This is a genomic window from Sphingomonas sp. PAMC 26605 (assembly GCF_000241485.1).
Classification (GTDB): domain Bacteria; phylum Pseudomonadota; class Alphaproteobacteria; order Sphingomonadales; family Sphingomonadaceae; genus Sphingomonas.
Window position 1 is genome coordinate 1,345,544 of record NZ_JH584241.1, and the last position, 47,989, is coordinate 1,393,532.

38 protein-coding genes, 1 tRNA gene and 1 pseudogene are annotated in these 47,989 nt (G+C 65.9%); 22 read left to right on the top strand and 18 right to left on the bottom strand.

The genetic code is table 11. The annotated features are described in order from the left end of the window. Positions 1-244: 244 nt before the first annotated feature. Positions 245-1,410: pseudogene (locus RH90_RS22485) on the top strand (IS3 family transposase); the annotation flags it as partial. A gap of 2,163 nt (positions 1,411-3,573) precedes the next feature. Here RH90_RS22485 and RH90_RS22490 read toward each other — a convergent pair. Both RH90_RS22490 and kdsA read right to left on the bottom strand, forming a co-directional pair. Then, positions 3,574-4,239 carry a DUF1796 family putative cysteine peptidase gene (locus RH90_RS22490; RefSeq protein ID WP_081476876.1) on the bottom strand — a complete coding sequence of 222 codons (666 nt, stop codon included), beginning with the start codon at positions 4,237-4,239 and terminating at the stop codon, positions 3,574-3,576. 303 nt (positions 4,240-4,542) lie between these two features. Next, a complete protein-coding gene (kdsA, locus tag RH90_RS06180; RefSeq protein WP_010184549.1) occupies positions 4,543-5,376 on the bottom strand; it encodes a 3-deoxy-8-phosphooctulonate synthase in 834 nt (277 codons plus the stop codon). Positions 5,377-5,525: 149 nt separating this feature from the next. On the opposite strand from kdsA, the gene RH90_RS06185 reads away from it, so the two are divergent. From RH90_RS06185 to RH90_RS06205, 5 genes are read left to right on the top strand one after another with little or no spacing between them, the layout of a single operon-like run. Further along, complete coding sequence (locus tag RH90_RS06185; protein ID WP_010184550.1) at positions 5,526-6,521, top strand: KpsF/GutQ family sugar-phosphate isomerase; 996 nt, start codon at positions 5,526-5,528, stop codon at positions 6,519-6,521. 8 nt (positions 6,522-6,529) lie between these two features. Continuing rightward, positions 6,530-7,339, top strand: a complete 810-nt coding sequence (locus tag RH90_RS06190) for a 3-deoxy-manno-octulosonate cytidylyltransferase (protein WP_010184551.1) — start codon at positions 6,530-6,532, stop codon at positions 7,337-7,339. Further along, positions 7,330-7,938 (top strand): histidine phosphatase family protein, encoded by a 609-nt coding sequence (locus tag RH90_RS06195; protein WP_010184552.1) that lies wholly within the window; start codon positions 7,330-7,332, stop codon positions 7,936-7,938. The genes RH90_RS06190 and RH90_RS06195 overlap by 10 nt, the downstream gene beginning before the upstream one ends. Before the next feature lie 59 nt (positions 7,939-7,997). Further along, a complete protein-coding gene (locus RH90_RS06200) occupies positions 7,998-9,656 on the top strand; it encodes a capsular polysaccharide export protein, LipB/KpsS family (protein ID WP_029625085.1) in 1,659 nt (552 codons plus the stop codon). Continuing rightward, the gene (locus tag RH90_RS06205) at positions 9,653-10,861 is read left to right on the top strand and encodes a glycosyltransferase family 4 protein (RefSeq protein WP_010184555.1); all 1,209 of its coding nucleotides are present in this window, start codon (positions 9,653-9,655) and stop codon (positions 10,859-10,861) included. The genes RH90_RS06200 and RH90_RS06205 overlap by 4 nt, the downstream gene beginning before the upstream one ends. 34 nt (positions 10,862-10,895) lie before the next feature. Here RH90_RS06205 and RH90_RS06210 read toward each other — a convergent pair whose 3' ends face one another. The 3 genes from RH90_RS06210 to acs form a co-directional block, all read right to left on the bottom strand. Next, entirely contained in the window at positions 10,896-12,674 is a 1,779-nt protein-coding gene (locus RH90_RS06210; protein WP_029625086.1) for an SLC13 family permease, read from the bottom strand. Positions 12,675-12,828: 154 nt separating this feature from the next. Beyond that, on the bottom strand, positions 12,829-14,574 hold the full coding sequence (locus RH90_RS06215; RefSeq protein WP_010184557.1) for a chloride channel protein: 1,746 nt from the start codon (positions 14,572-14,574) through the stop codon (positions 12,829-12,831). An 85-nt stretch (positions 14,575-14,659) separates the two neighbouring features. Continuing rightward, on the bottom strand, positions 14,660-16,600 hold the full coding sequence (gene acs / locus RH90_RS06220; RefSeq protein WP_010184558.1) for an acetate--CoA ligase: 1,941 nt from the start codon (positions 16,598-16,600) through the stop codon (positions 14,660-14,662). Between the two features lie 119 nt (positions 16,601-16,719). Here acs and RH90_RS06225 point away from each other — a divergent pair, with 119 nt between their 5' ends. Continuing rightward, positions 16,720-17,736: an NAD-dependent epimerase/dehydratase family protein gene (locus RH90_RS06225; RefSeq protein ID WP_010184559.1), complete on the top strand. Its 1,017-nt coding sequence runs from the start codon at positions 16,720-16,722 to the stop codon at positions 17,734-17,736. 144 nt (positions 17,737-17,880) lie between these two features. Further along, entirely contained in the window at positions 17,881-19,710 is a 1,830-nt protein-coding gene (gene cobT, locus RH90_RS06230; RefSeq protein WP_010184561.1) for a cobaltochelatase subunit CobT, read from the top strand. A 54-nt stretch (positions 19,711-19,764) separates the two neighbouring features. On the opposite strand, the gene RH90_RS22010 is transcribed toward cobT, so the two are convergent. Further along, the gene (locus RH90_RS22010; RefSeq protein WP_157134524.1) at positions 19,765-20,562 is read right to left on the bottom strand and encodes a hypothetical protein; all 798 of its coding nucleotides are present in this window, start codon (positions 20,560-20,562) and stop codon (positions 19,765-19,767) included. Between the two features lie 134 nt (positions 20,563-20,696). Here RH90_RS22010 and RH90_RS06240 point away from each other — a divergent pair, with 134 nt between their 5' ends. From RH90_RS06240 to RH90_RS06260, 5 genes are read left to right on the top strand one after another with little or no spacing between them, the layout of a single operon-like run. Then, positions 20,697-21,011: a ribbon-helix-helix domain-containing protein gene (locus RH90_RS06240; RefSeq protein ID WP_010184563.1), complete on the top strand. Its 315-nt coding sequence runs from the start codon at positions 20,697-20,699 to the stop codon at positions 21,009-21,011. 12 nt (positions 21,012-21,023) lie between these two features. Next, the gene (locus RH90_RS06245) at positions 21,024-23,489 is read left to right on the top strand and encodes a TonB-dependent receptor (protein ID WP_010184564.1); all 2,466 of its coding nucleotides are present in this window, start codon (positions 21,024-21,026) and stop codon (positions 23,487-23,489) included. Continuing rightward, positions 23,489-24,220, top strand: coding sequence for a tetratricopeptide repeat protein (locus RH90_RS06250; RefSeq protein ID WP_010184565.1), 732 nt, complete (start codon positions 23,489-23,491; stop codon positions 24,218-24,220). Before RH90_RS06245 ends, RH90_RS06250 begins: the two co-directional genes overlap by 1 nt. Beyond that, entirely contained in the window at positions 24,214-24,897 is a 684-nt protein-coding gene (locus RH90_RS06255; protein ID WP_010184567.1) for a Fe2+-dependent dioxygenase, read from the top strand. The genes RH90_RS06250 and RH90_RS06255 overlap by 7 nt, the downstream gene beginning before the upstream one ends. Then, a complete protein-coding gene (locus RH90_RS06260; protein WP_010184569.1) occupies positions 24,898-26,016 on the top strand; it encodes a PepSY-associated TM helix domain-containing protein in 1,119 nt (372 codons plus the stop codon). A 149-nt stretch (positions 26,017-26,165) separates the two neighbouring features. On the opposite strand, the gene RH90_RS06265 is transcribed toward RH90_RS06260, so the two are convergent. Beyond that, positions 26,166-30,770 carry an NAD-glutamate dehydrogenase gene (locus RH90_RS06265; RefSeq protein ID WP_010184570.1) on the bottom strand — a complete coding sequence of 1,535 codons (4,605 nt, stop codon included), beginning with the start codon at positions 30,768-30,770 and terminating at the stop codon, positions 26,166-26,168. Between the two features lie 97 nt (positions 30,771-30,867). Beyond that, on the bottom strand, positions 30,868-32,151 hold the full coding sequence (locus RH90_RS06270; RefSeq protein ID WP_010184571.1) for a PAS domain-containing protein: 1,284 nt from the start codon (positions 32,149-32,151) through the stop codon (positions 30,868-30,870). Between the two features lie 197 nt (positions 32,152-32,348). On the opposite strand from RH90_RS06270, the gene RH90_RS06275 reads away from it, so the two are divergent. From RH90_RS06275 to RH90_RS06295, 5 genes are all read left to right on the top strand, one after another. Beyond that, positions 32,349-32,424, top strand: a tRNA-Thr gene (locus RH90_RS06275). Between the two features lie 745 nt (positions 32,425-33,169). Next, on the top strand, positions 33,170-33,571 hold the full coding sequence (locus RH90_RS06280; protein ID WP_081476877.1) for a DNA/RNA non-specific endonuclease: 402 nt from the start codon (positions 33,170-33,172) through the stop codon (positions 33,569-33,571). Continuing rightward, entirely contained in the window at positions 33,561-33,983 is a 423-nt protein-coding gene (locus RH90_RS06285) for a hypothetical protein (protein ID WP_010184574.1), read from the top strand. The genes RH90_RS06280 and RH90_RS06285 overlap by 11 nt, the downstream gene beginning before the upstream one ends. Positions 33,984-34,480: 497 nt before the next feature. Further along, positions 34,481-35,173, top strand: a complete 693-nt coding sequence (locus RH90_RS06290) for a hypothetical protein (protein WP_010184575.1) — start codon at positions 34,481-34,483, stop codon at positions 35,171-35,173. Positions 35,174-35,220: 47 nt separating this feature from the next. Beyond that, positions 35,221-35,613 (top strand): hypothetical protein, encoded by a 393-nt coding sequence (locus tag RH90_RS06295; protein WP_010184576.1) that lies wholly within the window; start codon positions 35,221-35,223, stop codon positions 35,611-35,613. 176 nt (positions 35,614-35,789) lie between these two features. Here the strand turns inward: RH90_RS06295 and RH90_RS06300 are convergent, their stop codons facing one another. The 9 genes from RH90_RS06300 to RH90_RS06345 form a co-directional block, all read right to left on the bottom strand. Beyond that, entirely contained in the window at positions 35,790-36,389 is a 600-nt protein-coding gene (locus RH90_RS06300; RefSeq protein ID WP_010184577.1) for a hypothetical protein, read from the bottom strand. After that, a complete protein-coding gene (locus tag RH90_RS06305; protein WP_010184578.1) occupies positions 36,386-37,585 on the bottom strand; it encodes a M48 family metallopeptidase in 1,200 nt (399 codons plus the stop codon). The genes RH90_RS06300 and RH90_RS06305 overlap by 4 nt, the downstream gene beginning before the upstream one ends. Next, positions 37,582-38,334, bottom strand: coding sequence for a hypothetical protein (locus RH90_RS06310; protein WP_010184579.1), 753 nt, complete (start codon positions 38,332-38,334; stop codon positions 37,582-37,584). Before RH90_RS06310 ends, RH90_RS06305 begins: the two co-directional genes overlap by 4 nt. 664 nt (positions 38,335-38,998) lie before the next feature. Then, on the bottom strand, positions 38,999-40,834 hold the full coding sequence (locus tag RH90_RS22015; protein ID WP_051124626.1) for a TadE/TadG family type IV pilus assembly protein: 1,836 nt from the start codon (positions 40,832-40,834) through the stop codon (positions 38,999-39,001). An 8-nt stretch (positions 40,835-40,842) separates the two neighbouring features. Further along, the gene (locus RH90_RS06325) at positions 40,843-41,538 is read right to left on the bottom strand and encodes a TadE/TadG family type IV pilus assembly protein (protein WP_010184581.1); all 696 of its coding nucleotides are present in this window, start codon (positions 41,536-41,538) and stop codon (positions 40,843-40,845) included. Continuing rightward, entirely contained in the window at positions 41,511-42,092 is a 582-nt protein-coding gene (locus tag RH90_RS06330) for a TadE family protein (RefSeq protein WP_010184582.1), read from the bottom strand. The genes RH90_RS06325 and RH90_RS06330 overlap by 28 nt, the downstream gene beginning before the upstream one ends. A gap of 291 nt (positions 42,093-42,383) precedes the next feature. After that, positions 42,384-43,163: a sulfite exporter TauE/SafE family protein gene (locus RH90_RS06335; protein ID WP_010184584.1), complete on the bottom strand. Its 780-nt coding sequence runs from the start codon at positions 43,161-43,163 to the stop codon at positions 42,384-42,386. 7 nt (positions 43,164-43,170) lie between these two features. Then, a complete protein-coding gene (locus RH90_RS06340; protein WP_010184585.1) occupies positions 43,171-43,689 on the bottom strand; it encodes a rhodanese family protein in 519 nt (172 codons plus the stop codon). 4 nt (positions 43,690-43,693) lie between these two features. Further along, positions 43,694-44,011, bottom strand: coding sequence for a metalloregulator ArsR/SmtB family transcription factor (locus RH90_RS06345; protein ID WP_010184586.1), 318 nt, complete (start codon positions 44,009-44,011; stop codon positions 43,694-43,696). Between the two features lie 68 nt (positions 44,012-44,079). Here RH90_RS06345 and RH90_RS06350 point away from each other — a divergent pair, with 68 nt between their 5' ends. From RH90_RS06350 to RH90_RS06365, 4 genes are all read left to right on the top strand, one after another. Further along, positions 44,080-44,985 carry an MBL fold metallo-hydrolase gene (locus RH90_RS06350; RefSeq protein ID WP_010184587.1) on the top strand — a complete coding sequence of 302 codons (906 nt, stop codon included), beginning with the start codon at positions 44,080-44,082 and terminating at the stop codon, positions 44,983-44,985. Positions 44,986-45,125: 140 nt separating this feature from the next. Continuing rightward, on the top strand, positions 45,126-46,067 hold the full coding sequence (locus RH90_RS06355; protein ID WP_010184588.1) for a helix-turn-helix domain-containing protein: 942 nt from the start codon (positions 45,126-45,128) through the stop codon (positions 46,065-46,067). 189 nt (positions 46,068-46,256) lie between these two features. Then, positions 46,257-46,793 (top strand): sigma-70 family RNA polymerase sigma factor, encoded by a 537-nt coding sequence (locus RH90_RS06360; protein ID WP_010184590.1) that lies wholly within the window; start codon positions 46,257-46,259, stop codon positions 46,791-46,793. 19 nt (positions 46,794-46,812) lie between these two features. Beyond that, positions 46,813-47,424 carry an NrsF family protein gene (locus tag RH90_RS06365; protein ID WP_232280311.1) on the top strand — a complete coding sequence of 204 codons (612 nt, stop codon included), beginning with the start codon at positions 46,813-46,815 and terminating at the stop codon, positions 47,422-47,424. A 162-nt stretch (positions 47,425-47,586) separates the two neighbouring features. Here RH90_RS06365 and bufA2 read toward each other — a convergent pair whose 3' ends face one another. Continuing rightward, complete coding sequence (gene bufA2 / locus RH90_RS06370) at positions 47,587-47,865, bottom strand: BufA2 family periplasmic bufferin-type metallophore (RefSeq protein ID WP_010184593.1); 279 nt, start codon at positions 47,863-47,865, stop codon at positions 47,587-47,589. Between the last annotated feature and the right edge of the window lie 124 nt (positions 47,866-47,989).

Sequence of the window (47,989 nt, forward strand, 5' to 3'; positions counted from 1 at the left end):
GGCTTCGTCCGTGGGTGCTTGATTCCGTGCTCGCAAAAGGTTGGTCGAAGCGGTGAACCGGTAGCGTGCGGCGATCGATCACGGTTTCGTGGCATTTGGCGAAAGGCCGCCATTTTCGATGAGAGCGGTGTGAAGACCGTCGGGCACCGCCTCGAGCAACGCTTCGGGAATGCGACAGCGGTCTGACGTGAGGCGGTTTTACGGACAGGAGGCGAAGCTATCCCTGATGCGAGGGATGGACGGAATGAAGACGACGTGCCGAGCGATACATTGGTGAGTTAAAGGCCAAGGTGGCGCGGGAGGCGATCCGGGACGTCCCGACGCTGGCGGAGTTGGCGACCAAGCATGGCATCACCCGACGATGATCGCAAGGTGGAAGTGACAGGCAATCGACGGCATGGCGGCGACCTTCTCGGGCGCGACCAAAGCGGACAAAGCCGCAGGCGGGACCGAGATCGAGAAGCTGCACGCAAAGATCGGGCGACTGGTGGTCGGGCGGGATTTTTTTCGAAGGGGTTCGCGCGATGAGCGTCGCGAAGCGGCGGCAGATGATCGAGCGGGAGCACGCTGCCCTGTCGATCGCGTTGCAGTGCCGGCTGGTATCGATCAGCCGATCCTCTTTCTAATACGCGCCGCTGCCGGAGACGGCGGCGACGCGGGCGTTGATGGCAGTGATCGACGCCTCGTTTCTGGATCATCCCTGGTATGGCAGCCGCCAGATGGCCCTATGCCTTCATCGGCTCGGGCCATGCTGCCGGGCGTCGACGGGTACGGGGCCTGATGGCCAGGATGGGGCTGTCGCCCATCTACCAGCGCAGCGGCAGAGCGATCCGCCTCCCAAGTGTCGCATTTACCCATACCTGCTGCGCGATCTGGAGATCACGCGGCCGAACCATGTCTGGTGCGCCGATATCACCTACCTGCCGATGCGTCGCGGCTTTCTCTACCGCGTCGCCATCTTGGATTGGGCAAGCCGGGAGCTGCTGACGTGACGGCTGTCAAACACGATGGATGCGGAGTTCTGCGTCGCGGCCTTAAAGGAAGCACTAACGATCTTCGGTAACCCTCGATCTTGAACACGGATCGGGAAGGCCAGTTTACGAGCACCGTTTCACCGACGTCCTGCGCGGCGCCGACGTGACGATCAGCATGAACGGGCGTGTCGGGTGGATAGACAATGCCACCGTCGAGCGGCTTTGGCGGTCGCTGAAGTACGACTGCGTCTACCCGAACGCCTTCGAGACCAGTTCCAAACTGCACACCGGCCTGAGCCTGTGGATCGGCTACTATAATCAGGACCGGCATCAGTCCCGCTTCGGCGGGCGAACACCAGACGAGGTATATGGGTAGTTCGGAGCGACGCCGTATCCGGGGCATCCCCCAGATATGGCTCTCACTAGCATCGCGGCATCGGCGCTATGCATCCGCTTGCGCTACTTCTGCGCTGTCATCGGACTGATTCCGTCGCGTCGGGCGAGCGCCCTTAGGTTCCCTTCGCTTCGCTGTATCCTTGGACGGGCTGCTTTAGTTGTTGTAGTGCTGCCGTATAGAACTTGGCCCATTGCTTCTGTCGCCATGCGTGCTCGTCAGGCGTACCATCATGCTGCGGGATCAAACGCCTTTGGCCTGTGCTGGCCTGGCGTAGCGACCCGCGTACCTGTGCGTTACAGCGGAGACTATCCCTTCAAAACTATCCTAGCAGGGGCGGGACCAGGTATCAGTTGTAACAACCGTCTCAGAAGCAGTGCTGTCCCGGGTTGACGCTCCTCATATATCAGCCACGTCGTGCCCAAGGATGTGAACCAGCGGGCATATTGAATAGGGCAGGGAAGCCCTTTGGATATCCTCGTGGGGGTAATAAGCGGCGCGCCTGGCTGAATTTGCCACTTCGAACTCCCGGACGGCAGCCAGACGTTTTTTGGGGCTCGCACAATGGAGAACGCCCATTGCTGATCGGGCGTACATCCTAGATTCCGGTCCATCGCCTCGAACAGATAGTAACTGTAGTTCTTGGTATTCAACGTCGTGGCGGTACCAACGCCGACGCAGCCGCGCATCCATTTGCGACAATCTGCGACCCCGAGCATTGGGCCGAGTGGAAGTCCGTCCCCCATAGTCTGCCAGGTGTTGAAATCTTTTGTTATTGCAATCCCACGGACCCCCATGCCGGATTGGGGTTCATATCCATGAAACGTGACGTCATAGCGGCCGTCGGTCCGTCGGATTATGTCCGGCGTGCCTTCATATCGTGTGCCCGTTGGGTCGCAACTTCCCTTCACTTGCGCGCAAATCTTACTCCACAGCATGCCCGGCGTTACGACAGGGTTGTGTGGATCGGCGAAAAAAGCGCCTAGAGGCGAACGGCCATGCCGACTATAGTGGCACATGGCCCAACCACCGACGTTATGAAGCGCCAAGCATTGAGCTAAGATATGCCAAGTATTGGTGGACGTGTCATATACGCTGGCTCCATCCAAAATCGCACACCCGTCACCACGCTTGCTGTCGCCTGGCGCCGCCACAACTACGGGCGCTGTCCATGTTTTACCGCTATTGGAACTCGCGCGCACTACGGCTTGCATGTTGTCCTCAGGACACGCGGCACTGCGCTGCGGAACGGGCGCTCGGTTGAAAGCATACCAAGTCCCTTTATCGATCGCGAACCACGCTGAAGATTCCGCGCTGGTTCCCCCAGGCATCTTTGTCCAGTCGATCGTTCGGCGCTCGACAAAATGAGCTTTTCCGGCCCAAAAATCATCCAGAGTTGGCGTTGATTGAGCGGTGGCGCTGCACGCGGCTGTGTATGCTAAAAGAACGCTTGCGCATAACCGAACCAGTCGGCGAATGGCTATGTCTGGAACGAACATATTCTGCCCTATTTCAATTCGGATTTCGGCTGGCTTCGTAATTCAACGATGCTCTGCGGTTATGACGTATCTTGTAGGTCAATCTTGATTGTTTATGCGCCGCCTCCCGAACCGCAGGACGACTAGTAAGGTGGCGTCGGTACGACAAGCGAAGGCAAGGCGAATAAGCGCCTATTTTGCTTAAGATACTTGCAGATGATTTAGAGCCGATCGCCACTTCAAAAGATTGGCATACCGTAGCGGCTGACAGGCGCCTGGGCTCTTCACGTGGCGCGGTGCTGAAGCGCCTATCTTTGCTCCGAGTGCTGCGGATTTGAACTGTGGAAATTCTCGGTGATGGCGCAGCGGCGGCGAGTTCGCGCGGCGCTAATACGCCGGGGCGGCATCCCTTTAAGCCATCGGTTCTGCACGCGAGTGCCGACTCCAGACTTATCGTTGCGCCTTCAGCGCACGCTGGACCCCGTTTCTCGGTCTTCGGGCGCGTCATTTCGCTAGCATAGTATCAAAGTGCTCGCTGCTTGCCCGGGGTATGCGGACGTTTTTTCGCGTGCGGCGCCAAGCCATTGGTTTCGAGGCAGCGCCAACGAGATCGTTACGATGTGCGGCGGAATCCAGCTTAGGTCGCGTTTTCGTTATTTCCATTGTCGTGCGGTTCGGAGCCTATTGACGGTCCCCCGAAGTGATGATCCCCCGAAGTGACGATCCCTCATGCTAATTTCATTGTTATACCTGTGCGGTCAAACATCTCGTCCCATCCCTGGACGCTGCCCTGCCAAGTAGTTTCGCCATAATGATCAAGTCTGTCACAGAATATTTCTGGAATATCGGAGTTTGAGAGACTATTTAGCAATAGTAGATTAATTGAACATTTAGGAAAAAAGCCTTGGAGGACTTCAAAAAATTTGTCAAGGCGCTCTTTGTCAAAGTCTCTATTATTATTAAAATGCTGCACGTACCCGGACTCGACGCGAATAAAGAGCACATCACCTGTCAGTGAATAAAGTCTCTTTAATAGATGTGCATATTTACTTATGTTATCCGCACATTTAGTGCGGATTGCGACTGGTACGTACCGATCATCAACTTTCGCCTCGTAGAAATCATGGTAGTGCATTAGCCCATAGCGCTGACACATCACTGCCTCGTTGCCGCTCTCTTTTACAATCTTCATATTCTGAGGCATAAATATTTCTGAAAACTGAGTTTCAAAGAGATCTTGCAGGGCTACTGTAGGCGTGACCCACCAATCAAAAGGATAGGCCTTTGATTGCGGAAATCGCCTCCGAATATGATAAGCGGTCATGCAAAAACTGCCTAAACTAATAACGTGATCGTAGCCCTTGTTTATCATCGATTTCTCACTTTTAGTCATTTGACCTGTGATTTCGGGGGGGGTGAACGGAACTCTGATTTTGAAATATTAAAAGTTCAAAATATGTAATTGGTACGCTAAGCGCTTAGTAGACTTAATTTGGGTGCGAGAATTTTAGCGGACACCGCAACGACCTATCGGCCAAAACAGTTTGGCTACAAACTCTGATTCGGCGGATTTTGCAGGTCCTCACCCTTCTTCGTGATAACGGTCGGCGCGCCGCGCCGAGACCGATTGGGGTATAAATATAGCCTCTGATATGTCGGCGCTCGGCATCCCACAGATTTGGGTGGCCCAGTCCAGTTATGCAGACTGTTTGACCACCGCGTCAATCGCCACCAGCCGCTTGAGCAGCGGCTCGAGCTGGTCGAGCGGCCAGCTGTTCGGTCCGTCGGACAGCGCCTGATCGGGGTCGGGATGCGTCTCGAGGAACAGCCCCGCCACCCCCGCCGCGACCGCCGCGCGCGCGAGCACGGGCACGAACTCGCGCTGACCGCCCGAGCGGTCGCCCTGGCCGCCGGGCAATTGCACCGAATGCGTCGCGTCGAACACCACCGGGCAGCCGGTCTGGGCGAGGATCGGCAGGCTGCGCATGTCGGAGACGAGGTTGTTGTAGCCGAAGCTCGCGCCGCGCTCGCACACCATGATGTTGCCGTCCGATACGCCCGCCTTGGTCGCCGCGGCGCGCGCCTTGGCGACGACGTTGGTCATGTCGCCGGGCGCCATGAATTGCGCCTTCTTGATGTTGACCGGCTTGCCGCACGCCGCCACCGCGGCGATGAAATCGGTCTGGCGCGCCAGGAAGGCGGGGGTCTGCAGCACGTCGACGACCTCGGCGACCGTCTTGACCTGGTCCTCGGTATGCACGTCGGTCAGCACCGCAAGGCCGGTCTCGGCGCGGACCTTCTCGAGGATGCGCAAACCCTCCTCGATCCCGGGGCCGCGGAACGACGTTCCCGAACTGCGGTTCGCCTTGTCGAACGAGCTCTTGTAGATCAGCAACACACCGAGCCGGTCGGCGATCGCGCGGAGCCGCGTTGCGACGTCCAGCGCGTGCGACTCGCTCTCGATCACGCAGGGGCCGGCGATGAAGAATATCCGCTCGTCAGGACCGATCTTGTGTCCGCACAGCTGCATGCTCACGCTCTCTCTGGTAGTTTTGCCCCTCTGGCTTTTTGCGTAAGGGGGCGACTATAAGCGACCTGCGCTGCAGCGGCGCCGGAAGTCAATTGGATACCGTGTATGGCATCCACGCCGGCGGTAAAGGCCGGGCCTAAGGGGTTTTTATGAAGGCAATCGCAGCCAGCAGCTCGCAACATCCTGGTTTGCTGTCGGCGCTGCGCACCACGCGAATCCAGATGGCGGCGCTTCAGGCGCTGTCGCTCGCGTTCAACGAGGCCCCGCTGCGCGACCGATTCCTCGAGGCGATCGACATGATCGCCGCAAATTCGGGGCGGCTCGTCGTGACGGGCATGGGCAAGAGCGGGATCGTCGCGCGCAAGATCGCCGCGACGATGCGCTCGACGGGCACGCCTTCGCTCTTCCTCCATCCCAGCGAGGCGAGCCATGGCGACCTCGGCATGATCGGCCGCGAGGACATCGTATTCGCGCTGAGCTGGTCGGGCGAGACCACCGAGCTTGGCGACATCATCGCCTATTGCCGGCGATTCGGCGTCCGGCTGATCGTCGCGACCGCGCATCCCGAGAGCACCGCGGGCCGCGCCGCCGATCTCTGCCTGACCTTGCCGCAAGTGCGCGAGGCCTGCCCCAACGAGCTCGCGCCGACCTCGTCGACCACGGTCCAGGTCGTGCTCGGCGATGCGCTCGCGGTCGCGCTGATCGAGCGACGTGGTTTCACGCGCTCGGACTTTCTTGCGTTCCATCCCGGCGGCAGGCTTGGCGCGCGCCTCGCGACCGCGGCACAGCTGATGGCGAAGGGCGACGACATCCCGGTGGTCAAGGTCGGCGCGAGCCTGATCGAGGCGACGATCGAAATGAGCCGCAAGCGCTGCGGCTGCACCGCGGTGGTCGACGAGGACGGGCGGCTGCTCGGCGTCTTCACCGACGGCGATCTGCGACGCGCGGTCAGCGGCGATCACATGCAGGCCGATATCCGCGACCATATGACGCCCAAGCCGATCACCGTCGGACCCGAGATCCTCGCGTCGGACGCGCTGCGCATCCTCAACGAGAAAGCGGTCTCGGTGCTGTTCGTCGTCAGCGGCGAGAAGCTCGTCGGGCTGATCCACCTGCACGACATCCTGCGCGCGGGCGTCGCCTGAGACCCGCAATGCCCGATCTGATCGTTGTCCCCGCGCGGTTCGGCTCGCAACGCCTGCCGGGCAAGCCGCTGATCGCGATCGCGGGGCAGACGCTGCTGTCGCGCGTCGTCGCGGTGGCGCGCGAAGGCGCGCGCAGGGCAGGGCAGGTCGATGTGGTCGTCGCGACCGACGATGCGCGGATCCTCGATCATGCGCGCGCGCTCGGTTGCGACGCGGTGCTGACCGACGGCGCGATCACCTCGGGCTCGGGCCGTGCCTGGGCGGCGGCGCGCGACCGGGCGCCGGCGATCGTCGTCAACCTCCAGGGCGATGCGCCGTTCGTCGATCCCGCGATGGTCGCCGCGCTGATCGGCGCGTTGCGCGACTCGGCCAGCGCGGTGGCGACGCCGGTGGTGCGACTCGACTGGGCCGCGCTCGATGCGATGCGCGCGCACAAGACGACCTCGCCGTTCAGTGGGACGACCTGCGTACGCGATGCGACGGGCCGGGCTTTGTGGTTCTCCAAGGCGGTTCTCCCCGCGATCCGCGACGAGGCACGGCTGCGCGAGACCGAGGCGTTGTCGCCGGTGTTCCGCCATATCGGGCTCTACGCCTATCGCTTCGAAGCGCTGCGCGCGTTCGAAGCGACGCCGCCGACGCCGTACGAGCAGTTCGAGGGGCTCGAGCAGTTGCGCTTCCTCGAATCGGGGGTCGAGATCCGCACGGTCGAAGTCGCGCCGCCGCGCCACGCCATGTCTGGGATCGACACGCCGGCCGATGTCGTGATGGCCGAGCGGCTGATCGCGCAGTTCGGCGAACCCGAGCGCACATGGCGCTGAGCGTCACGATCGTGCGGCATGGCGATACGTTCGCCCCCGGTGACACGCCGCGCCGGATCGGCGCGCGGACCGATCTGCCGCTGGTCGCAAGCGGACGGGAACAGGCCGAGTCGCTCGGCAGGGTCCTCGCGGGTTCGGGGCAGGTGTTCGATCGCGCACTGACCGCGCCGCTGACGCGCAGCCGCGAGACGCTGGCGCTGATCCTTGCCGCGCACTCCGCCCCGCCGCCGGTCGAGACGGCCGATTGGCTGAACGAGATCGACCATGGTCCCGATGAAGATATGCCCGAAAGCGCGGTGATCGCGCGGATCGGTGCGGACGCGATCGCGGCCTGGGATCGGGACGCGCATGCGCCCGATGGCTGGAGCGTCGATGCCGATCGGCGCCTGGCGGGCTGGCGCGCGCTTTGGGCGTCGGACGCGGGCAATATCGTCCTCGTCACGAGCAACGGCGCGGCGCGCTTCGCCTTGCTGTCGGATCCGGGGCTGCGCGCGCAGGCGGCGGCGCTCCCGACGCTCAAGCTGCGGACCGGCAGCTTTGGCACGATCGTTCGCGCGGACGGATGCCTGCGCCTGCGCGACTGGAACCGTCGCGCGTGAGCTTTCGCCCGGTCGCACGGGCACTTGCATCGCGGGGGAGATTGCTGGAGAGCCACGCGATGCGCCTTCCCTTGCTTCGTTTTCCGGCATTTCCGGGCGCTGCTGCGGCGGTTATGGACAGCACCGCCGAGCCCAGCGATCGCGCGATCGCGCCGGAAACGAGCGCAGCGCTGTTCGCCGCGATCCGCGCGGCGCGCGTGGGCGGGGCATTCTGGGCGCCGCCGAGCGCGATCCGCGACGCCGCGACGATCGTCCGCATCCGGACGAGCGCGGACATCGACGAGGTTCCGCCCGAGCGCGTCGCAGGCGCGGTGTGGCAGATGCCGGCGCGCCTGGCGCGCGACGCTGCGGTGCGCCGACGGATCGACGCGTCGCGGATCGCCGATGGCGAAGTCGATCCCTGGTCGGTGCTCGAGGACGCGACGCACCTGATCGCGCATGGCGACGACGAGTGGGTCGCCTTGGCCGCGATCGTCGGGTGTTCGGTGCAGTTGCTTTCGCCCGGCCGCTTCGGCACGCCCGGCGATGCCGCCGCGACGCTCGAAGCGCGCGCTGCAAGCGATCTTGCGCGCAACGCCTATCGCGATCCCTTCACCGGGCAATCCGCCGATCGCGCCGTGATGATCGCATGGCTCGGCGGCTTGCGCGCAAGCTTCGCGATGAACGACGGACTCGTCGCGGCGTGTGGCTTCAGCTGGTGGAAGCGCGACGAGATCGCGCGCTTCCTGTGGACCCCGGCGCATCCGCTGCGCTTCTTCCGGTCCGAGCGGCGCGCGATCGCCTATGCCGCGCGGGCGGGCGGGGCGATCGCGGTGTGGCCGTCGCGCGTTTCGGCCGGATTGGCCGCCGCCGCGGCCGCCCGCGGGGTCGCGCTCGTCCGCGTCGAGGACGGCTTCGTGCGCTCGGTCGGGCTTGGCAGCAATCTCGTCCCGCCCTCGTCGATCGCGGTCGACCGACGCGGCATCCATTACGATCCGAGCCGACCGAGCGACCTCGAGGTACTGCTCGCCGAGGCGGCGTTTCCGCCGGACTTGCTCGTCCGCGCCGAACGGCTGTGCGCGACGATCCGCGCCGCCGGGATCAGCAAATATGGCGGCGACGCGGCCTTCGCCTTCCCCGAGCGTGTCGCGGGCAAACGGCTGGTGCTCGTTGCGGGGCAGGTCGAGGACGATCAATCGGTGCTGCTCGGCGGGGGCGGGGTGACGAGCAATCTGGAAGTGTTGCGTCGCGCGCGCGCACTCGAGCCCGACGCCGAGATCTGGTTCCGCCCGCACCCCGATGTCGACGCCGGGCATCGCAAGGGCGCGGTGCGCGATGACGATGCGCTGCGCCATGCCGACCGGATCGTCCGCGGCGGCACGATGGCGCGGCTGCTTGATCTGGTCGATGCGGTCCATATCCTGACCTCGCTCACCGGGTTCGAGGCGCTGCTGCGCGGCCGCGCCGTGACCTGCCACGGCGTGCCCTTCTATGCCGGCTGGGGTCTCACCCGCGACCTCGCGCCGACCCCCGGGCGGCGGCGGCGGCGGCTGAGCGTCGCGGAACTCGTTGCCGCGGTATTGATTGTTTATCCACGCTATCTCGATCCGGTGACGGGATTGCCCTGTCCGCCCGAGGTGCTGATTGCGCGCATGGCGAGCGGCAATGCGACCAACCGATTGGCTTGGGTCACGAAGATGAAGCAAGTGCAGGGACGGTTGACGATGGGCTGGCTATGAGCGCCGGAGAAGTCATTCTCGACGTCTCGCGGCTCCTGTCGCGCGCCCGGCATCAGACGCCGTCGGGGGTCGATCGCGTCGAGATGGCGTATGCGCGCGGCCTCCAGGCGCGGCTTGGCGAACGGCTGGGTTTTGCCGCGGTGCATCCGTTCGGCAATTACGGCCGCTTGTCGCGTGCGCGGACGCTCGCCTTTCTCGACGTGACCGAGGCGCGCTGGGCGAGCGTCGAGGGGAAGGGCGCGGCGCGCCCGCTGTCCGAGGTGCTGCCGACGCTGCTCAACCTCCTGCCGACGCGGCCGCGGCCGGGGCCGAACAGTGTCTATGTCCAGTCGTCGCCGCATCATCTGACCAAGCCCGATCTGGTCGGGCGGATCCTGGCGCACGAGCAGGCGCGCTTCTTGTGCTTCGTGCACGATCTCATCCCGATCGAATATCCCGAATATGCCCGGCCCGACGGCGCGCGGCTACACCAGCGCCGCGTCGAGACGATCACGCGTTTCGCCGACGGCGTGATCGTCAACTCGGTATCGACCGCCAAGTCGCTCACGCCGTGGATCGCGGCGTCGGGCCGGTCGATCGATGTGCGCGTCGCCTTGCTCGGCACCGAGAATATTCCGCGTGGGGCGCCGTCCCCGTCCCCGCCGCCATCGACGGCGGAACGCCCCTATTTCCTCTGTCTCGGCACGATCGAGCCGCGCAAGAACCATCTGCTGCTGCTCAATCTGTGGCGCGCGATGGCGCAGCAGATGGACCCGGCCGCGATCCCGCGACTGGTCATCGTCGGGCGCCGCGGGTGGGAGAATGAACAGGTCGTCGACATGCTCGAGCGCTGCCCCGGGCTGAAAGATCATGTCGAGGAACTCAACGGCTGTTCGGACGCGCGGATGCATGCGCTGCTGCGCGGCGCGCGCGCGCTGCTGCTGCCGTCGTTCGCCGAAGGCTATGGCATGCCGGTGGCGGAGGCGCTGTCGGTCGGCACGCCCGTGATCTGCAGCGATCTGCCGGCGTTGCACGAAGCCGGCGGCGCCGCGCCCGATTTTCTCGATCCGCTCGATGGCCTTGGCTGGGAGGCGTGCATCCTCGACCATGCGCGCGGCGGGCCGATGTATCACGCCCAGCTCGAGCGGATGCGCGGCTGGCATCCGCCGACCTGGCATGATCACATCTCGATCCTGTGCGACGCGATCGCGGCGCTGCAAGGCTAAGCGCGCCGCCCTCGGGCCGCTGTCCGATGCTCCCTTACACGCCGAGATGCCACACCCAGGCGATCATCGGCGTCCCGACGATTATGACGAGGAACGACAAAGGCAGGCCGAGCCGCCAATAATCGCCGAAGCGATACCCGCCCGGCCCCATCACCAGCGTGTTGCACTGATGCCCGATCGGGGTGAGGAAATCGCACCCGGCGCCGGTCGCTACCGCCATCAGGAACGCATCGGGTCCTAGGCCGAGTCCCTTGGCGACGCTGACCGCGATCGGACCAAGCACAAGCACGGTCGGCGCGTTGTGGAGGAAAGGCGAACAGGCCATCGCGACGAGCATGATCGCGCCGAGCGCGAGCAGCGGCGCGAGGCCGTGCAGCTGGCCGACGAGCAGATGCGCGACGAGGTCGGTGCCGCCGGTCGCGCGCACCGCTTCGCTGAGCGGGGTCAGCGCGCCGATCAGGATCAGCACCTCGGGCTCGAGCGAGTCGATCGCCTCGCGCATCGACAGCGCGCCGACCACGACCATCATCACCGCCGCGCCGAAAAAGGCGGTCGCGACCGGCACGACGCGCAAGGCGAGCAGGACCATCGCGACGCCGAGGATCAGCACCGGCAGCCAGCGCCCGCGCTGATCGCCCATCCGCACCGCGCGCTCGGCGAGCGGGAGCAGGCCGAGGTCGCCCATCGTATCGGGCAGGGCGGCCTCGCCGGCGCGCAGCACCAGCATGTCGCCTGCGCGCAGCCGGACGTCGCGCATGCGTTCGGTGATCTGCTCGCGGTTGCGCGCGATGCCGAGCAGTTGGACGCCGTAGCGTTCCTGCATTCGCGTGCGTTCGGCGGTCTGGCCGATTAGTCGCGAATCGGGCTGGATCACCGCCTCGATCGTGCGCGTTTCCTCGGCCGGGGTTTCCTTGGCGAGCGCCGCCTTGTCGCGCTCCGAAGTCAGCGGCAGACGTGCGAGCGCGCGGTCGAGCGCCGCGTCGTCGCCCTCGAGCATCAGCGTCGCGCCGGCGGTGAGCGAGAGGTCGGGCGTCGCCGGCTGCCGCGTGCCGTCGGCCAGGATCAGCGCGAGCGGCTTGACGCCGTCGTCGTCGAGCTTGAGGTCGGCGATCGTCGCGAGCGCGGCGGGCAGCGGGTCTGCGATCCGCGCCTCGGTGGTGTAGGGCGCGGCCGCCGTTACTTCGCCGAGCGCCGCGCGACCTTGCCGATCGCGCGGCAGCAGCCGCCAGCCGAAGCTGACGAACACCAGCCCGAACAGCGTGAGCACCAGGCCGACCGGCGCGAAATCGAACATCTGGAAGGGCCGGCCGAGCGTTTGCTCGCGCACCTGACTGACGATGATGTTGGTCGAGGTGCCGACCAGCGTCACCAGCCCGCCGAGCAGCGACAGGAACGACATCGGCATCAGCAGCGAGGTCGGCGACGACTCCTTCTCGCGCCCCATGCGCAGCGCGACCGGCATCAGGATCGCGAGCGCGCCGACATTCTTGGTGAAGATCGACAGCAGCGCCGTCGCGCCCGCCATCACCGGCACTTGCGAGCGCGGCCGCGTGAGCCGCGCGGTAAGCGGGCGGATCGCCCATTCGATCACCCCCGACCGCGCGATCCCGGCGCTGACCACCAGCGCGGAGGCGATGATGATCACGACGTCGCTGGTAAAGCCGCTGAACGCCGTCTTGGCCGGGACGACGCCGACGAGGAGGCCGATCAGCAACGCCACCAGCGAGACCAGATCGTAGCGGAAACGCCCCCAGGCAAAGCACAGGATCGCGCCGCCGATGATCGCGAAGGACAGAATCTGTTGTGTCGTCACCGCGTCATTCCCCGACAGGCGTATTTCGCATGCGCCGGTCCGCCATCCCGTTGCCATTGTGGGTTCATCGTGCGGTCCAACGCGCCAGGGGGGATTTCGGTACGGTTCAATCGGATACCCATGCCAATCGATCGCATCGGCGTCGCGAACGACCTCAGCTTTCGCCGAACAGCTCGCGCTGGCTCTTGTCCAGTTCCTCGCCATAGCGCCGGCGGACGAACGCCTCGGAGAGCAAGCCCAGCACCGCGCGGTCCTCGTCCAAAACTGCGAGTTCGTCGGCACCCGAGGCATCGAAGCGCTTCATGATCGCGAGGATGTCCATCTCGGGGGTCAGCGCGGCATCGCTGTTCACCGCGAGCGTCGCGACCGCCTTCGCGGGATCGAGCCCCTCGGCATAGGCGGTGGCGGTCTGCGCGATGCCGGCATAATGCCCGGCCGGGTCGACCAGCACGACGCGGCTCGTCGCGCCCAGCGGAAAGCGGTGGCGGAACTCGCCGATCGTCAGGTCGGCCTGCGTCTTGCTCGTCTCGCGCCGCATCATCCGCCCCGCGGTCAGCGAACGCACCCAGCCGATGTCGCGCGCGCTCTTGATCGTCTCGCCGCGCAAGTGAAGCCGCCAGGTCGAGAAGGAATAGCCGAACAGCTCGCGCACCAGCGTCGAGGCGACGAGCGAGGCGGCGAGCACCGCGCCGGTCAGCGACCAGTTGCGCGTCGCCTCGAGCACCAGCATCGCCATGGTGAACGGCCCGCCGATCACCGCGACCGCGAGCGCGGCCATCCCGACCATCGCCGCGTTCGAGGCATCGATCACGGGATAGCCGAGCGCCAGTTCGAGCAACCCTGCGAACAGATGCCCAGTCAGCGTGCCGAGAAACAGCGAGGCGAAGAACAGGCCGCCGCGAAAGCCGAAGCCGAGCGAGAGGATCGACGCCGCGCTCTTGAGCGCGAGGATCAGCGCGATGAAGCCGAGCGACGTGCCCACCATCAGATCGGCATGCAGCGCGCCGTGCCCGGCCGACAGCGCCTGCGGCGAGATCAAAGCGAGCGGCACGAGCAACGCGCCCCCCACCGCCGGCCGCGCCCAGCTCGGCAGGCGCACGCGCCGCGTGCCCGCCTCGACCAGCGCGACCGCGCGCATCAGCGCGATCCCGAGCAGCGCGCAGATCACGGCGAGCCCGGCATAGATCAGGTAATGGTGCGTCTCGACCGGCGTGCCCGACACTTCCTGGATGAGATAGGGCTGCGCGCCGCACAATTGCGCGACGAACGACCCGGTCAGCGCGGCGGCGACGACCGGCGCGAGCGACACGGGCGTATAGGCGCCGATCACGATCTCGAAGGCGTAGAAGGCACCGGTCAGCGGCGCACCGAACGCACCGGCGATCGCGGCGCCGGTGCCCGCGCCGACGAGGATGCGCAGGTCCGAGCGCCGCAGGTTGAGCGCCTTGCCAGCGAACGATGCGAGCGCGCCGCCGACCTGCGCATAGGCCGCCTCGAGCCCGACCGACGCGCCGAAGCCGTTCGACAGGACGGTCTGGCCGGCGATGATCAGGCTGTCGGGCATCGCCATCCGGCCGCCGTGGAGCGCATTGGCTTCGACCGCGTCGACCAGCCGGCGCTTTCGCGCCCGGCTGACCCAGGAGAAGAGCGCGAGCAGCGCGCCGCCGAGCGGCAGCGCCAGCAGCGCGGGCCAGCCGATCGTCGGTGCCGCGCTCAGCCGCGTCGTCTCGGGAAGCGCGAACAGCCAGTGCTGCAGCGTCCGCGCCAAGGCGCCGATGATCGCGCTCGCCAGCCCCGCGCCCGCGCCGATGCCGACCGCGACGAAGATGAACGCGACCTCGCTCGCGCGGGACTGACGGCGCAGCGTCGCCCAGCTCTTGAGGAGGAAGCGCGTGTTCATCCGCGCGTGCCTAATCGCTTCCGGGCGGCGATCATAGGTCGATCACGGCGCAGGCGGCGTTGGATAAGGCGGCGGCGCGCCTACTTCACACCACCCGGTTCGCCACCAGATCGTCGACCACCGCCGGATCGGCGAGCGTGCTGGTATCCCCCAGACTCGACACGTCGCCCTCGGCGATCTTGCGCAGGATGCGGCGCATGATCTTGCCCGAGCGCGTCTTGGGGAGTCCCGGCGCGAAGTGCAATTTGTCGGGCGCGGCGATCGGGCCGATCTCTTTCCGCACCCAGCCGATCAGTTCCTTGCGCAGGTCCTCGGACGCTTCCTGCCCCGAATTGAGCGTCACATAGGCGTAGATCCCCTGGCCCTTGATGTCGTGCGGCATCCCGACGACCGCCGCCTCGGCGACATGCGGGTGGAGCACGAGCGCGCTCTCGACCTCGGCGGTCCCCATGCGGTGGCCCGACACGTTGATCACGTCGTCGACCCGGCCGGTGATCCAGTAATAGCCGTCCGCATCGCGCCGTGCGCCGTCGCCGGTGGTGTATTTCCCCGGATAGGTGGTGAAATAGGTCTCGAAGAAGCGTTCGCTGTCGCCCCACACGCCGCGCATCTGGCCGGGCCAGCTGCGCGCGATGACGAGATTGCCTGACGCCGCGCCATTCAGCACGACGCCCTCGGGATCGAGCAATTGCGGGTCGATTCCCGGCAGCGGCTTGGTCGCCGAACCGGGTTTCAGCGCGGTCGCGCCGGGCAGCGGCGCGATCATCGCGCCGCCGGTCTCGGTCTGCCACCAGCTGTCGATGATCGGGCAGCGGCCTTCGCCGACCATGTCATGGTACCAGCGCCACGCCTCGGGGTTGATCGGCTCGCCGACCGTCCCAAGCAGTTTCAGCGAGCTGCGGTCGGTCGCGGTGACGAAGCTGTCGCCTTCCTTCATCAGCGCGCGCAGCGCGGTCGGCGCGGTGTAGAGCGTATTGACCTTGTGGCGATCGACGATCTGCCACATCCGGCTCGCATCGGGCCAGGTCGGCAGCCCCTCGAACATCAGCGTCGTCGCGCCGTTGGCGAGCGGGCCGTACAGAATATAGGTGTGCCCCGTCACCCAGCCGATATCGGCGGCGCACCACCACACGTCGCCGGGGCGGTAATCGAAGGCGAGTTCGTGCGTCAGGCTCGCCCACAGCAGATAGCCGCCGCTGGTGTGGAGCACGCCCTTGGGCTGGCCGGTGCTGCCCGAGGTGTAGAGGATGAACAGCGGGTCCTCGGCACCCATCGGCTCGGCCGGGCAGGTGGCGGCCATGCCGTCGGCCGCCTCGTGATACCAGACGTCGCGCTCGGCCTGCATCGTCACCGCGCCGCCGGTCGCCTGGACGACGATGACGGTGGCGAGGCTCGGTGCGTGCGTCGCGGCGGCGTCGACATTGGCTTTCAGCGGCACGCGCTTGCCACCGCGGCGGCCTTCGTCGGCGGTGATGACGATCGTCGATCCGCAATCCTCGACCCGCCCCGCGAGCGCCTCGGGCGAGAAGCCGCCGAACACCACCGAATGGATCGCCCCGATCCGCGCACAGGCGAGCACCGCGAACGCGGCTTCGGGGATCATCGGCATGTAGATCGTGACGCGATTGCCCTTCACCACGCCCTGGCTTTTGAGCACATTGGCGAAGCGGCACACTTCGGCATGAAGCTCGGCATAGGTGAAGCGACGCGGCTCTTCGCCGGGCTCGTCGGGTTCCCAGATCAACGCCGTCTCGCCGCCGCGCCTGGCGAGATGCCGGTCGAGGCAATTCGCTGCGACGTTAAGCTTGCCGTCGGCGAACCAGCGGATGTGGAAATCCTGCTTGTCGAACGACCAGTCGCCGGCGATCTCGGGGCGCTTGATCCACTCTAACCGCTTGGCCTGATCGAGCCAGAAGCTGCCGGGATCGGCGAGCGAACGGCCGTACATCTGCTCATAGCCCGCGGCATCGACTCGCGCGTGCGCGGCCCATTCGGGGGGGACGGGATAGAGGTCCTGATCGGCCATTGCGCGCTCTCCTGCGGCGCTTCTGTGCGACGGGAGCAGGCGGGTTGGCAAGGTCAAGTCGCTATCCGGCCAGGACGTTTCGGCCTATATTCGAGCTGGCAGGTACGGGGAAGCGCACGATGACGAAGACGGTCCTGGTTACCGGCGGCAGCGGCTATATCGCCGGCTTCCTGATCCGCGCCCTCGTCGCGCGTGGGTGGCACGTCAACACGACGCTGCGCTCGCTGGCGCGCGAGGCGGAGGTCCGCGCGACGCTCGGCGTGACGCAGGAAGCGCTGACCTTTTTCGCCGCCGATCTGCTCGACGATGCCGGCTGGGCCGAGGCGGTCGCCGGGTGCAGCCATGTCGCCCACGTCGCCTCGCCCTTTCCGGCAGGCGCGCCCAAGAGCGATGACGAACTGATCGTCCCGGCGCGCGAGGGCGCGCTGCGGGCGCTGCGCTTCGCGCAGGCGGCGGGCGTTTCGCGCTTCGTGCTGACCTCGTCGGTCGCGGCGGTCGCCTATGGGCACGGCAGCGACGTACGCGCCTATACCGAAGCCGATTGGACCGATCCGACCGCGCCCGGTGTCGGCGCCTATATCAAGTCCAAGACGATCGCCGAGCGCGCGGCACGCGACTGGGTCGCGGCGCAGGGCGGCGCGATGGAGTTCTGCTCGGTCAATCCCTCGGCGGTGCTCGGGCCGTTGCTCAGCGCGGACTTCTCGACCTCGATCCAGATCGTCCAGCGCCTGCTCGACGGGTCGATGCCGGGCACGCCGCGGCTCGGCTTCGCCGTGGTCGATGTGCGCGATCTGGCGGAACTGCATGTCCGCGCGCTCGAGACGCCGGGGCTCGACGGCGAACGCTTCATCGCCGCCGGACCGTTCCTGTGGATGAAGGACGTCGCGGCAATCCTGCGCGATGGCCTTGGACCGCAGGCACGCAAGGTCCCCAAGCGTAGTATTCCCGATGTCGTCGTGCGCCTGCTCGCCCTGTTCGACTCGACGATCCGCCAGATCACGGGCGAACTCGGCCGCACGCGCGCGGTCGATTCGGGGCATGCGCTCGCACGGCTCGGCTGGCAGACACGCGACGTGCCCACGACGATCCTCGATACCGCGCACAGCCTGATCGAGCGCGGCATCGTCAAAGTGTGAGGTTTCGTCGCGCCAAACCCCCGGTGCGTGGTGCGGGGCCCAAGATTGCGGCTTTCCGCAACGCCCTCATCTGATAGCAGGGGCGGATGATCTATCGCTCTGCTTCCTATGCCTGCGGGCGCACCATCGTGTCGGAGGTGCTCCGTGGCCACTGATACCCCGCTCGATCGCTTCAAGGCCGTGCTCGGCGGCACCGCGCGCGCGGTGGCGCACGAGCCCGAAATCGAGCTCGCCTTTACCGCCGACGCCCCCGCGCAAAGCGGCAAGCATATCAAGGTGCCGATGCCCGCGCGCACGCTCCCGCCCGAGCAGGTCGCCGAGGCGCGCGGCTTCGCCGACGGCTTCGCGCTGCGGCTGCGACACCACGATATCGCGCTCCACGCCAAGACCGCGCCCGGCGAGGCGGTGGCGCGCGCGGTGTTCGACGCGGTCGAGACTGCGCGGGTCGAGGCGCTGGGGAGCCGCGGCTATGCCGGGATCACCGCCAATCTCGACGTTGCGCTCGAAACGCGGCTGCGCGCCGATCCGATCACGCGCGCCCGCAACCGCGACGAAGTGCCGCTGTCGACCGCGCTCGCGCTGCTGGTGCGCGAGCGGCTGACCGGCGCTGCGCCGCCCGAGGGGACGGTCGCCGGGCTCGACCTGGTGCGCGACTGGATCGAGCAGAAGGCGGGGCGCGATCTCGATGCGCTCGGCCTCGCGATCGACGACCAGCGCGCCTTTGCGGGCCTTGCGACCAAGCTGCTCGAGGATCTCGAGCTGATCGAAGGCGACATGATCCCCGACGAAGCCGACGAAGGCGGTTCGGAGGAAGAGGGCGCCGAGGAACAGCAGGACGACCAAGGCGACGAGGGCGAGGACGAAGGCGAGCAGGGCCAGGGCGAAATCGAGGCGCGCGGCTCGGAGACCGAAGCCGATAGCGAGGAAGGCGAGGGCACCGAGCAAGGCGACGATTCGTTCGACGACATGGACGGCGAGCCCGGCGACGAAGGCGAGGAGGGGATGCTCCCCGTTCGCCCCAACCGCCCGCTGTCCGACCCCTCGTCGCAGTTCGAGTACAAGGCGTGGACCAATGCCTATGACGAGGTGATCGCGGCGACCGACCTGTGCGACGCCGACGAGCTCCAGCGGCTGCGCTCGTATCTCGACCAGCAGCTCGTCCATCTGCAGGGCGCGGTGACCAAGCTCGCCAACCGGCTCCAGCGCCGGCTGATGGCGCAGCAGAACCGCAGCTGGGACTTCGACCAGGAGGAGGGCATCCTCGACGCCGCACGGCTCGCGCGGATCATCGTCAACCCGACGCTGTCGCTGAGCTACAAGATCGAGCGCGAGACCGATTTCCGCGATACGGTGGTGACGTTGCTGATCGACAATTCCGGGTCGATGCGCGGCCGCCCGATCTCGATCGCGGCGATCAGCGCCGACATCCTCGCGCGCACACTCGAGCGCTGCGGCGTCAAGACCGAGATCCTCGGCTTCACCACGCGCGCCTGGAAGGGCGGGCAGAGCCGCGAGACGTGGCTCGCGGCGGGGCGTCCGCCGCAGCCGGGGCGGCTCAACGACGTGCGCCACATCGTCTACAAGAAGGCCGACGAGCCGTGGCGCCGCGCGCGCCCGTCGCTCGGGCTGATGATGCGCGAGGGGCTGCTCAAGGAGAATATCGACGGCGAGGCGTTGCTCTGGGCGCATTCGCGGCTGATCGCGCGGCCCGAGGAGCGCAAGATCCTGATGGTCATCTCGGACGGCGCGCCGGTCGACGATTCGACGCTGTCAGTCAATTCGGGGTCGTATCTCGAGCGGCATCTGCGGCAGGTAATCGGCTGGATCGAGGCGAAGTCGCCGGTCGAGCTGGCGGCGATCGGGATCGGGCACGACGTGACGCGCTATTATGCGCGCGCGGTGACGATCATGGATGCCGAGCAGTTGGGGGGCACGATCATCGAGCAATTGGCGGCGCTGTTCGATACGCCGTAATGCAAGAGCCTGCATCCAACGCTCGGCGCTGAATACGCGCCGCGCTCCAACGCTTCATCGCAGCGTTGCGGCTGCGCCCGACCGGACGGGTAAGCGATAGACGCCGAACAGCGCGGCGACGATCGCCAGCGGCAGTACGACCGAAACCGAGAGCATCGACAGGCGGTGCGCGACGGGGCCACCTTCCAACAGTCCGACCGCGCCGAAAAAGCCGAACATAACGCCCACCGTCACCACTGCGACCAGCGCCTGCTTGGAAAGGCTTGCCGGAAACAACTGGCGGAGGGTCTGGGGAACGACGCGCAAGAAAAGCCACACCAGCGCTGCGAGAGTAGGTAAGCCAAAAATGATCAGAACTACCCATGGCGACCAGCCGAAGCCACGCTCGACCGAGCCCATGTCGCCCTCGAGCGTGAAGGTACGGATCGGCACATAATCGAGGAAATTGCCGACGCTGGCGACGGTGCACCAATATGCGAACAGCGCCCAGCCCGAGCGACCGTATTTAAGTGCGACGCGGTAGCCGAGACGGCTTAGCGGAAGCGCGATCAAGCCGTTGCCGAAGAGCGCCCCCGCCGCAGCGATGATCGCTGCGTCGATCCCGTGTCCGCTCGCGAAGATCGGCACCTCGTTGACATTCTGATCGATGCCGAACTGCAGCAGCAGGACGATCAGCGTCGGACGCGCGTAATTGAGGTCCAGCGGGTTGGTCTTCCAGCCGAGCAGCCATGCGGTGAAGGCATGTGCGTATTCATGCGTGAAGAAGACCAGGGCGTGGGCGGCCCATAATTGCGCGGCGAGCAAAGCAAGAAATATCGGCCAAGCAGCTGAAAGCGCCGTTTTTCTCGTCATCCGATTTCCTGTATCCAAGCGGTTCTGCTTGAACCTGCGACGAAACGTTCGCGGCGGCAAGGCTGCGCTTCACGCCACGCTTTACCGGCCGGAGCCGTGGCTGTCGCATCCCCCGCGCCATGCTATGACGCCTCATGCTCGTCTTTCCACCCGCTGGCGGTTTCATCGGCCCCGTCAAACGCTCGGTGACGATCGCGGGCCATGCCACGTCGATCAGCCTCGAACCGATCTTCTGGCAGACGCTCGAAGCAGCAGCGGCGCTGCGCGCGCTCCCGCTCAACGCCCTGATCGCGCAGATCGACGCGTTGCGGATCGTCGCCGAGGACCCACCAAACCTCGCCAGTGCACTGCGCAGCTGGATCCTGGCCGACTTCTTGTCTTCCAATAGTGATAATCATTCGCAACAAGATTTGACAATGCGAGTGACTCGCAATAGCCATTCCCCATAAGGGGAAATCGCTTTGACACTCTCGACCGTTCGCAAGCCCGTCTACCTCGCTCTGTCGTGCGTTGGCGCCTTCGCCAGCCATCCGGCGTTCGCCGATGATGCGCCGCCGCCGCCCGCGAACGACGCGGATCCGGATGCCAAGCTCGACATCATCGTTTACGGCCAGCGCCGCGCCGACCCCAAGCAGGTCGCGCCGTTGCTCGACACGCCCAAATCGATCCTCGTGCTCAACAAGGACACGATCGCGCAGACCGGGTCGAACAGCCTCGCCGACGCGTTGCGCACCGTGCCCGGCATCACCTTCGGCGCGGCCGAGGGTGGCAATCCGATCGGCGACCGACCCTTCATCCGCGGCTTCGACAGCCAGGGCAGCATCTATGTCGACGGCGTGCGCGATCTCGCTTCGCAGAGCCGCGAGGTGTTCGCGGTCGATTCGGTGCAGATCGTGCGCGGCTCGGATTCGACGCTCGGCGGGCGTGGCAGTGCGGGTGGCACGATCAACATCCTGTCGAAACTGCCGCAGGCGAGCACCTTCGGCTCGGCGAGCGCCTCGTACGGCAATGCCGACTACAAGCGCGTCACCGCCGATCTCAACGTCCGCGTCAGCGACACCGCGGCGTTCCGGATCGAGGGCGTGTGGCACGACCAGAACGTCGCGGGCCGCGACGCGGTATATGCAAGGCGCTGGGGCATCGCGCCGAGCTTCACGCTCGGGCTCGGTACGCCGACGCGCTTCACGGTTGGTTTCTACCGGCTCGAGAGCCATGAGCTGCCCGACAGCGGCATCCCCTATCTCAACGTCTGCTCGGCAACAAATTGCGCGCTGCCCGCAGGCAATGTCTTCGCGACCCCCGCGATCGGCACCGTCACGACGCGCGGCGGCCAGACCGGCACGATCTCGCGCAACACTTTCTATGGTCTCAAGAACCGCGATTTCCGCGATGCGACGACCAATCAGGCGACGCTGCGGGTCGAGCATGATTTCGGCAGCGGGATCACGCTGCGCAACACCGCGCGCTTCAACCACGACACCCAGGCCTATATCTTCCTGCTGCCCGACGACAGCACGGGCAACGTCTTCGGCACGACGACGACCAACACCGGCGGCAATCTGACGAGCGGCGGCTATGTCTGGCGGCGCGCCAATACGCGCTATGGCTATAGCAAGGCGCTGATCAACCAGACCGATCTCAGCGGCACCTTTGCGACCGGCAGCGTCAAGCACAGCTTCGTGGTCGGCGCCGAGCTGGCGTGGGAGAAGACGCGGCGCGGCACCTATGTCGTCGCGTCGGGCTCGACGCTGACGCCGCGCTGCACGACCGCGAGCGTCGCGCGCTATTATTGCACGAGCCTGTTCAACCCCAACCCTAACGACCCCTTCGTCAATTATACCAGCGACACGTCGAGCGTGCAGACGCCGATCGTGCGCGGCGCGAGCAACACCGAGACGCAGAACGACGCGCAGACGATCGCGCTCTACGGCTTCGACTCGATCACGCTGCTCCCGCAACTGATCCTCAACGTCGGCGCGCGCTTCGATCGGTTCAAATCGACGGTGACGCTGCCCTTCGCGGTCGGCGCGGTGCCGCTGCGCGTGTCGCGCACCGATGAGCTGTTTAACTGGCAGGCCGGGCTCGTGTTCAAGCCGAGCAAGGAAACCAGCCTCTACGCCAGCTACGCCACCGCTGCGACGCCGCCGAACAGCCTGCTCGGCGAAGGACGCGAAGACAATGCGCTGCCGACGACCACCGCCACGCTGAGCGTGCTCGACTCGCTCAAGGTGCAGAAGACCAAGTCGTACGAGGTCGGTGCCAAGGCCAGTGTGTTCCACGAAAAGCTCGCGCTCGCCGCCGCCATGTTCCAGACCGACATCCAGAACGCGCGCGTCACCGCCGACAGCGGCAGCGTCGCCTTTATCGGCAGCACGCGCATCCGCGGGGTCGAACTAACCGCCTCGGGCGCGGTGCTGCCGGGCTGGACGGTGTTCGGCGGCTATACCTATCTCGACGCCAAGATCGTCGACGGCGGGCTGAGCGCGCTGACGGTCGCCGCCAATGGCGCGGCGGCGGCGACCACCGTCTATGTCACCTCGGTCAACACCGGAAAGCAGGTGCCGCAGATCGCCAAGCACAGCTTCACCGCGACGACCAATTACGAGGTCACCAAGCGCTTCCAGCTCGGCGGCAGCGCGATCTATTCGAGCCGCGTCTATGGCGGCTATGCCGACAACCGCGCCGCCACCCAGAATGCGGCGGGCGTGGTGAGCGTGACGCCCGCGACCGTCCAGTTCGCGCGCGGCGTGCCCGCCTATTGGCGCTTCGACGCGCGCGCCAGCTATCAGCTAACGCCCAACCTCCAGCTGTCGGTCAATGCGCAGAACCTGACCGACAAGGTTTATTTCAACCAGACCTATACCAACCATTACGCGTCGATCGCGCCCGGTCGGACCGTGTTCGGCACCGTGACGGCCAAGTTCTGATGGCGGATGTCACGACGTTGTCGCGCGACGAGATCGCCGCGCGCCTCTCCGCGCCGCCTGCCGAGCGCGCGGCCTTCCTCCGCGCCTGCGCCGAGGCGGGCGAGGCCGAGGCGCAGGCGGTATACGGGCAGATGCTGCTCGACGGGATCGGGGTTGCGAAGGACCCACGTGCGGCACTCGGCTGGTTCGTGCGCGGCGCGGCGCAGCATCACTTGATGGCGATCAACATGGTCGGGCGCTGCTACGATCTCGGCTGGGGCACGCCGCCCGACAAGCGCCGCGCGGCCGACTGCTACCGCATCGCCGCCGAGCGCGGGCTCGATTGGGGGATGTACAATTACGCGACCCTGCTCGCGCTCGGGCACGGCGTGGCGGAGGACAAAGCGGCGGCGCTGGCATGGTTCCGCAAGGCCGCGGCGCTCGGCAACGCCAAGGCGATCAACTTCGTCGGCAGCTTCCACGAGGATGGCTGGGTGGTCGAACGCGACATGGCTGCGGCGGCGCTCTGCTATGCGCGTGCGGCGAAGGGCGGGGATTTCCGCGGGTGCTTCAACCATGCGCGGATGCTGGGCGCTGCCGGGCGGATCGAGGACGCGATCGGCTGGCTCAAGCGCGCCGGCGCGAGCGCGACCCCTGCGTTCGTCGAGAAAGCCGCGGCGTGGCTCGCGGCATCCGATCTGCCGGCGTTTCGCGTGCGCGGTGTTCAGGCGATCCGGGCGGCGGCATGCTGACCGTCATCCCGGACCTGCTCGATGCGGCGCAGGTCGCGGCGTTGCGCGCGACGATTGACGCCGCCGACTGGATCGACGGCAACGCCACGTCGGGGCATCAGTCGGCGCTCGCCAAGCAGAATGCGCAATTGCCCGAGGATTCGGAGGCTGCGCGCAGCGGCGGGGCGATGGTGCTCGACGCGCTCGCGGCGTCGCCGTTGTTCGTCGCCGCGGCACTGCCGCTCAAGGTGTTTCCGCCGTTGTTCAACCGCTACGCTGCCGGCGACGGCTTCGGCGCGCATGTCGACAGCGCGATCCGCATCCGGCGCGGCAGCGATTATCGCATCCGCAGCGACCTGTCGGCGACGCTCTTTCTCGCCGACCCCGACAGCTATGACGGGGGCGAGCTCGTCGTGCAGACGCAGTTCGGCGAGCAGAGCGTCAAGCTGCCGGCGGGGCAGATGGTGCTCTATCCTGCCTCGAGCCTGCACCATGTCGCGCCGGTCACGCGCGGGGTGCGTGTCGCCTCGTTCTTCTGGATTCAGTCGATGGTGCGCGACACCGATGCGCGCGCGATGCTGTTCGAGCTCGATACCGCGATCCAGTCGGTCGGTGCGCGGCTGGGGCAGGGGGATTCCGAGATCGTCCGGCTGACCGGTGTCTATCACAATCTGTTACGCCGCTGGGCGGAGGTCTGAGTGAGCAAGATCAGGGTGCGCAACGCCTGGTTCCAGGTGCACAAATGGATCGGGCTGATCCTCGCGGTGTTGATCATCCCGCTCTCGGTGACGGGCGCGGCACTGGTGTGGGACGACGCGCTCGACCATGCCATCAACCCGCAGCGCTACGCGACGAGCGGCGACGGGTTGCAGCCGATGCAGCGCTATGTCGCGGCGGCGCGCGGCGTGCTCGCGCCGGGCGACCGCATCGCCTCGCTCGCGCTGCCGGTGGCGGCGGGCGAGCCGGTCATCGTCGTCGCGAGCGTGGCCGCCAAGCCCAAGCGCATGGCCGGACCGCCGCCGCGCAAGACCGTGTGGATCGACCCGGCAACCGCGCGCGTGCTCGACACCGCGGGGAGCGGCGGCGGGCTGATCCGCACCTTCCACATGATCCACGGATCGCTGTTGATCCCGGGTGTCGGGCGGCAGGTGGTCGGCTGGATCGGCGTGGCGATGCTGGTCTCTTCGCTCTCGGGGCTGTGGCTGTGGTGGCCGACCGTCGGGCGCTGGGTGCGTGGCCTCCGCTGGCGGCGGCATCGCAACACCGACACCAACCTGCACCATCTGCTCGGCTTCTGGATCGCGTTGCCGTTGTTCGTGCTGTCGCTCACCGGCGCGTGGATCTCGTTCCCGCAGGTGTTCGGGGGCGCGCAGGGTGGGGCGGGCGGCCGGCCCGGTGCGCGGCCCGGCGGACAGCGCCCGCTGCCGCTCACCGCGCCGAAGCTCGCGCTCGACGCCGTGATCGCGCGCGGTGCCGCGGTGGCGTCGGGCGCGATCGCCAAGGTCGATTGGCCGACCGACCAGAAGCCGGTGTGGAAGCTCGCGCTTGCGCCGGGGGATCGCGCCATCACCGTCGCCGACGATGACGGGGCCGCCAAGCTCGTGCCCCCGCCACGCGAACCGCTCGCGCGGACGATGCGGCGGATCCACGACGGCACCGGGATGGGGCTGCTGTGGCAGATCGTGATCTTCCTCGGCGGCCTGCTGCCCGCGGTGCTTGCGGTTACGGGGATCATCATGTGGTGGCGCTCGCGCGGCTGGCGCGCGCAGCTCAAGGCGCGGAAGCAGGCGCGGGGTGACGCCGTCGCAGTGAGCTGATCTCGCTGCTAAAACGTCACCCCGGGCTCGTCCCGGGGTCCACCGTGCCGCGCGACCCGCCTCGGCAACGCGTACGGCACGGTGGACCCCGGAACAGGTCCGGGGTGACGGTTGAGGTGTGACCGTTGGGGCGGGCTGCTACCGCACCGTTACCGCCCCAGAAGCACCCGCGCCTGGCCGGCAATCTGCGCGAGCATCGCGGCGTTGGGCGCCGGCGCGAGCCGAGCGCGGTCGATCACCGCCTTGAACTGCGCAACGCGGCCGGCGTTTTCGGCGAGCCAGCCCTCGACCAGCGCCTGCGGATCACCCCCGACACCGCCCGCGCCGCGCCCGAGGAACTCGAGCCGCAACTGCTGGAAGTCGCGCGCCAGCCCTGCGATGAGCAATCGCTCCCACGGGTCGCTCGACGCGATCCGCGCGGCATTGGCCTGCGCCCAGTCGAGCCCGAGCGCCTGCCCCAGCCGCGTGAACGCCCGCGTCAGCACGGTCTCGTCGATCCCGAGCCGCTCGCCGAGATCGGCCAAGCCCACCGCGCCGTCGAGCTCGAACAGCCGCACCACCTTCTGCACCAGCTTCGCCGGCGCACCCGCGGTCTCGAGCGTCGAAGCGATCCGCGCACTCTGCGCACTCGCTTCCTCGAGCAGCAGCGCCTTGGTCTGCTTGTCGAGCGATCGAATGCCCTTCGACAGCCGCGCGAGCACCGCGCCCGGCCCGGTGCCGCTGCGCGTCACGCGCAGCAGGTCGGCGATCTGCGAGCGCGTCGCCACCGCGACCTCGTCGAACAGCGCGATCCGCGCCGCCTCGGGCATCTCGGCGGTCTCGATCTCGCGCCACAGCTCGGGCAGGTCGAACAGCCGCTCGGCGACGACGAAATTCGCCGCGATGTCGCTCATCGCAGCGCCCTCTTCCTCGGCGAGCTCGAACGGGTAGAGCACGCCCATCCGGTTGACGATCCGGTTGGCGAGCTTGGTCGCGACGATCTCGCCGCGGAGGCGATGCTGGTCGATCGCGCTTGCGAACTTCTTGCGCATCGCGGGCGGGAAGGCGGCGTGGAGATCGGGCAGGAGTTCGGCATCGGCGCCCAGATCCGATCGCTCGATCGCCGCCTGCAGCGCGAGCTTGGCGGTCGCCAGCAGCACGGCGAGCTCGGGCCGCGTGAGCCCGCGCCCTTCGGCCGAGCGGCGCAGCAGATCGTCATTGCCCGCCAGCCCCTCGACCACACGGTCGAGCGAGCCGCTCGCCTCGAAGATCTCGATCAGCCGGACATAGCTCGGCACGTCGCGCGCGCCATCGGCCTCGGCGATCGACAGCGCGAGCGTCTGCAGGCGATTGTCCTCGAGCACGATGTGCGCGACGTCGTCGGTCATGCTCGCGAGGAAGCTGTTGCGCTTCTCATAGCCGAGCCGGCCCTCGATCATCTCGCGGTTGAGCGCGATCTTGATGTTGACCTCGTTGTCCGAGCAATCGACGCCTGCCGAATTGTCGATGAAGTCGGTGTTGATCCGCCCGCCATGCGCCGAGAAGGCGATGCGTCCGGCCTGCGTGACACCCAGGTTCGCGCCCTCGCCGATCGCCGTCGCGCGCAGATCCTCGGCATCGACGCGCAAGCGATCGTTCGCCGGATCGCCGACCGCGATATTGTTCTCGGCGCGCGCCTTCACATAGGTGCCGATCCCGCCGAACCAGATCAGATCGACCGGGGCCTTGAGGATCAGCGAAATCAAAGCGCCGGGTTCGATCTCGCCCGCCTCGATGCCGAGCGCGGCGCGGATCTGCTTCGACAGCTTGATCACCTTGTCGGTGCGCGCGAACACGCCGCCGCCCTTCGAGATGATCGACGAATCGTAATCCGCCCAGGACGAGCGCGGCAGCGCGAACATGCGCGCGCGCTCGGCCCAGCTCGCCGCGGGATCGGGGTCGGGATCGAGGAAGATGTGGCGATGGTCGAACGCCGCGACGATCTTGAGCGTCTGGCTGAGCAACATGCCGTTGCCGAACACGTCGCCCGACATGTCGCCGCACCCGACGACGCGGATCGTTTGCGTCTGCACGTCGACACCACGCTCGGCGAAGTGGCGCTGCACCGAGACCCATGCGCCCTTGGCGGTGATGCCCATCGCCTTGTGGTCGTACCCGACCGACCCGCCGCTCGCGAAAGCGTCGCCGAGCCAGAAATTATGCTCGAGCGCGATCGCATTGGCCACGTCGGAGAAGGTCGCGGTGCCCTTGTCCGCGGCGACGACGAAATAGGGATCGTCGCCGTCATGGATCACCACGTCGGCGGGATGCACGACGGCGCCCTCGACGATATTGTCGGTGATCGACAGCAAGGTGCGAATGAACACGCGGTAGCTCTCGGTCCCCTCGGCGAGCCACGCATCGCGGTTCGACGCGGGCGGGAGCTGCTTGGGATAGAAGCCGCCCTTCGCGCCGGTCGGCACGATCACCGCATTCTTGACGCGCTGCGCCTTCATCAGCCCGAGGATCTCGGTGCGGAAGTCGTCGCGCCGGTCGGACCAGCGCAGGCCGCCGCGCGCGACCGGGCCGGCGCGCAGATGGATGCCTTCGACGCGTGGCGAATAGACCCAGATCTCGCGCCACGGCACGGGGGCGGGGAGGCCGGGGATGAGGTGGCTGTCGAGCTTGAACGCGAGCGCGATCTGCCCGGCGGACGCGAACGCATTGGTCCGCAGCGTCGCGGAGACAACGCTGCGCAAGGACCGCAGGATGCGGTCGTCGTCGATCGCCGAGACCGCGTCGAGCCCGGCTTCGATCGCCGCGTCGGCGGCTTCGATTCCGGCGCGACCGCGCGCCGGGTCATGCGCCGCGCCGAAGCGTTCGATCAGCCTCGCCGCGACGTCGGGCGCGCGGCGCAGCGCGTCGACCACGGTGACGAGCCCATAGGTCAGCCCCGCCTGGCGCAGATAGCGGAACCAGGCGCGGAACAGCAGCACCGACGCCGGCGCCATCGCGGCGTCGACAATCAACCGGTTGAACGCGTCGTTCTCGGCCTTGCCCTCGAGCACCGCCTGGATCGCATCCTCGAGCACGCTCGTATCGGCGGAGAGCCGTACGCCCGCCGCCTCGACGAGGAATTCGTGGACGAAGCCCTGCTCGGCGTCGGCGAGCGCGGTCGGCAGTTCCTCGATCACGCGGAAGCCGAAATTCTCGAGCACCGGCACCGCGTCGGACAGAGCGAGCGCGCCGCCCTGGCGATAGATCTTCAGCCGCGCCGCGCCCTTGGCGTCGCGGTACATCCGTACCGAGCGATCCTCGGGGGTCTCGAGCCGCGCCAGGCGAATGATGTCCTGCGCCGCTTCCTCGGCGGCGTTGGCGGCGCGATAGCCCGCGGGGAAGGTCGCCGCATGGCGCAACGAAAGCCGTGTCGCGCGCGCCGGCTCGACGAGGTCGGCGAGCGCCGCCTCGACCGCGGGAACCCAGCCGCGCACCATCCGTGCGATCCGCGCGTCGAGCGTCGCGGTATCGGGCAGCACGCCGCCGCCGCGCACGTCGATCGTGAAGCGGATCAGCGCGGTGACATCGTCCATCGCGACCGCCCAATTGAGCAGCCCGCCATGCGCCGCCTCGACCAGCATCTCGCCGATCGCGACGCGCCGCGCGGTGGTGAGGTCGTCGCGCGGCAGCCAGACGAAGGCGAACAGATGCCGCCCGAGCACGCTGCGCACCAGCACCAGCTTCGGCCGCGGACGGTCCGCCAGCGACATCGCGGTCAGCGCGACCTCTTCGAGCGCTTCGGGCGTGAAGGCGGTGATCAGATCGTGCGGCAGCGCGGCGAGCGCATGCGTCAGCGCCTTGCCGGTATGGCCCTTGGGATCGAAGCCGAACTTCTGCTCGAGATCGGCGAGATGCTTGCGCAGCACCGGTACGTCCTGCGGCGCGGCGCTGAGTGCGCTGCTGGTCCACAGCCCGGCATGGATCGAGACGCCGACGATCTTCTTCTTCTCGCGCACCGGCACCACCGCAAGATCGAGCGGGAGATGGCGATGGACGCTTGAGATGAGATTGGACTTGAGCAGCAGCGGCGCCTCGCCACCCTTCTCGAACCACTCGATCGCGAGCGCACGCGACGCTTCGGCGAGCATCGGCACCGGCTGCGAATTGCGCGCGAGGCCGAGCGTCGTCTCGGTCGTGCCGCGCCACAGTTCGTGGCCGAGCAAGGTGAAGTTGCGGTCGAGCAGCCAGGCGAGCATCGCGGCGCCCTCGCCCGGCGGGAGCGTCGCGATGTCGGCTGCCATCGCGTCCTGCAGCGCCTGCCAGTCCTGCACCGCGGCGCGGACATCGGCGAGATTGCGTTCGAGCGCGGCGACCAGATCGCGCCGCTCGCGCGCATCGGCGCGTTCGAGCTCGATATAGATCATCGATTCGGCGGGCCCTGCATCATCGACGCCGAGCAACTGCCCGTCGCCGTCCCGCGTCACGCCGAGCACGGGGTGGATGATGCGGTCGATCGAAATGTCGTGCGCGCCGATCGTCGCGGCGATCGAATCGACGAGGAAGGGCATGTCGTCGTTGACGATCGCGAGCCGCATGCGGCGCCGCGGGTCGGTGCCGGGAAGCGGCTCGAGTGCGATCCTGGCGATTCCGGGGTGGCGCTGCTCGGCGGTCGCGGCGACGAATGCCGCGGCATCGATTCGCTCGGTCTTGCCGAACCCCTGTATTTCGCCCGGAAGCGCACCCTTGGTCAGCCGGGCAGCGAGCGTGTCCGACAGCGATTTCAGCGTGGTTTTAGCCATGCGGGCCCCTATGCGCCCGACTTTCCGCGACCTCAAGACTTGTGGCGCTGCACAATTTTCCGGGGACGGATCGGGCCGCGCAGGCAGGGAAGGGGCGTCAGATCGCCCTGGCCATCACGCGTTCGGTGAGCGCCGCATCGTCGTCGAGCGTGGCGACGATGTCGAGCATCCCGCCATCGTTGGCGCGGGCGAGCAGCACGACATAACTGCCGCGCTCGACCGGGGTTTCGATCGCGACGCTGGCGAGTGTCGGCCGCGTGGCGAGCGCGCCAGCATGGCTCTTGCGCGGCTTGGCGTCTGGCGCGCGCGCCGCGCGCTCGGCCTTGACGACGGCCTTGATGCCGCCCTCGAAGCCTTCGAGGAAGGCGCCGAGCTGCCCCGGCGCCACGCCGATGCGGCGCGCATGCGCGAGCACTGCGGCATATTCGGTCAACCGCGTCTTGTCATAATCGCTGCCGAAGACGAGCTTGACCACCGGCGTCATCGGCGCGCGCAGCTGGACGACGATGCCGGCCGAATCGAGCAGCGCGGCATAGCCGTGTGGATCGGCATCGGCGGCGGCGGCGAAATCATGCGCACGGCCGAGCGCGCGATAGAGCGTTGCGCGGCCGCGGACATCGGCGGCGCGGACGGCGGCGGCGGTCTGTTGCGCGAGCATCAGCTGATCGGCGAGGTTCCCGCTCGCGGCGGCCGCCTCGAGCTCGGGTTCGTCCGCCGCGCCGGCGTCGAGGCCTGCGCTCGGGCCGTCGGCCCAGATCGCCGCGGCGGGCGGCGCGCTCGGCGTCGTGCTCACCGCAGCGGCGATCTCGGCGTGAAGCTTGGCCTGTGTCGCAGCGTCGACCAGCTCCTTCCAGTTGATCACGCCGTAGATGAAATCGATCGATTCGTCGTCCGACGAGAAGGGCATCAAAATGCCGCGATACAGCGTGTTGTGGCCACGCGTGTTGACGAACTCGGCCTCGAAACCGATCGGCGAGCGATTCGCGATGATCTGGAGATAATGGTCGGTGAGGCGCGACAGCAGCGAGCGGCTCGGCACATCCGAAATATGCGTGACGCTCGAATCGAGGCTGCATTCCTCGCGCAGCGCGCGGCCGAGATAGGCGATCGCGGGATTTTCGATACCGAGCGAGAAATCGAGCAATACGCTGTGCGGGCCGAAATCGGCGATATTGGCGGGATCGAGATCCTCGATGGAGGGATAGGCGCGGCCACCGAGCAGCGAAACCCAGTGATTATAGGCGCGGACATGCATGCGCCGTTCGTCGGTGCCGACCTCGATCTGCGTTTCTGCCACCCCGGCGCGAGCGCTTTCGTCGGCCTGATCCTCGACCTCGTCAAGGTCGAAGCGATCGTCTCCGAATCCGCGAGCATTGTCCATTGCGCAACCGTCCCACTTGGCCCGCCCCCAACCGATCGGGCGACTGTCATCGCCGCTTGTGCGCCGTGCGTGGTAAACGCGGGGTAAAGGCTCGGGTTTTTGCGTGGCGTCGCGCCGTTTGCCACCGCCACCGCTTGTCAGCCCCCAAACGACCTGTTAAGCGCCCGCCCTCGCACCCGTTCACCGAACGGCGCGACGCCGCTTTAGCTCAGTTGGTAGAGCATCGCATTCGTAATGCGGGGGTCACAGGTTCGAGTCCTGTAAGCGGCACCACACTCGTGAAATCGGACCCCATGCAGGACAAACCTGGGCAATGCGCGGTCGCGTGTTGTTGATCGCCGAAATTTCCGGTTGTCTTGTAGGAAAATGTTGCTCAAATGTTCTCGCCGCATCAGACAGCGAGGGCGGCATGATACCGATATCCGACAGCGAAAAGCGACTGGCTTTCTCCATCTGGCTGCGCACCGGCAGATTGCCGCGTGTAGCCTTGGCCGACGGCGTCGAAGTGAAATTCAATCCTTGGCATGATCCCGCTGACGGTCGATTCACATTTGCCGGGTCGGGGCAGAACTATGGCCAGAGCGGCAGCGGCGGGTTTCGGGGTGGAGGTGGGGGATCGTTTGGCGGTGGGGGTGCTTCGTCGCACGAGGCGTGGCCACGAAGCTCTGGACCTGACGGCAATCGACAGCGGCTACGCCCAATTCCCAATCCCAACGCGAGGCCATCGGGTCCGCCCCCTCGCCCTTCAACGCCCAGGGCCAGCGGTAAACCGCCACCGTCTCAAAATGGCTGGGATGGCGGCGGCTTTACTGGCGGCGGGGGCGGCGACACCGGTGGGGGGCGGAGCTTCATCCACCGTGCCTTGGGGCGCTGATTCGCCCACGCAGCGTCCGGTGGCGAAAGCGACTGCGGGGGCGGGCGGTCGGCGGACGCTCACGCCGACCGGAAAGATGGGTGAGCGCCCAGGCGTCGCCGCTGGACAAACATTGCTTCATCGCGAAGTGCGCAACGGCTACGAATATCAGATCGACGAGACCGGACAAACCGCAGAGTTTCCGGCACCCTGAAACTTGCCGACACGCAGGTGCGATCGAAAACGGCTCAAGCGCAGGCGGGCGGTGTCGATCGGCGGCCGACCGACGATGGCGGTCACTATATCGCAGCACGGTTCGCCGGGCCAACCGACGCCTTCAACCATTTCGCGCAGGATGCAAACTTCAATCGCGGTCGCTATCGCGCGCTCGAAGACCAATGGGCAAGGGCTAAGCGGGCCGGCAAGAATGTCACCGTGAAGATCGTGCCGAGCTACGATGGCATGTCGAAACGCCCTGCCGTGATCGACATCTGGTTCACCGTGAACGGCCACGAGAAAAGCGTGAAAATTGCAAACGAGCCAAAGGAGAAGCGTCGTGGCAAATGACGAAACCGATCGCCTCCTCGGCGAAATTGGCCAGCTTCTGGCAGAAGATACCGTGTATCCGCTCGATGGCACGTTGCTTTATGCCGAGGTCGATTCGAACTACGTCGCGCCCGCAATCTTCAAGAATCGTGGGAACAGTATCGTATACCGGCGTCCCGACCTGGATCGACTGGGCGATGCGCTGCTCGATCTCTGGGATGCCGAGGACCCGGAGAACCGCTGGGAGGAGATCGAGTATCTTATCACGGGCGACACGTTCGAGGTGACATACACCTATGCCGACGACATCGACCGGGAGGAGGATCCGTTCGAGCGCCGCGACCGGATCGTGAAGCGGTATTTTGGGGACAAGCCGATAGTCTATCCGCCTGAGGCGCCCGATGACAGTGGAGCACTCAGCTTCGATCTTTAATCAACCCCGTCGCCGGTAAGAACACGTCGGACCGAAATTGTCCAATGATCTGAGTGCCCATCTTTGTCCCCTGTGGGGCACCATTTGTTGAAACCCGCAGAAATGCTGCGTTTGGGCAGACCTCCATAGAGGACAACATAAGAACTGGCGGCTAGCGATAAAGATATCGCGCTTGCAATGTTGGAAAATGTTGCTGATATGTTCTGGCCTAACCAGACGGGGTGGCAACATGGAGATATCCGCAGCACAAGGACGCCGAGCGTTTGCTCACTGCTGCGAACCGGACGATTGCCGGCAGTGCGCACCGCGGACGGAGTACAACTCAAGTTCAATCCTTATCACGATCCTCAGAATGGACGGTTCACGTTCGGCCCAGGTGGGACTGCCGGAACGACCAAGCCTTCGTCCCGCCGTTTGGCCAGCGTGCGTCCTTGGTAGCCTCCGAAGCAGAGCGGGAATCCGCGCGGGGGAGCAACAGCCGGGCGTTCGAAATCCCTATGACGCTGGAGCAGTCGTTTCCGGGGCTGCAAAGTTCTCCGGGCGGCGCGCTGATCGCGGTCGCTGACAACCTTTTCGACTTTACCGGCCCGGCGAACGAATCGATGGCGCAATTCCTGCAAGATCAGTCGAGGCAGCTTACCTCCCAGATCAAGACGATCGATCCGAATTGGCATTACGATGAGATGGGTCCGACGGACGCATTTGGAAAGCCGATTGTCACCGTTCAGGGTCTTAGCGCGAAAGTTAATGATCTGCGCTTCCAACGCGCCGCATTAGTGGCGCGCGTGAAAGGCGACTACAGTCCGGTCCAAGTCGAGACATTGCGATACGTGCAACAGCGTGCGGACGAGGCTTATGATCAAGGACTGGCATTGCTGGAGGCCGGCCGGCTAAGGCCGACGCTGCATGACCGTGAGGCGTTGGGGAATTACATCGACCGGCAAGTTCGCACGGGCCTTCGCGAGCGTTACAATCAGTTCGGTATCGACTCGGCTGGCCCAGGTCCGGTCCGCGTCAACCGGAGGGAGAATGACAGTTCCGATCTCACCTACCGTCGCCCCGATGCGAGAGTGAAGGATGTCGCATTCGACGTTACGATTGCGCGCAAGACGCTCTGCACTGCGCAGGTGCGCGGTTTCTTCAACACCGACTTCCGTCCGAGCCGCGTCGTCATTATCCGTCCAAGCTAACTCGGTGCCGATCACACCTATGTCCTTACCCGTCCGGAGACGAAACGATGACCCGGCTCAACTCGTACTTCAATCCCAAACCCTATATTCCTGCGTCGCTAAGCGAGATAAACGATCAGCTCGGATCGATGATTCTCTTTGCCCCTACGTTCTTCGATCGAACCCTCGTCTTTGACCATAATATCGACAGTGAGTTTGACAAGCTAACTGGAGGTTTCGACCTGGTTCGAAAAAAATTGGGGGAAGAACGCTACGCCGCGCTTATCGACCTGGCCGCGCGTGCCAAGGCGCTCTTCGCCGCCGATCAGGACGACACAAACGGCAAGACCGACGAGGGACGCGCTCTGCTCTTCGAAATCGAAGACGTATTGCGCGATGCCCGCCGCAGTCGCGTCAAGGCTAAACTGGCTGACGACGACGGGGAAATTACTGGCGATTGATGGAAATTCTTTAATGATCTGAGTGCCCATCTTCGTCCCCTATGGCGCACCACGTTTGGTCTCGGACAGGCACCGTCCCTTCCACCCCTGGCTGTTTGCGAAGCGGCCGCGCGGCGATGACGGATGCGATCGCCGTCCGGAGGCTGCCGTCCGATCGGTCGGTCGCGCGGAAGGGGTCAGGAAAGCTTCGCGGCGTCGCTCAAGGCGCGAAAATCCTGCAGGGATTTGGCAAAAAAGTTCAGTCGCGGCGCGTCGAAGGTTACCAGATAGAGCAAGCCTTTCACCACCGCCGCGCGAGCCTCGCCCTGACGCGGGAGGTTGTCTTGATCGATAAACGCGTAGGTGAAGCGGATGCCGTGCTGCCCAAGAAACGCGTCCGGGGCAGACCCCGTTACGCTGAAAGTGCCGATCTCCCGGACGCTACGGTAGGTGGCTTCCACCAATTCGGGCAGTTCCACCAACAGGGTTTGCCCGGTGAACTTTGGCAACGGCTTCCGTTTTTTGCTCACTTCGCGCACGAGCGGTTCGCCGGGGGCAATGCCGACGTACCACGTGATGTCGTTCAATTGCTCGCCGTCGAGCGTCCAGGTTTCAGCCTTTTTCCCGGGCTTTGCCGACAGCCGGTTCCAATCTCGGGGCGGGGTGACGGTGAGCGATGCGTTGACGATCGAGACCGCTTTGCCTTTCTCGCGATATCCGTTCGCGCAAACGGGCGAGAGCGCGTTCAGCGCCGCGAGCAGCGCGATGGGGGCGAGCCATTTTCTGAGCTGAGTCATTTGTAACCCTCGGAGGAGGTCGCGAGCAAACCGATCATGCTGGCATCCGAAGCCAGCGGCTTCAGCGCAAGGTAGCGTCGCAACGCGGCGCGTCCGTCGCTCATGCGCCCGGTCTTCAGCAAAGCCAGCCCAAGGCCGCGGTGAGCCTCCGCCAAAGCAGGATCCATCGACACCGCGTTATTGTAGAATTCCGCCGCGTTGACCAAGTCCCGCACATTGCCGCGCGCGCGATACAGGTCACCGCGCGCCAACCATAGCGGTGCCGTCCAACCCGTCTCGGCGAGCGCGGTGATGATGAAATCGCTTCCGCCGAAATCGTTGAGCTTGATCTGATCGTCGAGGAAGATCGGCAACCACGCGGAGAGAGCGCGTTTATACCGTTGCGCGCCGTCGTCCCGCGTCGCCCCCTCTGGCGCGGCGAGCGCCGCCAGCGTCGTCGCGCGTTCGGCTTCGGGCGGATGCGTCGCAAAAAAGGCGACTTTATCGAGCTTCGGCTTTCGCAACCCGCGCGCAGCCGACGAGGCTTCTGCCTCGGCGATCATGTTCCGCCAGACGGTCGCGGCGGCCTGCGGACGCAGCGGGCTGGCGTTCAGATAGCCAATCCCCAAGCGGTCCGCTTCCCGCTCCTGATCGCGACCGAAGCGGTAGAAGCTACCGTAAACGGAGAGCTGGAGATCGTTGAAGCGCAACCGCGCATCGTAGCTCGCCGACATTGCCGACAACACCGCTGCCCAGCTCAGCAGGTCGGTAGCCGATCGATGGGCCTTGAAACCCGAAAGGCCGTGGCGGCGCTCGAAATGTCCAAATTCATGGCCCAGCACGGTGCCGAGTTCGGCTTCGTTTCGGACCCGCAGCAGCAGCCCGCTGAACACCCGCATCGTCCCGTTCGGCGCCATGTTCGCGTTGAAGATCGGCGTCCGTAGAATGTAGATCCGCGCACTTTTGCAGCGATCCTGGCCAACCGTTTCGCACAGAACGCCGCGCACATAGGCGTTGAGGGCCTCGTCACGGATGACGATGGGCGAGTCTGCAAGCGTGCGTTCACTCTCGTCGGCCTCCTTCCACGCGCCGATCTCGTCAACGCCCGTTGGCTGATAAACCCCTGCGTAGGGCGGCGGCACAGGCGGGCCGGCGGCCACGATGGGGCCGGCAGGTAGGGCCCCGGCCAATACGGCCGCCGCGACCAAGCGGATCATTGTGCAGCAGCCAGCTTGGGCTTGGCGCTTCCGGGAAAATCCTCGAGCAGCTCTCTCACCCGTTTTTCGGCGCCCTCGGCGGTGCGGACATCGCCGCCCATCTCGCCATCGGCGTTGAGCCACAGCAGATCCCCGGTCTTGAGATCGACCAGCCCGGCATACCCCGCGTGTTCGCCGGATTTGATCGCGAGCCCCGGCCCGAGCAGAGCGACCGCTTGCAGGAGCTTGCGTCCGGTCGAACCGTAAGCATCCTTATTGTATAGGAAGAGCGCATAGTCCGCGTCCTTGGCTCCGGGCAGAGCCGCGATGCCGCTGCCCAGCGACCAATCGAACACGTTCGCCTTGTTGTCGCGCTTCTTCGTCGGGAGCCTATTGCCGACGAAGAACTGGTAGCTGATGACCGACTGCGCGACGGCGGCAAACAAGGCGGAATATTCCGCGACAAGCTGCGCATCGGCGCCGATGGCATCGGGCGCCGTCACGACCCTATTTCCGAGCATCCCCTGACGGGATGCCAAAGCCGCACCGATGTTCTTGATCGCTTGATCGGTCCAGTCGCCGTTCGGCTCGAATAGGCCGCCGGTCGACTGCGCTCCCACGCGCACCGTCGGGCGAAACATCAAGATCGTCTTGCCCGTGTTGGCCGGAAGCGCGAATCCCGCTTTGACGGCGGTCCGCTCTTGCGCCGCCGCAGGTTGCGCGATCCCGGCCGCCGCATACGCGGCGAGCACCCAGACACCAGGTTTCATGTTTCCCCCGAAACGTATCCCCACGGCGGATACGCTATCGGGCAATTCGCTCCTTCACAAGGTGCATATGCTCGGATCGACTGCCCGCCAATCCGAGGTATCCGTAATGCGGGCCTGGCACGGGTCGGTTTTCGCGATTTCGGGCCCGTATGCGAATAGGCTCGGATCGATGCCGATCGATACGGAAAGCGCGACCAACACTAAGGTAGAATTGCACGCTCAAGGACAGCGCGCGCGATCCCGAAGACCTGGCGCGGATTGCCGGAAAACGCCTTGGCGATGCCGCCCTTGCCGAGCGTGGGGGGTATAGGCGCCCGCCGAGCTCAGTATCGGAACGCCGACGACCGGCGCGTTGATATCGTGATGGCCCGACGTGTTGCAACGCAGGTCTGTGCGGTTGTCGGGGTGCGCGACATATCGACCGCGTGCGCGATCCTGTAACGCCCGCAATCCGCGCCGCGCCCGACCAGATCGCCGCCGAGCGCGCCGGTCTGCTCGAGCTCATCGCCGTCGTGCGCGGGGACAACAAAGCCTACTGCATCGTCGACGAGGCCGATTCGTCGAACCGGCCCCGTTCCGCGACCATTATGCGACGGCCACCGAGCGGATCGCGGCGCAGCAGCCACACCCTGCGCGGACTCGATCCGGCCAACCGCCTAGGCGATCATTGCACGAGGCGCGAGGTCTGCAGTGCGGTCGAGAACAATTGCTGGAGCGCCGTGGTGATACTGTCGTTGGCCGACACGGTCTGGACGAGCGCGGCGCCGTTGGTGCCGGGCGAGGCGCATTTCTGCAGCGCGGTCAGCACCTGATCCGAACTTCCCGCACTGCCGTTCGGGTACGGCGACGGAGGCGGCGGCAGGAACGGCGCGACGTTCGACTGCGACCAGGAATCGTTGGCGAGCGCCTCGGGCAGATATTTCGTGTACAGGATCGCGATCTTGATGCCCTTTGCCTTGATCGACGTGCAGACCGACTGTTCGTTCGAGCGCAGCGGGCCGAAATAGCGGCTGGGCTGATCGACCATGCCGTCGGTGACGAGGAACAGGATCTTCTGCGGCGTCGCGTCCTTCGCGCCCGAGCCCGCGGTCGGGATGATGTTGTTCATCGCCGTGAGCATATTCAACATTTCGGTCGCCTGGTCGTTGTTGCTCGTTCCCTTGGCCGGCTGGCTGTTCTGCCACCAATAATCGTCGCCGGGAAACAGGCTCGAGGCGGAGAAGTTGCTGGGGTACGATGCGACATCGGTGAGCTGGTTGAGCGTCTGGACGGGCGTTGTGATGTTCGGCCGGCTCCAGTCGAACGAGAACATCTGCGCCTGATAGGTCACTTGGTATTGCTGCGCCTGGTTCGCGGCAAACGGGATCAATTGGGTGGCGGCCGCGACGACCTCGTCCTTGCGCAGCACGATGCTGTCGGGGCTCCCATAGAGCAGCCCGTAATTGTGCGTCAGCCAATAGCCATCGGCCCAATAGCCGGTGTCATAGGTCGAAGACGAGCTGGTGGGGGTGCCGGGTGTCGAACTGCTGGTCGGGTTGCCGGTTTTCGGGGTGGTCGTGGAGTTCGTCGTCGGGGTCGCCTTCGTGGTCTTGGTGATCGTTACCGGACCGTTGTTGTTATCGGCGATCGAATAGGTGTTCGTCGTGACCGTGGTCACCGTCGTGGAGGTGGTCGACGGGTTGGAGGTCGTCCCGCCGTTGGTGGTGGTGGGCTGCGTTGTCGATGTCGTCGAGCTGTTCATCGGATTTCCCGACTTGTCGAACAGCAGCTTGGTCGTGGGATTGTAAAGGTAATAGACGTTCTGATTGGCGGCATTGGCGGTGTAATAGCTCGAAGACAGCAACACCTGCAGGCCGGCGCTGTTCTTGACGTTGATATTGTCGTTGTGCGGCAGATATTCATGGCACGAGAAGGCGCAGCCGGTGACGTCCTGCACCTTGCGGATGCCATCCGAGGTGGCCGGGAGCAGCATCGACGGCGAATTGTCCATCGCCAGATAGAAATCGACGTTGGGCGGCTGCGCGGCATTGGCCGAGGCCGTGCCGTGCACCGTCAGCGTGGTGGCGCCGAGGATGCCGCCGAAGATGTTGGTCGACTGTGCGGTGTAGGTGACCGTCGCGGTGCGCAGATATGCCAGCGTCTGGCCGCTGCCCGTCGTGCCATCGGTGATCGTCGAGGTCCATTGCTTGCTCTGCACGCCGCTGAGCACCGAGGACTGCGAGTCGAACATCCTATCGGCGGCCGCTTTCGACTGATCTCTCGACAGCAGGATCATCGCCGGCGAGACCGCCGCCAGCGCCGCCGCATCGGCGGCGGAATTGAGGTGGGTCTGCAGCCGCATCGCGCGGGCATAGTCGATCCCGAAGCCCGTCGCGAAGGTCAGCGGAATGATGGCAAAGCCCATGATCATCAGCACGCCGCCCTTCCGGTCGGCGCGAAGCCGGGCGAAGAGCCGAACCAGCGATGCCCAGGGGCTGCGCGCACGAGGAGAGTTCGTCATAGGTGCACCTAGTAAAGGCGGGGAGACATATAGATCGTGTCGCTCAGCTGCGTGGTCGGCAGGTTAAAGAAGGTCACGCCGGGCGTGTACTGATAGGTGACCTTTCCCATGAACAGCCAACCGCCGGCGGTGCCGACCTGGATCTTCTTGGCGGTGCCCGGCGCGAGATTGTTGCATACGTTCGAGCCGTCGGGCGAAACCGGCAGCAGCGGGGCGGTGACCATCGCGGCCGGGATCGACACGATCGAACTCGCCGACTGGGTCTGGCCCGAGGGGAGCGTGCCGGCGGTGTGGGTCGAGGCGACCGCGGTCGCGCCGCTGCCGTCGGCGGCCTGTGTCTGCGCCTGGGTCCAGACGACATAGGCGTGCGTTGCGTCGCAGACGCGCAGCAGCGAAACCTGTTCGGTCGCCTTGTCGAGCTTGTACGGCGACAGGACCACCGCGCTGGCGCTGAGATACGATGTCGCGCTGGCGTCCTCCGGCTTGTTGTAGATGATCGCTGGCGACATGGTGCGTCCGACCAGATCGACGACCGAGCGCGTCGCGGTGGTGACCTTGCGCGTGCACGAGATCAGGTCGAGCGCGGCCGACCCGCCGAGATACATGACGATCAGGACCGGCAGGCACAGCGCGAACTCGATGAGCGCGACCCCGCGGACGCTGTCGGACAGACGCCTCAGCACGAGGATTGCGCCGAATTGCACGAATAGGCCTCCGTCGTCAGCACCGAGGTCGCGACGAGCATGCGATTGTTGTTGGGCTGGTTGACGAAGTTCAGCCCCAACGGCCCGACGCCGGTCGGCCACAGATAGATGAGCTGGAGCACGACGATCTGATTCTGTCCGTCTCCGCCCGACTGGGTGTTGTAGCCGGTATTGGTCGAGGTGATGACGCCTTGGCTATTGTAGGTGAAGGTCGGCGCCGCGGTGCTCGCCACATTGTAACTGTTCGCGGTGCTGACGTTGACGGTGAGCCGGCTGCACGACAGCATCGGCGGGAGCAGCGCCGGGATCGTAATCGTCTGGCCGTTCGGGTCGGTACCGGTCGTGCCGTTGCAGATCGTGTTCTTCAAATCGCTGGCCGACATGCCGACATGCCCGTTGGCGAGCGCGAGCGTCTGCGCAGACCCGGTCGTCAGCAGGCGCGCGGCCGCCAGCGCGGCGGTCTCGAGCATCTGGTGGGCGAGGAAGATCAAGGCGGTATAGAGGACGGCGAGCACCAGCGCGATGAACGCCGGCCCGACGATCGCGAATTCCATCGCGGGGGAGCCGTCGCAGTTTTGCAGCAGGTTCCGGCGATGGCGCGGCACCGTTCGTTGAGCTCGGATCGTATTGCGCAGCACCGGCACGGCTTGGCCTCCCTGCGCGCGCTTATCGGCGACTTCTCTTTCAAATTTCGTTAACGTCCCGGCAGGGCGGCCTGCCTCCGTCGCGAAAATCGACGGCTCGCGTAAAGGCCGCGAATCCTGCGGTAGATCTCGCTCAGCCAGACGCTAAGCAGGGCGCACGAAGAAAGCGCGGTCGAGGCCGGGAGTCGCCGATTATCCGGGTTAGCGCGATGACGCGGCGACATAGGCTCCAATGGCGATGACCACGCCGGGAAACCCCCGCTCCAGCAGTTTCTTATGCGCGGATGCCACGCGACCTGCGGCAATGCCCGCGACGGTTCCCGCCGCCCCGCCGACGATGAGGAGCATGGTGACGGGCCAATCGACCAGACCCGAGATCGCATAGGAGGTCGCGGTCGTCAGGCCGAGTGCACTGACCACGACCAGCGACGTGCCGATCGCAACGGAGAGCGGCATGGCGGTGGCGAGGATCAGCCCGGGCACGATTAGGAACCCGCCGCCGATGCCGAAGAACCCGGCTGCAAACCCCACGCCCAGCCCGATCGGGACGAGCCGCGGCAGGAGCGTCGTGGCCGTGTCGCGGGTCAGGCGAACGTCCGGTTGCTCCGCCATGCGCCGCGTGCGCAGCATCGACAGACCCACGCCGATCATCAGCAGGCCGAACAGGACGAGCAGCCGCTTGCCGTCGACCGCCTTGCCGATTTCGGCACCGAACGCTGCGCCGATCATGCCCGACACCGCGAAGACTCCCGCGCAGCGCCATTTGACGCGACCCGCGCGGGCATGGCCCGCCAGCGCCGCCACCGCATTCACCGTCACCGCGACCGCGGCGGTGCCGATCGCCGCGTGCGCGGATCCGATCCCGACGCCATAGACCAGCAGCGGCACGGCGATGATCGAGCCGCCCCCGCCGACCAGCCCGAGAATGAGACCGATCACCCCGCCCGAGGCGAGCGCGGCAAGGATGGTGGTCGTCTCCATCGTCGGCTCAGGCGGTCACGCGCCAGTTCCACGGCATCAGGCGCACCACTTTGGTCATCCCGCACCAGCCCGTCGCGCCGGCATAGGTCAGCCCTGCGCCGATGAACGCCGACACGCCGAAAAACGCAGGCGAGACGAACAGGCCGAGCACCACGCCGGCCAGCACCAGCGCACCCGCGGTGATCTGCACTTGCCGCATCATGTCGAGCGGCTGGGCGCGGTCGACCACGGTCGGATGACCCGCGCCGCGCCAAGCGTCGATCCCGCCGTCGAGGATATAGGCGGGCGCGCCGTGCGCCGCATCGGCAAGCTGCCGCGCATTGGCGGCGGTCCGCATCCCGGAGCGACAGTGAAAGACGACCGGGCTTTCATCCTGGACAAGGTCTCCGATACGCTCGAGCGGCAGGTTAAGCGCGTCGCGGATGTGTTCGCGCGCATATTCGTCGGTTCCGCGAATATCGACGAGGCGGGCTCCGGCATCGATCGCGATGCGGGCATCGGCTGGGGAAAGCGTGGTAGGGGTCATCGCGTCAATCCTTGCAATACAATTGGTAGAGCGTGGTGAGCAGCATCTCGACGCGCGGATCGCCGAGCCGATACCAGAGCGTCTGGCTTTCGCGGCGGAAGGCGACGAGGCCTTCCTCGCGCATCTTCGCGAGGTGCTGCGAGCAGGCCGATTGCGACAGGCCGACATCGCGCGCGAGGTCGCCCACGGTCATTTCGCCATGTTCGACCAGTTTGCACAGCAGCATCAGCCGCCGCGCATTGCCGATCGCCTTGAGGGTATCCGCGACCTGGTCGGCCTTCTGCTCGAAGGTTGCCAGGTCCATCGACGCGGTGAGCATCATCACAACTCCGTTAGAGGTTGCTAATTTAGTGATCGTTCATATATAGTCAAGACTTAGCGGAGACGATCATGACCCGACCTTCGATCACGGCCTTTTTCGACGCGCTGACGAACACGATCAGCTATCTCGTCGCTGACCCCACGACGCGCACCGCCGCGGTCATCGACCCGGTGCTCGACTTCGATCTGGCGAGCGGCATGGCCGATACGCGCTCGGTCGAGCGGATCATCGCCTTCGCGCGCGACAGTGACTGGCGGATCACGATGGTGCTGGAGACCCACGCCCATGCCGACCATCTCTCGGCCGCGCCGATCCTCAAGGCGCGCACGGGCGCATCGATCGGGATCGGCGCGCACATCCGCGACGTGCAGCGCATCTTCCGCCCGGTCTTTGCGATGACCGCGCTGAAGACCGACGGCTCGGACTTCGATCGACTGTTCGAGGACGGCGACCATTTCGCGATCGGCGACCTGGATGTCGAGGTGTTGCACGTCCCCGGCCATACGCCGGCCGATGTCGCCTATCGGATCGGCGATGTGGCGTTCGTCGGCGACACGCTGTTCATGCCCGATTATGGCACGGCGCGCGCCGATTTCCCCGGCGGCGACGCGCGCACCCTGTACCGCTCGATCCGGCGATTGCTGTCGCTGCCCGACGACACCCGCCTGTTCCTGTGCCACGATTACAAGGCGCCCGGCCGCGACGACTATCGCTGGGAAACGACGGTTGGCGAGCAGCGTCGTACCAGCGTCCATGTGCGTGACGGCATGAGCGAGGACGATTTCGTCGCGATGCGCGAGCAGCGCGATGCGGGATTGTCCGTTCCCAAGCTGCTGTTGCCCGCGATCCAGGTCAATATTCGCGCCGGTCACTTCGAAGAGGCGGAGGCCAACGGCATCACCTACCTGCGGATCCCGGTCAAATGGCGCGATGACCCTGGCGGAGGCGAGACACCGACCGTTGCAGTGACATAATGCCGCAACGGCTGTTCCCGGACGTTCCCTATCGGAATGCCCGTGCTCGATCGTCCCACGACGTGCCGCATCATCCGTATCTCGCGCTTCGTTGCAAATCGTCTGGAATGATCGCGATAGAACCGCACACAGTGCCCGCCATGAACGAGACCGCCATCGATCAGATTCTCGCTGCGCTCGTGGTGAACGTGAAGGAGTTCGCGGTCTGCGAGTTCACCGCGACCTCGGCGATCGAGATCAAGCAGCTCGACAAGATCGAAGTCCACTTCGTTCTTGCGGGTACGCTCTATCTCGGTTTCCCCGACGGCGCGTGCATCGCGGCGCCGGTGGGCAGCGTGGTGCTGGTGCCGGCCTATATCGATCAGGTCATCGGCGGGTCGGCCACGCCTTCCGAAATCTTCACCTCGCAGGAGACGTGCCGCAAGCGGCGCGATGGCTTGATGCATTATGACGCGACGATGGGAGGCCACAGCAGCGTCGTCGTCGCCTGCGGCCAGATCAAGGCCGACATCGGTGAATCGTTCGGGCCATTCGAAGGGCTGAAAGCGCCGATCGCTTCGCACATTGCCGATGAATCGATCGTCGACGTCGCGTTTTCGACGATCCTTCGGGAAACCGGGGTCGCGTCGCTGGGAAGCAAGGCGCTGATCGGATCGCTGATGAAGGCGTGCCTGATCCTGGCGCTACGCAGCGCGGCGCAGGAGCGCGGCGCCCGGAAAATCCTTCCGGGGCTGTTCGAGCGGCCGTCGCTCGCGCGTGCGGTGGCGCTGGTGGTCGAGGATCCGACCGCCCATCACAGCCTGGCGGATCTCGCCCGCGCCGCCGGGATGAGCCGGTCCAAGTTCGCGAAGGTCTTTGCGCAGACGGTGGGGTCGCCCCCCATGGAATTCGTCAACCGCGCGCGTCTCGACAAAGCGCGGGAGATCCTCTTGTCGACGCCGATCGCGATTTCCGACATCGCCCATCGTGTCGGCTTCGCCAGCCGCAGCCATTTCAGCCGCAGCTTCCGCACCGCTTTCGGGATCGATCCGACCGGCATGCGCCGGAACGGTCTGACCAGCGAGGTCCAGGATGTGCAATAAGCCAAAGCCCTCGGATGGGAGAGCCCGGCACCGCCATGCGCTGCGGCCTGGAACCGCACGGGTATTTCTTTTTGGCGAGACTGTAACCGGCACGCCCGCCCGGCCGAACGACGGGACGTGCAGCACCGCCCCCGCCTTGCGTTTCAACGATCGGCCGACGCCGCAGTCCCGGCGCCGGGGAATGCGTCAGTGAGCGACACGATCGACCAATGGGGCCAGTTGATGGCCGCGGCGCAACAGGGGCATGCCGCCGCCTATCGCCGGTTGCTCGACGAAATCCGGCATTGGCTGAAGGGCTTCTACGCCCGGCGGCTTCCCCCGGCGATGGTGGAGGATGCCGTCCAGGACACGCTGATCGCGATCCATGAGAAGCGGCACACCTATGACCCGGGAAGGCCGTTCAAGCCGTGGCTGATGGCGGTCGCGCGCTACAAGTGGATCGATCGGCTCCGCTCGATGAGCCGCTCCAGGACGGAGGAACTCCCCGAGGAGATCGCCGTTGAGGACCATGAGAGCAGCGTGACCAGTTCGGTGGTTCTGGCGCGTTTGATGACCGAGCTGAAACCCGCACAGGCCGAAGCCATTCGGCTCGTGAAGATCGAGGGATTTTCGGTCGAGGAAGCCTCGGAGCGGACCGGCCAGTCGGGATCGCTGATCAAGGTCAACATTCACCGGGGGCTGGCGCGGCTGGCCGCGATTGTTCAGAAGCAAGCCGATGTCGAATAATGCGTTGATCGATACACTGGTGGGAGATCTCCGTCCGGTAGCCCGGCCGAGGTTCGGCCCGCAGATTGTCCTGCTCGTCGTGCTCGCGGCCGTCGAGCTCGCGGGCTTCCTCGCGCTTGGCACGATGCGCCCCGATATCGGCGCGGCGCTCGGCCGTGCCGCCTTTTGGTGGAAGATGGCGGGGCTCGCAGTCCTTGCGCTCATCGGCGTGGCTGTGGCGTTGCGGTCGTTCCGCCCCGAATCGATGCCGCGCCAGGGACTGCGTCGCTGGGCGCTGGCCCTTGCGGGGATCCTCGTCGCCGGCACGGTCATCGGGGTTGCCGGTCTGGGCGTCGACGGGCTCGCGGCGCGATTGATGTGGCGGATGGGCGTCGAGTGCCTGACCGTCATGACGGTCCTCTCGGTTCCGCCGGTCGTCGTCCTCGGCTACATGATGCGCCGCGGCGCGCCGACCGATCATCAGGCCAGCGCCGCAGCGGTCGGCGTCGCCGCGGCGGGGTGGGGCGCCTTCATCTTCGCGTTTCACTGCCCGAGCGACGATCCGTTCTACATCGTGTTCTGGTACGCGCTCAGCTGCGCCGCGATTACGGTGCTCGCGCGCGCCATCCTGCCCCTGATCTCACGCTGGTAGCCGACGCACGAAGGCTGTGGACGGTAGCAGTGGCGGGCTCCTCCCCGAGTCCCATCCCGAACGGGCCTTTTGCAGACGTACCCTACCGCCCGGCAGCGTCACGCCGCCGGGCGGTAGTGTATGCGGGTCGGGCTCGGCCGTTCAGCCGAGCCCGCTGGCCGCTCAGCCGGCCTTCGGGGTGAGGCTGCCGCCCATCTTCGCGCACGACTTGGCCGAGAGGTCCTTGAAACCCTGGCCCTTGCAGTCGTTCTGGCCCTTGCAGTCGTGCGTGCCCGACTTGCAGTCCGACTGGCCCTTGCACGAATTGACCCCGTAACAGGGCTGCACCTTGCCCGAAGCGTGCGCGCCGGCGGCCTGTGCCGGGCTCACGGAAGCGACGCCGGCGATGGCGAGCATGGCAGCGGCGGAGGCGATGGCAGCGCCCGTCTTGAAGGTCTTCATAGCAAACTCCTGGATTGAGACATGGTCTTGCCGAGTGGCAGCGATGGTTTCGCCGGCCGGAGACGGCCGGTTACAGAGCGGGTTTAAATCTAAGCGCAGGGTCGATCTGTAACCGCGGCGCGCG

Bases quoted from the DNA above. Each gene is read 5' to 3' on its own strand.
- RH90_RS22490 (WP_081476876.1), bottom strand. From the start codon at position 4,239: ATGACTAAAAGTGAGAAATCGATGATAAACAAGGGCTACGATCACGTT.
- kdsA (WP_010184549.1), bottom strand. From the start codon at position 5,376: ATGCAGCTGTGCGGACACAAGATCGGTCCTGACGAGCGGATATTCTTC.
- RH90_RS06185 (WP_010184550.1), top strand. From the start codon at position 5,526: ATGAAGGCAATCGCAGCCAGCAGCTCGCAACATCCTGGTTTGCTGTCG.
- RH90_RS06190 (WP_010184551.1), top strand. From the start codon at position 6,530: ATGCCCGATCTGATCGTTGTCCCCGCGCGGTTCGGCTCGCAACGCCTG.
- RH90_RS06195 (WP_010184552.1), top strand. From the start codon at position 7,330: ATGGCGCTGAGCGTCACGATCGTGCGGCATGGCGATACGTTCGCCCCC.
- RH90_RS06200 (WP_029625085.1), top strand. From the start codon at position 7,998: ATGCGCCTTCCCTTGCTTCGTTTTCCGGCATTTCCGGGCGCTGCTGCG.
- RH90_RS06205 (WP_010184555.1), top strand. From the start codon at position 9,653: ATGAGCGCCGGAGAAGTCATTCTCGACGTCTCGCGGCTCCTGTCGCGC.
- RH90_RS06215 (WP_010184557.1), bottom strand. From the start codon at position 14,574: ATGAACACGCGCTTCCTCCTCAAGAGCTGGGCGACGCTGCGCCGTCAG.
- acs (WP_010184558.1), bottom strand. From the start codon at position 16,600: ATGGCCGATCAGGACCTCTATCCCGTCCCCCCCGAATGGGCCGCGCAC.
- RH90_RS06225 (WP_010184559.1), top strand. From the start codon at position 16,720: ATGACGAAGACGGTCCTGGTTACCGGCGGCAGCGGCTATATCGCCGGC.
- RH90_RS22010 (WP_157134524.1), bottom strand. From the start codon at position 20,562: ATGACGAGAAAAACGGCGCTTTCAGCTGCTTGGCCGATATTTCTTGCT.
- RH90_RS06240 (WP_010184563.1), top strand. From the start codon at position 20,697: ATGCTCGTCTTTCCACCCGCTGGCGGTTTCATCGGCCCCGTCAAACGC.
- RH90_RS06250 (WP_010184565.1), top strand. From the start codon at position 23,489: ATGGCGGATGTCACGACGTTGTCGCGCGACGAGATCGCCGCGCGCCTC.
- RH90_RS06255 (WP_010184567.1), top strand. From the start codon at position 24,214: ATGCTGACCGTCATCCCGGACCTGCTCGATGCGGCGCAGGTCGCGGCG.
- RH90_RS06265 (WP_010184570.1), bottom strand. From the start codon at position 30,770: ATGGCTAAAACCACGCTGAAATCGCTGTCGGACACGCTCGCTGCCCGG.
- RH90_RS06270 (WP_010184571.1), bottom strand. From the start codon at position 32,151: ATGGACAATGCTCGCGGATTCGGAGACGATCGCTTCGACCTTGACGAG.
- RH90_RS06290 (WP_010184575.1), top strand. From the start codon at position 34,481: ATGACGCTGGAGCAGTCGTTTCCGGGGCTGCAAAGTTCTCCGGGCGGC.
- RH90_RS06295 (WP_010184576.1), top strand. From the start codon at position 35,221: ATGACCCGGCTCAACTCGTACTTCAATCCCAAACCCTATATTCCTGCG.
- RH90_RS06300 (WP_010184577.1), bottom strand. From the start codon at position 36,389: ATGACTCAGCTCAGAAAATGGCTCGCCCCCATCGCGCTGCTCGCGGCG.
- RH90_RS06305 (WP_010184578.1), bottom strand. From the start codon at position 37,585: ATGATCCGCTTGGTCGCGGCGGCCGTATTGGCCGGGGCCCTACCTGCC.
- RH90_RS06310 (WP_010184579.1), bottom strand. From the start codon at position 38,334: ATGAAACCTGGTGTCTGGGTGCTCGCCGCGTATGCGGCGGCCGGGATC.
- RH90_RS22015 (WP_051124626.1), bottom strand. From the start codon at position 40,834: ATGACGAACTCTCCTCGTGCGCGCAGCCCCTGGGCATCGCTGGTTCGG.
- RH90_RS06330 (WP_010184582.1), bottom strand. From the start codon at position 42,092: ATGGAATTCGCGATCGTCGGGCCGGCGTTCATCGCGCTGGTGCTCGCC.
- RH90_RS06335 (WP_010184584.1), bottom strand. From the start codon at position 43,163: ATGGAGACGACCACCATCCTTGCCGCGCTCGCCTCGGGCGGGGTGATC.
- RH90_RS06340 (WP_010184585.1), bottom strand. From the start codon at position 43,689: ATGACCCCTACCACGCTTTCCCCAGCCGATGCCCGCATCGCGATCGAT.
- RH90_RS06345 (WP_010184586.1), bottom strand. From the start codon at position 44,011: ATGATGCTCACCGCGTCGATGGACCTGGCAACCTTCGAGCAGAAGGCC.
- RH90_RS06350 (WP_010184587.1), top strand. From the start codon at position 44,080: ATGACCCGACCTTCGATCACGGCCTTTTTCGACGCGCTGACGAACACG.
- RH90_RS06355 (WP_010184588.1), top strand. From the start codon at position 45,126: ATGAACGAGACCGCCATCGATCAGATTCTCGCTGCGCTCGTGGTGAAC.
- bufA2 (WP_010184593.1), bottom strand. From the start codon at position 47,865: ATGAAGACCTTCAAGACGGGCGCTGCCATCGCCTCCGCCGCTGCCATG.